Origin of the sequence: Bifidobacterium aerophilum, assembly GCF_010667685.1 — a bacterium.
GTDB lineage: Bacteria > Actinomycetota > Actinomycetes > Actinomycetales > Bifidobacteriaceae > Bifidobacterium > Bifidobacterium aerophilum.
Map to the genome: position 1 here is coordinate 57,672 of NZ_WHZW01000012.1, position 46,072 is coordinate 103,743.

General features: G+C 63.7%; 38 protein-coding genes, 1 tRNA gene, 3 pseudogenes and 1 riboswitch (1 of these 43 running past the window's edge). Of the genes and pseudogenes, 31 read left to right on the forward strand and 11 right to left on the reverse strand.

The window, feature by feature from the left end; translation table 11 throughout:
• Positions 1–1,998, reverse strand: partial view of a glycosyl hydrolase family 95 catalytic domain-containing protein gene (locus GFD25_RS06740; protein WP_239512453.1) — the 5' end (the start) only. It extends 2,499 nt beyond the left edge of the window; only the first 1,998 of its 4,497 coding nucleotides appear in the window; the start codon lies at positions 1,996–1,998; the stop codon falls past the left edge of the window.
• Between the two features lie 401 nt (positions 1,999–2,399).
• On the opposite strand from GFD25_RS06740, the gene lysS reads away from it, so the two are divergent.
• From lysS to GFD25_RS06760, 4 genes are all read left to right on the forward strand, one after another.
• Positions 2,400–4,079: a lysine--tRNA ligase gene (gene lysS, locus GFD25_RS06745; protein ID WP_163231213.1), complete on the forward strand. Its 1,680-nt coding sequence runs from the start codon at positions 2,400–2,402 to the stop codon at positions 4,077–4,079.
• A gap of 242 nt (positions 4,080–4,321) precedes the next feature.
• On the forward strand, positions 4,322–5,641 hold the full coding sequence (locus GFD25_RS06750; protein WP_163231215.1) for a hypothetical protein: 1,320 nt from the start codon (positions 4,322–4,324) through the stop codon (positions 5,639–5,641).
• Positions 5,642–5,685: 44 nt separating this feature from the next.
• Positions 5,686–6,714, forward strand: a complete 1,029-nt coding sequence (menA, locus tag GFD25_RS06755) for a 1,4-dihydroxy-2-naphthoate octaprenyltransferase (protein ID WP_163231269.1) — start codon at positions 5,686–5,688, stop codon at positions 6,712–6,714.
• A gap of 138 nt (positions 6,715–6,852) precedes the next feature.
• The gene (locus GFD25_RS06760) at positions 6,853–7,593 is read left to right on the forward strand and encodes a phosphoglyceromutase (RefSeq protein WP_163231217.1); all 741 of its coding nucleotides are present in this window, start codon (positions 6,853–6,855) and stop codon (positions 7,591–7,593) included.
• 215 nt (positions 7,594–7,808) lie between these two features.
• Here GFD25_RS06760 and phoU read toward each other — a convergent pair whose 3' ends face one another.
• Positions 7,809–8,489 (reverse strand): phosphate signaling complex protein PhoU, encoded by a 681-nt coding sequence (gene phoU, locus GFD25_RS06765; protein ID WP_163231220.1) that lies wholly within the window; start codon positions 8,487–8,489, stop codon positions 7,809–7,811.
• Between the two features lie 183 nt (positions 8,490–8,672).
• Between phoU and GFD25_RS06770 the strand changes: the two genes are divergently transcribed.
• The gene (locus tag GFD25_RS06770) at positions 8,673–10,046 is read left to right on the forward strand and encodes a sensor histidine kinase (protein WP_239512454.1); all 1,374 of its coding nucleotides are present in this window, start codon (positions 8,673–8,675) and stop codon (positions 10,044–10,046) included.
• A 7-nt stretch (positions 10,047–10,053) separates the two neighbouring features.
• On the opposite strand, the gene GFD25_RS06775 is transcribed toward GFD25_RS06770, so the two are convergent.
• Positions 10,054–10,308, reverse strand: coding sequence for a hypothetical protein (locus GFD25_RS06775; protein ID WP_163231222.1), 255 nt, complete (start codon positions 10,306–10,308; stop codon positions 10,054–10,056).
• Between the two features lie 32 nt (positions 10,309–10,340).
• Positions 10,341–11,489 (reverse strand): phosphoserine transaminase, encoded by a 1,149-nt coding sequence (gene serC / locus GFD25_RS06780; RefSeq protein WP_163231224.1) that lies wholly within the window; start codon positions 11,487–11,489, stop codon positions 10,341–10,343.
• A gap of 214 nt (positions 11,490–11,703) precedes the next feature.
• Between serC and GFD25_RS06785 the strand changes: the two genes are divergently transcribed.
• The 4 genes from GFD25_RS06785 (at position 11,704) to GFD25_RS06800 (ending at position 15,887) form a co-directional block, all read left to right on the forward strand.
• Entirely contained in the window at positions 11,704–12,693 is a 990-nt protein-coding gene (locus tag GFD25_RS06785; RefSeq protein ID WP_163231226.1) for a CHAP domain-containing protein, read from the forward strand.
• Between the two features lie 198 nt (positions 12,694–12,891).
• Entirely contained in the window at positions 12,892–13,638 is a 747-nt protein-coding gene (locus GFD25_RS06790; protein WP_239512455.1) for an NlpC/P60 family protein, read from the forward strand.
• 238 nt (positions 13,639–13,876) lie between these two features.
• Positions 13,877–14,602 carry a C40 family peptidase gene (locus GFD25_RS06795; protein WP_239512456.1) on the forward strand — a complete coding sequence of 242 codons (726 nt, stop codon included), beginning with the start codon at positions 13,877–13,879 and terminating at the stop codon, positions 14,600–14,602.
• A 247-nt stretch (positions 14,603–14,849) separates the two neighbouring features.
• Positions 14,850–15,887 carry a universal stress protein gene (locus GFD25_RS06800; RefSeq protein ID WP_163231232.1) on the forward strand — a complete coding sequence of 346 codons (1,038 nt, stop codon included), beginning with the start codon at positions 14,850–14,852 and terminating at the stop codon, positions 15,885–15,887.
• Positions 15,888–16,201: 314 nt separating this feature from the next.
• Here GFD25_RS06800 and GFD25_RS06805 read toward each other — a convergent pair whose 3' ends face one another.
• Positions 16,202–16,615, reverse strand: coding sequence for an OsmC family protein (locus tag GFD25_RS06805; RefSeq protein ID WP_163231234.1), 414 nt, complete (start codon positions 16,613–16,615; stop codon positions 16,202–16,204).
• A gap of 418 nt (positions 16,616–17,033) precedes the next feature.
• Here GFD25_RS06805 and GFD25_RS06810 point away from each other — a divergent pair, with 418 nt between their 5' ends.
• From GFD25_RS06810 to GFD25_RS06840, 7 genes are all read left to right on the forward strand, one after another.
• A complete protein-coding gene (locus tag GFD25_RS06810; RefSeq protein WP_204314813.1) occupies positions 17,034–17,834 on the forward strand; it encodes a thymidylate synthase in 801 nt (266 codons plus the stop codon).
• A 41-nt stretch (positions 17,835–17,875) separates the two neighbouring features.
• Positions 17,876–18,535, forward strand: a complete 660-nt coding sequence (locus GFD25_RS06815) for a dihydrofolate reductase (RefSeq protein ID WP_163231238.1) — start codon at positions 17,876–17,878, stop codon at positions 18,533–18,535.
• Positions 18,536–18,596: 61 nt separating this feature from the next.
• The gene (locus GFD25_RS06820) at positions 18,597–19,109 is read left to right on the forward strand and encodes a low molecular weight protein-tyrosine-phosphatase (protein WP_163231240.1); all 513 of its coding nucleotides are present in this window, start codon (positions 18,597–18,599) and stop codon (positions 19,107–19,109) included.
• A gap of 103 nt (positions 19,110–19,212) precedes the next feature.
• Positions 19,213–19,317: riboswitch (TPP riboswitch) on the forward strand.
• Between the two features lie 78 nt (positions 19,318–19,395).
• Positions 19,396–20,004, forward strand: a complete 609-nt coding sequence (locus GFD25_RS06825; protein WP_163231242.1) for an ECF transporter S component — start codon at positions 19,396–19,398, stop codon at positions 20,002–20,004.
• A 115-nt stretch (positions 20,005–20,119) separates the two neighbouring features.
• Positions 20,120–20,890, forward strand: a complete 771-nt coding sequence (locus GFD25_RS06830) for a TatD family hydrolase (protein ID WP_163231244.1) — start codon at positions 20,120–20,122, stop codon at positions 20,888–20,890.
• Between the two features lie 8 nt (positions 20,891–20,898).
• A complete protein-coding gene (gene trmB, locus GFD25_RS06835) occupies positions 20,899–21,765 on the forward strand; it encodes a tRNA (guanosine(46)-N7)-methyltransferase TrmB (protein ID WP_163231246.1) in 867 nt (288 codons plus the stop codon).
• 136 nt (positions 21,766–21,901) lie between these two features.
• Positions 21,902–21,973, forward strand: a tRNA-Glu gene (locus tag GFD25_RS06840).
• Positions 21,974–22,135: 162 nt separating this feature from the next.
• Here GFD25_RS06840 and GFD25_RS12545 read toward each other — a convergent pair.
• A pseudogene (locus GFD25_RS12545) lies at positions 22,136–22,393 on the reverse strand (helix-turn-helix domain-containing protein); the annotation flags it as partial.
• Positions 22,394–22,453: 60 nt separating this feature from the next.
• On the opposite strand from GFD25_RS12545, the gene GFD25_RS06850 reads away from it, so the two are divergent.
• The 9 genes from GFD25_RS06850 (at position 22,454) to GFD25_RS06875 (ending at position 26,743) form a co-directional block, all read left to right on the forward strand.
• Positions 22,454–22,777, forward strand: coding sequence for a helix-turn-helix domain-containing protein (locus tag GFD25_RS06850; RefSeq protein WP_239512457.1), 324 nt, complete (start codon positions 22,454–22,456; stop codon positions 22,775–22,777).
• Between the two features lie 86 nt (positions 22,778–22,863).
• Complete coding sequence (locus GFD25_RS12015) at positions 22,864–23,037, forward strand: hypothetical protein (protein WP_165775776.1); 174 nt, start codon at positions 22,864–22,866, stop codon at positions 23,035–23,037.
• A 41-nt stretch (positions 23,038–23,078) separates the two neighbouring features.
• On the forward strand, positions 23,079–23,234 hold the full coding sequence (locus GFD25_RS12020) for a hypothetical protein (RefSeq protein WP_164514792.1): 156 nt from the start codon (positions 23,079–23,081) through the stop codon (positions 23,232–23,234).
• On the forward strand, positions 23,231–24,424 hold the full coding sequence (locus GFD25_RS06855; RefSeq protein ID WP_101626207.1) for a helix-turn-helix domain-containing protein: 1,194 nt from the start codon (positions 23,231–23,233) through the stop codon (positions 24,422–24,424). The genes GFD25_RS12020 and GFD25_RS06855 overlap by 4 nt, the downstream gene beginning before the upstream one ends.
• Positions 24,421–24,948 carry a WhiB family transcriptional regulator gene (locus GFD25_RS06860; protein ID WP_101626208.1) on the forward strand — a complete coding sequence of 176 codons (528 nt, stop codon included), beginning with the start codon at positions 24,421–24,423 and terminating at the stop codon, positions 24,946–24,948. Before GFD25_RS06855 ends, GFD25_RS06860 begins: the two co-directional genes overlap by 4 nt.
• A 43-nt stretch (positions 24,949–24,991) precedes the next feature.
• The gene (locus GFD25_RS06865) at positions 24,992–25,588 is read left to right on the forward strand and encodes a ParA family protein (RefSeq protein ID WP_165781966.1); all 597 of its coding nucleotides are present in this window, start codon (positions 24,992–24,994) and stop codon (positions 25,586–25,588) included.
• Between the two features lie 4 nt (positions 25,589–25,592).
• Complete coding sequence (locus GFD25_RS12185; protein WP_165781967.1) at positions 25,593–25,832, forward strand: hypothetical protein; 240 nt, start codon at positions 25,593–25,595, stop codon at positions 25,830–25,832.
• Positions 25,833–25,938: 106 nt separating this feature from the next.
• Positions 25,939–26,346 (forward strand): transcriptional regulator, encoded by a 408-nt coding sequence (locus tag GFD25_RS06870; protein ID WP_101626209.1) that lies wholly within the window; start codon positions 25,939–25,941, stop codon positions 26,344–26,346.
• Between the two features lie 73 nt (positions 26,347–26,419).
• A complete protein-coding gene (locus tag GFD25_RS06875; RefSeq protein WP_101626210.1) occupies positions 26,420–26,743 on the forward strand; it encodes a hypothetical protein in 324 nt (107 codons plus the stop codon).
• 148 nt (positions 26,744–26,891) lie between these two features.
• On the opposite strand, the gene GFD25_RS06880 is transcribed toward GFD25_RS06875, so the two are convergent.
• On the reverse strand, positions 26,892–27,656 hold the full coding sequence (locus GFD25_RS06880; protein ID WP_101626211.1) for a hypothetical protein: 765 nt from the start codon (positions 27,654–27,656) through the stop codon (positions 26,892–26,894).
• Positions 27,649–29,136 (reverse strand): AAA family ATPase, encoded by a 1,488-nt coding sequence (locus GFD25_RS06885; protein WP_163231248.1) that lies wholly within the window; start codon positions 29,134–29,136, stop codon positions 27,649–27,651. Before GFD25_RS06885 ends, GFD25_RS06880 begins: the two co-directional genes overlap by 8 nt.
• Before the next feature lie 348 nt (positions 29,137–29,484).
• Here GFD25_RS06885 and GFD25_RS06890 point away from each other — a divergent pair, with 348 nt between their 5' ends.
• The gene (locus GFD25_RS06890; RefSeq protein ID WP_163231250.1) at positions 29,485–33,780 is read left to right on the forward strand and encodes an LPXTG cell wall anchor domain-containing protein; all 4,296 of its coding nucleotides are present in this window, start codon (positions 29,485–29,487) and stop codon (positions 33,778–33,780) included.
• Between the two features lie 171 nt (positions 33,781–33,951).
• Here GFD25_RS06890 and GFD25_RS06895 read toward each other — a convergent pair whose 3' ends face one another.
• Complete coding sequence (locus GFD25_RS06895) at positions 33,952–35,433, reverse strand: glycoside-pentoside-hexuronide (GPH):cation symporter (protein ID WP_163231253.1); 1,482 nt, start codon at positions 35,431–35,433, stop codon at positions 33,952–33,954.
• Between the two features lie 361 nt (positions 35,434–35,794).
• Between GFD25_RS06895 and lacZ the strand changes: the two genes are divergently transcribed.
• The 3 genes from lacZ (at position 35,795) to nagA (ending at position 41,240) form a co-directional block, all read left to right on the forward strand.
• Positions 35,795–38,956, forward strand: a complete 3,162-nt coding sequence (gene lacZ / locus GFD25_RS06900; protein ID WP_109057772.1) for a beta-galactosidase, LacZ type — start codon at positions 35,795–35,797, stop codon at positions 38,954–38,956.
• 85 nt (positions 38,957–39,041) lie between these two features.
• On the forward strand, positions 39,042–39,854 hold the full coding sequence (gene nagB / locus GFD25_RS06905; RefSeq protein ID WP_109057771.1) for a glucosamine-6-phosphate deaminase: 813 nt from the start codon (positions 39,042–39,044) through the stop codon (positions 39,852–39,854).
• Between the two features lie 72 nt (positions 39,855–39,926).
• Positions 39,927–41,240, forward strand: coding sequence for an N-acetylglucosamine-6-phosphate deacetylase (gene nagA, locus GFD25_RS06910; protein ID WP_163231255.1), 1,314 nt, complete (start codon positions 39,927–39,929; stop codon positions 41,238–41,240).
• A 26-nt stretch (positions 41,241–41,266) separates the two neighbouring features.
• On the opposite strand, the pseudogene GFD25_RS06915 reads toward nagA, so the two are convergent.
• Both GFD25_RS06915 and tet(W) read right to left on the reverse strand, forming a co-directional pair.
• Positions 41,267–41,458: pseudogene (locus tag GFD25_RS06915) on the reverse strand (helix-turn-helix domain-containing protein); the annotation flags it as partial.
• An 81-nt stretch (positions 41,459–41,539) separates the two neighbouring features.
• A pseudogene (gene tet(W), locus GFD25_RS06920) lies at positions 41,540–43,458 on the reverse strand (tetracycline resistance ribosomal protection protein Tet(W)).
• A 712-nt stretch (positions 43,459–44,170) separates the two neighbouring features.
• On the opposite strand from tet(W), the gene GFD25_RS06925 reads away from it, so the two are divergent.
• The gene (locus tag GFD25_RS06925; protein ID WP_163231257.1) at positions 44,171–44,404 is read left to right on the forward strand and encodes a hypothetical protein; all 234 of its coding nucleotides are present in this window, start codon (positions 44,171–44,173) and stop codon (positions 44,402–44,404) included.
• Positions 44,391–45,785 carry an ISL3 family transposase gene (locus GFD25_RS06930; RefSeq protein WP_054321422.1) on the forward strand — a complete coding sequence of 465 codons (1,395 nt, stop codon included), beginning with the start codon at positions 44,391–44,393 and terminating at the stop codon, positions 45,783–45,785. The genes GFD25_RS06925 and GFD25_RS06930 overlap by 14 nt, the downstream gene beginning before the upstream one ends.
• The last annotated feature ends 287 nt before the right edge of the window (positions 45,786–46,072 follow it).

The window sequence follows — 46,072 nt, forward strand, 5'->3', positions numbered from 1 at the left end:
CGTGTAGCCCTTGTTGGCGGCGGTCTGCACGGTGGCGGCCACGCGGGCGTTCACATCGTCGGCCGTTTCGCCGGTGCGGTAGCTCGGGTACTCCTGCCGGTAGTCGGTCGCGGCGGCGATGTACAGCGTGACCGCGGTCGCGCCGTCGATCGTGAGCGATGCGCCGTCCGCGCCCGCCCGCACGGTGCCGATGCCGTTGTCGGGCACGGCCTTGATCTGCGAGTCGTAGACGAGGCCGTTGTTGCCGAGCGCGCCGCGCACGGTGAGCGTGTCGCCGCTGACGGCGGTGGTTTCGCCGTGCTTGGAGAAGCCGCCGTTCGTGGGCATGGCGACGGTGAGGTTCAGCGCGCCGGCCTTGCTGGCCGTGAGCCGGGCGACCATCACGTTGTCCGGGTTGGACGCGAAGTATTCGCGCGTGTAGGTCACGCCGTCGTACGTGAACGTGACGTCGGCCTTGCCCTTGGAGATGTTCAGGTCGCGACGGTAGCCGGTGGCCGAGGCGTCGGCGCCGAACCCGTAGTCGATGGTGATGTCGCCCCAGTTCTGGTAGGCGCCCTGCTCGACGGCGTTCTCTCCGCCGGTCAGGTTGCCGGGGTTGACGGTGGTGGCGCCCTGTTCGAGCTGTTTGTTGAGCGCGCGCAGCGTGGCGCCGTTGCGGCCCTTGGACTCGTTGTTGCCGCCGTTGTAGGTGGCGGTGGAGCCCGGGCCGCCTGTCCACAGCGTCTCCTCGTTGAAGGTGATGCGTTCCTTGCCGATCTCTCCCCAGACGGTGCCGCCGATGCGTCCGTTGCCGATCGGCAGCGTGGTCTGCTGCCATTGGTTGCCGGTGGCGTTGCCGTTCATCCACTGGCCGGCGGTCATCGTCGCGTCGGTGGCCGAGGCGGGCTGGGAATACCACAGCCAGTCGTCGCCGCTGGTGTCTCCGTCGCCGCCGTCTTCGACCTCGGCGATCACGTACACGTTGAACGACGTGGTGATGCTCGGATCGGCCGTGTACGTCACGGTGACCGGGTAGGCGCCGATGTTGCCGCCGTCGAACGACGACGCGTCGAGCGTGTATTCGTCGGCGTCGAGCGTGCGTACGCTGCCGTCGGCGGTGCTGGTGGCCGTGACGACGAGTCCGCTGGCGTCGAATGAGTCGCCGGGCCGGTACGTGGTCGTCATCGCGGACGTGTCCGCCGTGAGCACGTAGGGCTTCGGTGCCTCGGTGACGGTCAGCTGCGGTTTCATGTCGTCGGTCGCGCCGGCCAGTGAGGCGACCTCGGAGCTGCCGAACCGCACGTCGATGTGCTTGGATTCGCCCAACGCCAGCGTGATGGTCCTGTGTCCGGCCCCGAACAGCTCCGCGACGATGTCGGTCACGTCAAGCGTGACCTTCGTCGTGTTCGCGGCCTGTACGCTCATGCCGTCCGCGTACTTCACCGAACCGATCGCGAACGCTTCGGAGCGGGCCACGGTGGCGTTCGTGGCGTCGAATTTCGGCCGGCTGGCCCATGTGGCGTCGTTGACGGCGCAGGAGGCGTCGGTCGTGCACGTCGCGGTGTCGACGGCCGTGACATGCACGCTGTCGGTGGTGTCGGCGTTCTGCTGGGCGCCCGCGTAGCCGAGGTAGGTGAGCGTCAGGGACGCGTGTTCGGGCGCGGACGTCTGACCGGACAGGTCGAAGGTTATCAGGCCCATCTTCGCGTCGGTCTGGTCGCCGGGATCGGTGGATTCGAACCGTTCGCCGAATTCGCCGTATCCGGTCGGCTGCAGCGCGCCGAGGTAGGGGGCCGTGTTCTTCCGCTGGGTCTTCTCGTTGGCCCACGCCTGCAACGTGGTGTCGGCGGCGGGGGTGAGGGTCGTGGTGGTGCCGGCGTCGGTAGGCGTGGCGGCCGGCTTGGCCGACTGGTCCAGCGCCGCGGCGGGTGCCGCAGCCATGGTCAGCGTCAGGCAGGCCGCCGCGATGCCTGCGATCCACGATGGGACGCGGGCGCGTGTGCGTTTGGGAATGCTCATGGAGTGGGATGCTTTCTGGTTGTGGTGGCGCCGCGTCACTGTGGCGTGGGGTGTCGGAGCGTGAGATGACGTTGCGGGAGGTGGCGCGGCACGGGTTCGGGCCGCCGGGAGCCGGTCGTCGGTGACGGACGGCTGTGTTGGATGGGACGTTGCCATGCGGCCATCGACACTGCTGGCTGCATGCTGCCTAAATGTTAAGGTTCTTTACATATGGTGTCAAACGAGGGAGATCGGGGCGGGCTCGGTTGCAAGCGGCAAAGTGTTGCGATCACGGGAAACAACGTTTACAACATGTCGTTCCTCCGGGCGCGTCGCCGCGGCTCGACATCGGCAACGCGCCCGGGGGCGAAGCCGGTCTGGACGATGCGGGTGGTAGAACCCCGCCGCTACACTGATGCATTATGTGTGAAACCCAAGAATCCCAAGCAAACGAGGAAGAAACCGCCGCGCCCGCGATGACCACGGTCGAGCGCGCGGAGATGCTGCTCAAGCAGGATGCGACCATCCGCGAAAAGATCAAGTCCGGCGCGACGTTGGACGAAGCCGTCGATCCGTCCAACAAGGAATTCGGCCCGCTCGCACACCCCGAGCAGGTGCAGATGCGCGTCGCCAAGCGCGCGATGATGCTCGAGGCCGGCATCGCGCCGTACCCGGTGCATCTTGACGTGGACCACACCATCGAAGAGGTCCGCGCCAAGTACGACGGCAAGCTCGAACCCGGTCAGGAGACCGAGGACATGGTCGGCATCGCCGGCCGCGTGCTGTTCCTGCGCAACGCGGGCGGCCTGTGCTTCGTGCAGCTGTCGGCCGGCGACGGCACGAAGATCCAGGGCATGATCTCGAAGAAGGAGATCGGCGCCGATTCGATCAAGCAGTTCAAGCAGCTGGTCGACCTGGGCGATCACCTGTACATCCGCGGCCGCGTGATCGCGTCGAAGACCGGCGAGCTGTCCGTCTTCGCGACCGAATGGGCGATCGCCGCGAAGGCCCTGCAGCCGCTGCCCGCGCTGCACAAGGAGCTCAACGACGACACCCGCACCCGCAAGCCGTACATCGGCATGATCGCCGACGAGAAGATCCGCAACATGGTGCGCAACCGTTCCAAGGCCGTCGCCTCGCTGCGCCGCACCTTCGACGACCACGACTTCATCGAGGTCGAGACCCCGATGCTGCAGACCGTGCACGGCGGCGCCGCGGCCCGTCCGTTCACCACGCACATGAACGCGTTCGACCTGGACCTCTACCTGCGCATCGCGCCGGAACTGTTCCTCAAGCGCTGCCTCGTCGGCGGCATCGACCGCGTGTTCGAGATCAACCGCGACTTCCGCAACGAGGGCGTCGACGCGACGCACGCCCCGGAATTCACGATGGTCGAGGCGTACCAGGCATACGGCACGTACGACACGATCGGCCGTCTCGTCAAGGAACTCGTGCAGAAGACCGCGATGGACGTATTCGGCTCCTACAAGGTCACCCTGCTCGACGGCACCGAATACGACTTCGGCGGCGAATGGAAGCAGATCAGCATGTACGACTCCCTGTCCGAGGCGCTCGGCGAGGAAATCGTGCCGAACGGCGGACCGGATGCGCCGGGCACCTCCGTGGAGCATCTCGGCGAGATCGCCGACAAGCTCGGCGTGGAACGCGACGACGTGGAGAACCATGGCAAGCTCGTCGAGCACCTGTGGGAGCACTTCTACGAGGACAAGCTGTACGAGCCGACCTTCGTGCGCGACTTCCCGGTCGAGACCAGCCCGCTCGTCAAGGGCCACCGCTCCAAGCCGGGCGTGGTCGAGAAGTGGGACCTCTACGTGCGCGGTTTCGAGCTGGCCACCGGCTACTCCGAGCTCAACGATCCGGTCGTGCAGCGCGAACGCTTCGTCGCACAGGCCAAGGACGCGCTCGCGGGCGACGAGGAGGCCTGCGACATCGACGAGGACTTCCTTGAGGCGCTCGGCGTGGGCATGCCCCCGGCAGGCGGCATGGGCATGGGCATCGACCGACTGCTCATCGCCCTGACCGGCGCGACGATCCGCGAGACGATCACGTTCCCGCTCGTCAAGCCGCTCGCGCTGAACTGACGGCCGGCATCGCGGCCGTGCGCCGCGACATGATGTGACGTAAGCCCCCTCCTCGTGAGGGGGCTTTGTCGTATGCGGACGTACGTGCGCCGCAACGGCGATCGCATGATATTCCGGCCGCATCGCACCGTTTCCGGGCATGTTCGCATATGATGGGAACCGACGATGGATGCCTCGCGCTGGCATGAACATGCGGATCGCGCGGAATATGCGGCATCCCACGATACGAAGGGGAGCAAACGATGGAGTCCAATCCGAATCCGACGAATCCGACGGACCCAACGAATCCGGCATCGAACGGACAGGCGGAACGGTCCGCGGGCCAGACGCAGCCGTCCGCGTCGCAGCAGACGCCGTACGTCCAGCCGCAGCCCGGACAGTACCGGCAGACGTCCGATGCGGCGAATCCGTACACGCAGCCTGCCGGTCAGTATGGTCCGACCGGTCCGGCAGGCCAGCCGTCCCAATCCGGTCCGTATGCGCCCGGCCAGCCCAACCCGTACCAACAGCCGTACCAGCCGGGCGGACAGTACGGCCAGCAGCCGCATGGTGCTCAAGGCCGTCCGAACGTGGATTTCGAACAACTGAAATCTCAGGCGAAGACCCAGGCCGCCAACCTCTCGCGGCAGGCCACCAACCTGTCCGAACAGATGGAGAGCAAGAAACTCACCGTGTCCGGACACACGTTCAGCTATGTCACCCTGATCACGTTCGCGGGCGCACTGCTCACCGTCGTCGCATCGGCGCTGCCGTTCGCCTCGGTGAAGGTGCCGTTCTTCGGCGAGCAAAGCGCCAGCCTGTTCGAGGGCGGCGACGGATGGCTGTTCCTGATTCTCGCCGTGGCCGCGGCCGTGCTCGCCTTCCTCAAGAAGACCCTGCCGGCGCTGATCTCCTCGGGAGTCGCGATCGTGCTCGCGTTCTACGAGCTCATCCATTCCTCCAGCAAGCTGTCCGATTATGGCGACTACGGCGTCAAGGCGTCGCTGGGCGTCGGCGCGATCCTGCTACTGGTGGGCGTGCTCGCCATGGGAGCCGGAACTCTGGCCTCGTTCCTGCTTGAGCGCAAGGCCCGTCAGAACGGTTCCGGATCGGCCGCGGTCCCGCCTGCATCCGCGAACGCCGGTGCGCCTCAGACTCCGTTCGGCCAGCCGCCGTTCGGTCAGCCTACAGGTCAGCCGTTTGTGTCCCAGCCGGGCCAGCCTACAGGTCAGCCGTTCGGCCAGTCCCAGCCGGTTGCTCAGCCGTTCTCTCAGCCGCAGCAGTCGGGACAGCCGTTCTCGCAGCAGCCTGCGCAGCCGCCGTTCGGTCAGTTCCAGTCATCCGGCCAGCCGCAGCCGGGCGTGTTCCAGCCGTCGTCCGCGCCGCAGCAGACCGTGCCGTCGCAGCAGCCTGGATATCCCACGCAGTCCGAATATCCCGCTCAGCCGATCCAATCGACCGGACAATACCCCGCGCAACAGTCCGTCCAGTACCCGGTGACGCCCGCACAGGCCGACGGCGCGGTCCCCGCCGCATCGTCGAAGACCGACGACGCCGGCCAATCCGGAACGGCGTCCGCGTGACCGGCCTCTCGCGCGGTGGAGCGGATTCCCCGGCTTCCCGCAAGATGGCCGCCGGTCGTCCGGCCGATATCAGACTGTGGCTGGCCGGAACCCGTCCGCGTACGCTCCCGGCGTCGATCGCGCCGGTGGCGGTGGGCGCGGCGTGCGCGTGGAACCATATCCACACGCTCGACCTTTGCATCTTGATCTACCCGGAACCCGACGAATGCGTGGCGAACCGCGCGTTGCTGCACACGCTGCTCGGCCGGTTCTGGCCGGTCGTCATCCTGTGCGCGGTCGTCGCGCTGTGTCTGCAGGTCGCCGTCAACTTCGCCAATGACTACTCCGACGGCATCCGCGGCGTCGATGACGGGCGCGACGTTGATGAAACATCCGTTTCGTCCCAGACCGAACGCCGTCATCAGCCGGCCAAACCGCAGCGTCTCGTCGCATCCGGCGTGCCGGCGAAACGCGTCCTGCTGGCGGCCGGCATCGCCGCCGCGATCGCCTGCGTCGCCGGACTGGCCGCCATCGTCATCTCGCATGCATGGTGGCTGCTGGCGGTCGGCGTGCTGAGCCTGCTCGCCGGCTGGTTCTATACCGGCGGACGTCACCCTTACGGTTACGCGGGATTCGGCGAACTCGGCGTGTTCCTGTTCTTCGGGCTTGCGGCCGTGCTCGGCACCGAATACGCGCTCGCCGGCACGATCGACCTGCTGGGCGTGGCCGGGGCCGTCTGTTGCGGACTCAACGCGATGCTGCTGCTCATGGTCAACAACCTGCGCGATCTCGACGATGACGCCCGGCACGGCAAGCGCACGATGGCGGTGCGGCTGGGGGAGCGGCGCGCGCGCATCGCGCTGACCGTGTGCATGGTGGCCGAACTGCTGCTGTCGCTGGCGCTCGTCGCCCTGCTGTGGTGGCCGTGGGGCGTGATCTTGGTGATCTCCGGCATTGCCGTGCCGCTGCGGATGTTGCGTAGCGTCGAACGGCACGACTATCGGTGGGCGCTCGGCGATGCCGGCTATCAGACGCTGTTCTTCGCGGCGCTGGTCGTGGTCTGCGTTGCCGCCGGCGGCACGTTGCCGGTCTGAGGATTTCCGCGCAAACCAACGCCGGGAAGCCGGTTCGCGTTGGTTTGCACCAGGGAGACACGTGCTGGTTGACCTCCGATCGAGAAAACGTAAGACGGATGCTCGTGTCTGGGCTGCCCGGGCGGTAGACTGGGCCGTATGACTTACAAACTAGTACTGCTCCGTCACGGACAGAGCGCATGGAACAAAACCAATCAGTTCACCGGCTGGGTCGACGTCCCGCTGACCGAGCAGGGTGAGGCCGAGGCCAAGCGCGGCGGCGAGCTGCTCAAGGAGAAGAACGTCCTTCCGGACATCGTCTTCACCTCGCTGCTGCGTCGTGCGATCAACACCGCCAACCTCGCGCTGGATGCCGCGGATCGTCTGTGGATCCCGGTCGAGCGCAGCTGGCGTCTCAACGAGCGTCACTACGGCGCTCTGCAGGGCAAGAACAAGACCGAGATCCGTGAGGAGTACGGCGACGAGAAGTTCATGCTGTGGCGTCGTTCCTACGCGACCCCGCCGCCGGAGATCGATCCGAACGACCAGTACGCGCAGAACCACGACCCGCGCTACACCGGCGATCCGGTTCCGGAAGCCGAGTGCCTGGCCGACGTCGTCAAGCGCGTTGAGCCGTACTTCAAGTCCGATATCGAGCCGCAGCTCAAGGCCGGCAAGACCGTCCTGATCGCCGCCCACGGCAACTCGCTGCGCGCCATCGTCAAGATGCTCGACAATCTGACCGAGGAAGAGATCGCCAAGGTCAACATCCCGACCGCCATCCCGCTGCTGTACGAGCTTGACGACGACTTCAAGCCGATCAAGCCGCGCGGCGAGTACCTCGACCCGGAGGCTGCCGCCGCCGGTGCCGCCGCCGTCGCCGCCCAGGGCCAGAAGTGATCTGACCCCGCGCCGTCGGGTATTGTCGCAAGATAACAACGAAGCCTCCCGAAAGGGAGGCTTCTTGCGTTTGAGGCGGCGGGTAACTCCACTGGCCGGGCTCGGGCGGTCGTGTGGGGCTGTTGCGCCGTGATTTCTAGGCCCGTACGACATGGCCCAACAAAAAAGGGGATTCCTGCAGTCAGAAATCCCCCGGGCCGTCGTTCAGAAATCGATCAGTCGACGGCGCCGTCCTCGTCGCGGGTCGGCTCCTTGCTCGGATCGAAGCCGGAGACGATGAACACCACGCGGCGGGCGGCCGAGACGGCGTGGTCGCCGAGGCGCTCCATGAAGCGGCCGAGCAGCACCACGTCGATGAGCTGCTGCTTGGTGCCCTTCCAGTCGTCGGACAGCGTCAACTCGAAGGTCTTGTGGTGCAGTTCGTCGAGCTTGTCGTCGTTGCGGATGATGCGGTCCGCGATCTTCGCGTCGCGATCGGCCAGCATGGCGACCACGTTGTCGGCGGTTTCGTCGAGGAAGTCCTGCATCTGCGTGAAGATCTCCTTCGCCTCATCCGGCAGCGGGGACTCCGGGTATGCGCGACGGGCGGACTCGGCGATGTGACGGGCCAGATCGCCCATGCGTTCGAAGGTCGCGGCCAAGCGCAGCGTGGAAACGACCACGCGCAGGTCGGTGGCGACCGGGGTCTGCTTGGCGAGCAGTTTCACGCACTGGTCGATGACGCTGGATTCAAGAGCGTCGATCTCGATGTCGCCGTCGATCACGGCCTGCGCGGCCTCGACGTCGGTTTCCAGCAGTGCCTTGCCGGCGCTGTTGATCGCCTTGCGGACATCCTTGGCCATGCGGTCGAGATCGTCGGCGACTGCCTTCATCTCTTCGTTAAAAATAACGCGCATTGCTGTGCCTTTCTTTCAAACTTTCTGCAACGGTACCAGTGTATTCTTCGTGCTTTGCGTTTCTCAACAACGTAGCCAAAAGCCATGTGTCGTTTAGGTACTGTTCACGCGAACGTTCACCGTACATTCATGTGCCCGGCATGTCGTTAGCCCTCACAGTCTCGATATGGGAGAATGGAATACATGCCCGAATTCCTGCAGACCATCATCGTGTTCGTCCCGTTCTCCATCATGGGGCTGGCGTTGGTGACGCTGGTGTTCTTCTGGATCTACGATCACGTCCGTCCGCTGTTCGACAACCGTTTCGTGCGTGACCTTCCTGACGGCAAGTCCGACGGCAAGTCCGACGAGGAGTCCGATGCGCCGGCCACGGCGCGCGGGCGGAAGGACGGCGACATGTCCGTGGCGGACCGTCTGCGCGCATGGTGGCGCGATCTGCGACGTGGCCGTCAGCAGGGCGACGCGCAGACGGAGGACCTGGACGAGACGACGGCGGCGTTGCTGGCGATGCTGCCGGACGCCACGGTCGTCGTGAACCGTCAGGACGAGGTGATCCGCGCGAATCCGGACGCGTATACGCTCGGCGTGGTCGGCGACGAGACGATCATCAGCGACGAGGTGCGGCAGGCCGTGCGGGCGGTGCGTGAGACGGGCGGATGCAAGCGGTTCGACCTGACGACGCACACGTCGCAGCGCACGATCGCCGCCACCGACATCGGCGCGTTGGCCGACGGCGACGATGACGGCGGCTCGCTTCCCGCGGTGGCCGTGCAGGGCGTGGACCGGCCGAACTGGCTGAAGATCACGGTCGGCAAGGTCGGCGATTTCGTCGTGGTGCTCATCAATGACGTGAGCGATTCGATCCGTTTCGCCGAAGTGCGCGACTCCTTCATCACCAACGTGTCCGAGCAGTTGCTCAAGCCGTCCCGTGCTCTGGAACAGCTTGCGGATTCGCTGGCGAACGATGCGCTCGACGCCGAACAGGTGTCATGGCATGCGCATCAGGTGCGTTCCTCGTGCGAACGGCTCAACCATATGGTGTCCGATCTGATGCTGCTCATCAAGGCGCAGGAGCCGATCACGCCGTCCTCGGCGAACCGCCTGGTCGTCATGGAACAGGTGCGCCTGGCCTGCGAGCGGCTGCGCGCGCAAAGCGAACGTTTCGGCGTGTCCGTCAACATCACCGGAGACGAGACGCTGACCGTGAACGGCGATGCCGAACAGGTCGACGCGGCCGTGGCGAAGCTGGTGCAGAACGCGTTGGTGTATTCGCCCGCCGGCGGCGTGGTGAACGTGGCCGTCACGAGATCCGACGACGGCGCGTATGCGGTGATCCGCGTGGTCGATCAGGGCGTCGGCATAGCCAAGGGCGAGCAATCGCGCATTTTCGAACGGTTCTACCGCGGTGGTAACCAGACGGCCCGCTCGCGCAACGGCATCGGACTGGGATTGTCGATCGTCAAGCATGTGGCGCTGACGCATCACGGCAACGTGGCGGTGTGGAGTGTGCCCGGCAGCGGCAGCACGTTCACGCTGTCCCTGCCGCTGGCACGGTGACGGGCGGCTATTCGCCCAGACGGCGGTAGTCCCAGCGGTCGAAATGCTCCCAGATGAGCATCATCACGCCGATGACCGTGCCGGCGGCGCATACGATCAGCACGCGCAGCACCGGCAGGCCGAGGAACAGCAGGATGGAGCTGACGATCAGCGCCACGCACCATATCGCGGTGCCGATCAGGAACGTCTTGCGCAGGTCGACGCGCACCGGCTTGGGTGCGGGACGGCAGGCGTCCGGATTGACGATCGGGGCGAGTTTCATACGGTGCACCTTACTCCGGGGATGATACGGGGTCAGTCGCCGAGTCGTTCGACGACGTAGTCGACGCACTGCGTGAGCGCAGTCACGTCGGATGGCTCGACGGACGGGAACACGCCGATGCGCAGCTGGTTGCGGCCCAGTTTACGGTATCCGGACGTGTCCACGATGCCGTTGTCGCGCAGCGCGGACACGACGCGGTTCGCGTCGATCGCGTCGTCGAGGTCGATCGTCACCACGGAGTGCGAGCGCGCACCGGGATCGGTCACGAACGGATTTGCGTATGCGGAGCGTTCTGCCCAGTCGTACAGGATCGACGCGGACCGCGCGCAGCGGGCGCTCGCCCAGTCCAGACCGCCGTTGTCATTGAGCCAGCGAACCTGATTCTCCAGCATGATCAGCGTGGCCACCGCCGGGGTGTTCAGCGTCTGGTCCTTGCGTGAATTGGCGACCGCCGAGGTCAGCGACAGGAACGGCGGCACCCAGCGGCGTGCGCCGTCGAGTTTCGCGCCCTGCTCGACGCTCGCGGCGCGTTCGATGGCGGCCGGGGACAACACGGCGACCCACAGGCCTCCGTCCGAGCCGAACGCCTTCTGCGGCGAGAAGTAGTAGGCGTCGGTCTGGGAGACATCCACAGGCAGCGCGCCGGCCGCCGACGTGCCGTCGACCAGCGTGAGAGCGCCCTGCCCGAGACTGCCGGCGACGCGGCGCACGGGTGCGGCCACGCCGGTCGACGTCTCGTTGTGCGCCCAGCAGTAGGCATCCACGCCGTCGACGTACTCGGGCAGGCGATAGGTACCGGGATCGCCTTCGAATATCACGGGCGATTCCAGGAAGGGGGCGCTGGCCGCCGAAGCGGCGAATTTCGCGCTGAACGAACCGTAGGTGCCGAATGCGGCGCGACGGGCGATCAGCGACGCGCACGCCATATCCCAGAATGCGCTGGCGCCGCCGTTGCCAAGCGCGATCTCGTAGCCTTCAGGCAGACGGAAGAACGATGCCAGCCCCTCGCGGATCGACGCGACCACCTGTCTGACGGGCGTCTGACGGTGCGAGGTGCCCAGCAGCGTCGTCGCGCCGGCGGCGAGGGCGTCGACCTGCTCGCCGCGGATCTTGCTGGGGCCCGAGCCGAAGCGTCCGTCCTCGGGCAGCATGGATTGGGGAATGGCAATCGTGTTGGACATGGCCACCAGACTAGCCGCCTTCGCGGCCGGCCGGGCGGACGGTCCGTTTGGCGGAACCTGAAGAGGTCGGCGGATGATCGCCGGTTCGCGCAATGACCGAGCCATGATGTAAAGTTCATGGCTGTGACGGAAGCGTGATGTTGTTCACCTATGATCCGTTGTGATTGATAATTCGGTGAGACATCGGCAAATCCCGGCAAGGAGCGATACGAATATGAGGCATGGAGCGCACAAGACGCACAAGGCGGCGCCGCAGTACCTGCAGTTGGCCCAGTCGCTGTTCGCATCCAGCCGAGGCTCCCATTCCACGCGCAATGTCCGGGCCGTGCAGCTCGCCAACGGCGGTGCGGTGCTGGGCCTTGATCAGGCCGTCGCGGACAAGCTCAACGAAATCGCGCCGCAGACCCGTCGTTCCATTCGTGAGGCGGCCCGCGCGGCGGAGCGCCACTCGACGTTCATGGCTTCCGCGTCGTTGGCCGCGTTGGTCGGCACGGCCGCCGGCGCCATCGCGATCGCCAATCCGAACGCGCTCGAACTGGCCGACGACGATCCGGCGACCACGACCACGCAGTTCAAACCGGTCACCGTCGGCGATACCACCGCATCGGCGTCCCGTTCGCAAAGCCGTACGCCGCTGAGCGAAATCGCGTCCTCGACCACCGTGTCCGAGGACGGTTCGTCCCAGCAGACGGCGAACGAGGGTGACTGGCAGCTGAACGACGATTCCGCGTCGATGGACGTCAACAGCATGTCGCGTTCCGTGGCGAACAATCCCGTCGTCGCATCGCTGATGGATATCGACTATGATCAGCTGCCCTCCGGCTTTGATCCGAATCACGCCACCGGCGAAAACGGCGGCAACGCCTATCCGGACGGCCAGTGCACCTGGTACGCCTACAACCGCCGCACCGAGCTCGGTCTGCCGGTCGGTTCGTATTTCGGCAACGGCGGCGACTGGGCCGATTCCGCACGCACGTTCGGCTACTGGGTCGATTCGACGGCCCGTCACGTCGGCGACATCGTCGTGTTCCGTGCCGGACAGCTCAACGCCGATCCCAACTATGGCCATGTGGCGATCGTGGAGAAGATCAACGCGGACGGTTCGATCGAGATCTCCGAATCTAACGCGAAGGGCCTTGGCGTGATCTCGACGCGCACGATCAGCGCGTCCGATGCGGCCCAGCTGCAGTTCATCCACTACTGAGCCGATTACTGAGCCGGCTGTAGGCTGCCGCCACCGGGCGTTCGTCGCTGACGGCGAATTGTGCTTCATGTCCGATCATCGGACTTCTACGGCGTGTCGCCATAGATAACAGTGGTATCGTCTTTGTTTCGTCGTATCTTCGGAACCGGCACATGGTAGTGTCTGGGAACTATGAGCTTGAATAAGACGATCGCCTCCATGCTTGCAACCGCCGTTTCGGCCGTTGCCGTCCTCTCCTTCGCCGCGCCTTCCGCATACGCCAACATCAACGGCGAGATCACCGGTACCGCCGTCACGTCCTCGCGTTCGTTCCCGTCGTACACCGTCGTACGTCAGGACCTGACCGTCGAGGCCACGTCCACCGATGCCGAGGACGGTGCCGATTGGGGCAGCACCGAGTCGTTGGATGTGCCGCATACCAAGTCCCAGGCGCAGAAGGACCAGGAAGAGGCCGAAGCCCGGGCCAAGGCCGCCGCCGAGGAAGCCGCCCAGGCCCAAGCCCAGGCGCAGGCCGAAGCCGAGCAGCAGGCGCAGGCGGCCAGCCGCAGTGCGGAGCGTACTTCGCAATCGTCCACGACCACCACGCCGACCACGTCCGGCACCACGGAAGTGTCCGGCAACGCAGGAAGCGCGATCGCCGCGGCCTATGCCCTGATCGGCCAGTCCATGGACTGCACCGCGCTGGTGAGCGCCGCACTGGCCGCCGGCGGCATCAATTTCCACGGCTGGCCGGAGGAATACGCGCAGCTTGGCAAGCAGGTCACCGACCCGCAGCCTGGTGACATCCTGATCTACCGTTACACCGGCGGCTGGAACGGCGGCGTCCACTGGGATCACGTCGCGCTGTACGTCGGCAACGGACAGGCGATCCACGGTGGCTGGAACGGCTCGACCGTCGCCCTGGCCGGCATGATGGAGCCCGATCTCATCATCCGCGTGTTCTGACGGGTTCGTTTCCGGATCCGTTTCGATCGCGCTCATGCCTCACGGGTTCCCGCAATCGGGGACCCGTTTTTCGTCGTTTTCGTTATTCTCGCCATTTTTCGCGTGATGCGCCGTGTTCGCTTGTCGGGTGTTTTTCGAATGATCCGTATCACTTGGGCATGATCCGTAGTATGGTCGGGCAGTAATGAAAAGCACACGTACCGTATCAATGTTGGCCGCTGTCGCGGCCGTTGCCTGCATGACGACCTTTGCGGTCGTCCCGGCCGCCCAAGCGGCCGATCAGGCGGGGACCGTCACGTCCTCGCGCTCGTTCCCGTCGTACTCGGTCGCTCGTAAGGACCTGACCGTCGAAGCCACGTCCACGTCGGCCGAAGCCGACTCGAACTGGGGTTCCACCGAAAACCTCAACGTTCCTCATACCCAGTCCCAGGCCGAGAAGGACGCGGCCGCCGCCGAAAAGGCCGCTCAGGAACAGGCCGCCCGCGAGCAGGCCGAAGCCGCCGCCGCGGCGAGCCGTTCCGCCGAACGCCAGACGTTGAGCCAATCCTCCGACTCTGATTCCTCCGCATCCTCTGATTCGACGTCTTCCGGCACGACCATCAGCGCGCCCGCGGCCAACGCCAGCGCCGATGCGCTCGTCGCCTACGCCACCCAGTTCGTGGGCTACCCCTATGTCTCCGGCGGCAATACGCCGAACGGCTGGGACTGCTCCGGCTTCGTCCAGTATGTCTTCGCGCAGTTCGGCATCAGCCTGCCCCGCACGTCCGGTGAGCAGGCAACGGTCGGCACCGCGGTGGCCAGCATCGCGGACGCCAAGCCCGGCGACATTCTCGCCAACGGCACCCATGCCGCCATCTACATCGGCAACGGCCTGGTCATCAATGCGATGAACCCGGTGCAGGGCACGCAGATCTGCGGTCTGAGCGTGTTCTACAGCAGCTACTCCATCCGTCGCGTTCTCTGACGGCGGGTTCTTGGCCGACAGGCCGGTACGGTGCCATGGCCGACGGGCGATAGAGCTTTCGACAATGCCATGAAACGACACGGCGTCGATACCGATACGGTATCGACGCCGTCGTCGTATACGGGCGCCTCTCGAGAAGGTGACGCGCGTTTTTTCCGCGTGGGAAAACACGCCATTCACGACCGAAACGGGTATTGTAAGTAAATGAACGGCGCATGGTCGCGCCGAGCACCGTAAGGAGGTCGTCATGATCAACGACAAGGCCATTCTCGTAGGCGTCGACGGTTCGCACGCCAGCTACAAGGCCACATGGTGGGCCGCGAACTATGCCAAGCATGCCGGACTCACGCTGCAGATCGTCTGCGCATACTCCCTGCCCAGCTACGCGGCGGTATCGTTCGACGCCACGTACACCGCGATGGGCGACGACAACGCCGCGCATTCCGATGCGCAGGAGATCCTGTCCAAGGCCAAGGCCATCGCCGACGAGCAGGGCGTGGAGGCCGCCACGCTGATCGTCACCGGTGACCCGGCTTCCGTGTTCGTCGAACTGTCGCGCAACTACAATCTGATCGTCATCGGCAACCGCGGCAAGGGCGGTCTGGCCGAGCGGCTCCTCGGCACCACGTCGTCGTCGTTGCCGGCGTACGCGTACTGCCCGATCGTCGTCGTGCCGTACACCGACGACGACGGCAACCTCATGCACCTGAACAACACGATCACCAAGGTTGCGGTCGGCTCCGACGAATCCAAGTGGGGCCTGAAGGCGCTCGAGATCGCCGCCGCGTTCGCCGACACCTGGGGCGCCGAACTCGACGTGATCTCCGCGGTGCCGAAGATTCAGGGCATCGACGGTGAGGAAGGCGTGATCGAATCCTACAAGGAGGATCTCGACGTGCGCCTGAAGCCGATCGTGGAAGCGCATCCGGGGCTCAAGGTCAACAAGCAGGTCGTGCCCGGCTCGGCCGTGAACGCGCTGACCAAGGCCAGCTGGAACCATGACGTCGTCGTCGTGGGCTCGCGCGGTCGCGGCGGATTCACCGGCCTGCTGCTCGGCTCGACCAGTCAGGGTCTGCTTCAGCATGCCGTGACGCCGGTGTATGTGGTGCCGCGCAAGTACGTCGAGGCCGCCGAAAGCCGTCTCGACACGGTGCCGAGCTCGCCGGCCGAGGTGCCGACGAAGTCGCTGGACGAGATCAGCGGCGTCGAGGAGATCGCGGTGCCGACCGCCGAACCGGAGGTCGCGGCCAAGATCGACGCGAAGATCGACCCGGATCGGCAGTAGCGCGGTTCGGCCGTGGTCTGCTGAGGTTCGGTAGAGCGAATAGACGATTGCCCGGATGTGTTGCGCTGGTATTGTCTCAGCGCAACACATCCGGGCAATTTCGATTAATTTCTGAACATATATTGCGCCAAGTCTCTGTTGGTTGGTGCAATGTCTCTGTTGGTGCAACTATTCCGGGAAATCTGGGTTGATCGCCGGAAATGGTTGCGTTGGGCATCTGTGAATGCAACTATTTCGGGAAATTTTAATTGGTTTCCGGGATTTGTTGCGCTGGGATAGCGTCAGTGCAACAAATCCCGGAACCGCGGCCGAATCTAACGGCGCACCGTCACGTTCATGCGCACGGGGGTCTCCTGCACATAGGTGTGCTTGACCGTGCAGCCCTTGTCGATGTGACGCGTGACGCGCTCCTTGAGCTTCTCGGCGTCCTCGTCGGACAGGTTCGCGTCCGTCGCGTCCACGACCACCTGCTCATCGAACGACGTAAACGCGTCGCCTTCCGGATCATACTGGCCGTCGACCACGATGCGCGCGCCCTTGCCTTCGCCGAGCGTGTGCTCGATCGCGAACTGGCTCGACAGCGCCGCGCATCCGGCCAGCGCGATCTTCACCAGGTCGCCGGGCGTGAACACGCCCTTGCCCTTGCCGAACTTGATGTGCGCGCCGTCATCGCTGAACGCGTCCCACGAACCGTCCTTGTTGCGCTCGACCCACAGTCGCTTGCCCATAATTCCTCCTTGGAATCCATGCCGTCCGCGCGTCGCGCCGATCGCGTCGCGTCGTCATCATCCAATCTAGCCCACCCGCGCCGTGCCCCGGTCCGCCATGCGCATAATATGGCCGAATCAGCGCTCCCGGTGCCGAGCCCCGCCTCCTTGTCGGTGCGTTTCCTGGGAAAGCCTCACAACACGGCCTGTTTGCGAGACTTTCCCCGGAAGGGCGGATGGCTTCTCCGGGCGATCTCTCCCGAAAGCCGCCGCTAGCGAGACAATCCTAGGAAAGTACCTCATAGCGGAGGGAGGGGAGAACGATGGCTCGCGCCGATATCCTGCCGCGCACGCTATGCTGGATGGCATGGCTTTGACACCCGAACAGCTCGCGGACATCCGCGCCCGCATCCCGGCCCGTCCGGACACCGACATCCCCATGCCGTACGAGGACCTCGTACGCCGGATCCTGACCGAAGGCACGCTGAAATCCGACCGTACCGGCACAGGCACGATCTCGCTGTTCGGTCAGCAGATCCGCTTCGACCTTTCCCGGTACTTCCCGTTGCTGACCACCAAAACCGTGTTTTTCAAGGGGCTCGCGTACGAACTGTTGTGGTTCCTCAAAGGCTCCAGCAACGTGCGTTGGCTGCAGGAACACAACGTGCACATCTGGGACGAGTGGGCCGACGAGAACGGTGACCTCGGCCCGGTCTACGGCGTTCAGTGGCGCAGCTGGCCCGCGCCGACGCCGGACGATCCGAACCGCACCATCGACCAGATCTCCAACGTGCTCGACCTCATCGAGCACCATCCCGATTCGCGCCGCATGATCGTCACCGCGTGGAACCCGGCCGAGGTCGACCGTATGGCCTTGCCGCCGTGCCACGCGCTGTTCCAGTTCTGCGTCGCGGACGGCAAGCTGAGCTGCCAGCTGTACCAGCGCTCGTGCGACATGTTCCTCGGCGTGCCGTTCAACATCGCGTCGTACTCGCTGCTCACGCTCATGATGGCGCAGCAGGCTGGGCTTGAACCCGGCGAGTTCGTGTGGACCGGCGGCGACTGCCACGTCTACGACAACCACATCGATCAGGTGCTCGAACAGCTGGGCCGCGACCCGTATCCGTATCCGCAGATCAGGATCCGCAAGGCCGATTCGCTGTTCGACTACGATTACGAGGATTTCGAGATCGTCGGCTACCAGCATCATCCGACGATCAAGGCGCCCGTCGCCGTGTGACCGTACACTTGTCCCCAGTCCTAACCCAAGGAGTGAGTGAAATGGAGCATGACAGTAGCCGCAGTGGCTATCACGAACCCGAGCCCGGAATCGCCGGGCTTGAGAGCGAGGAGGATTGGGGTGACGATTTCCCCAAGACCTTCTCGGTGAACCTGATCTGGGCCGAAGCGCACGACAAGGAAGGTCGCGACGGCGCCATCGGTTTCCAGGGCGGCATGCCGTGGCATCTTGCCGAGGATATGAAGCATTTCAAGGAGCTGACCGTCTCGCATCCGGTGATCATGGGCCGCAAGACCTGGGAGTCGCTGGACCCGAAGTACCGTCCGCTGCCGAACCGCGACAACATCGTCGTCTCGCACGACGCGCAGTATCGCGCGCTCGGCGCCACCGTCGCGGAAAGCCTCGACGACGCGATGGACTATGCGCGTCAGGAGGCGATCCCGGACGACGGCATGGACCGCAGCGAGATCTGGGTGATCGGCGGCGCGCAGCTGTTCCGCGAAGCGCTGCCGCTGGCGTCGAAGGCGTACGTGACGCTGCTCAAGGCGTCCGTCGACGCCGACGCGTACGCGCCCAACGTGCACGACCTGGTCGACCTCGGCCTGTGGCGTGTCGCAGACGAAAGCCGTTGGATGAAGCCCGCCAAGCCGGAAAACGGCATCGAGGCGTACCGTTTCGTCACCTACGAGAAGACCCGCTGACCGCGGGACCGAACCTGACCGCAATCGCGACCATCGCGCCGTTACGAAAGCAGTAGTACCGATGACCACCAACCACCCGTACACCGTGATGACCGTCTGCACCGGCAACATCTGCCGGTCCCCGATGGCCGAGATCATCCTGCGCGCCGAGTTCGAGTCGCGCGGCCTCGCCGATCGCGTGCGCGTGATGTCCAGCGGCGTGTCCGACGAGGAATACGGCAACCCGATCGACCGCCGCGCCGTGCGCGTGCTGCGCGCCGACGGCTACGAAATCCCCGCGCACCACTTCGCGCACCGCATCACCCGCGAGGAGATCAACGAAAGCGATCTGTTCCTGCCGATGACCGCGTCGCACATGCGTGCCCTGCTGCGCCAGTTGCCGGCCGAAAAGCGCCCGGAAGTGCACATGTACCGCAGCTTCGATCCGAACCTGCCCAAGCCGGCGGCCGGACGCGAGGACGAGATCGATCTCGTCGACCCGTGGTACGGCGGTTCGCACGAGTTCCAGGTCGCGATCGACCAGATCAAGGAAGTCGCGCCGTACATCGTCGACTGGGTCGAAGCGCGGCTGTAGTCGCGGCTGTCCAAGGAACGGCCGAACGCACGATCCAAGGCTCCCCGTCGGATTTCCCGGCGGGGAGCCTTGACATATGCCGGCACATCACCGTATCGTGTGATCTGTCAAGCACGGGAGTTCGCATGGCGAACTGAGAGGGGCGATACCCGACCGTCGAACGTGATCCGGTTCATGCCGGCGAACGAAGTCCTTGAATGATCTTGTCTGGGCTTGCGCGGTTCGCCCGCTTCGTCACGATGCTCCCGCTTGAAGGACTGTAGACAGTACAGAAAGCGAGAGAGCAATGTCCACTGATTCCAAGACCCCGGTGCGTTCGCTGCGCTGGAGCGTCGCCGATATCACCGTCGCCGCCGTCATCGCGGTCGCCTCCGGCGTGATCTTCTGGGGCGCCGGCATCGTCACCCAGCCGCTCGAGGCCGTGTTCACCTTCCTGCCGGGTTCCGATGCGTTGCTGTGGGGCCTGTACTATTTCGCCGGCCCGCTGGCCGCCATCATCGTGCGCAAGCCGGGCGCCGCGCTGTTCGCCGAAGTGATCGCCGCGCTCGTCGAAGCGCTGCTCGGCAGCCACTGGGGCGGTCTCGGCACCCTCATCCCGGGTCTCGTGCAGGGTCTGGCCGCCGAAGTGATCTTCCTGATCTTCGCCTACAAGGCGTGGAACATCGCCGTCACCATCCTGTCGGGCGCCGCCGCCGGTTTCGCCGGCATGGCCGTGTCGTGGGTCATGTACTACCAGGGCTATGACGCGCTGTTCATCATCGTCGCGTTCGTGTGCAGCACGCTGTCCGGCGTGATCTTCGCCGGTGCGATCGCGTGGGCGCTGTACAAGGCGCTCGCCAAGACCGGTGCGCTCGACCGCGTGGCCGGTGGTCGCGACGCCGCCGCGCTCGTGTGAGCACGGTGTTGACGACTGTCTGATCGAATGGCGGTGACCTGCGGCTGATGCCGTGGGTCACCGTCTTTTGTATTTGTATGAGGAGACTCGCCGGATGTGTCATGATGTCGGATCGATGAGCACGTGTGCGTCGCTGTTGTCCGACGCGCACTGTCATGCGGATGATGCGCGGTTCGTCGCCGCGCAGCGCAAGTACGGCGTGAGTTCGGTGATCAGTTGCGCGAACGGCGATCAGTGGCGACATGCGAGCGCGTGGATCGGCGATTCTCTATCCATCCGCGCCAGCTTTGGCATCCATCCGTGGGATGCGGACCGGTATCGGATCGCGGACGCGATGCCGTATCTCGAACAGACCCTGATCGTCGGTGAAATCGGACTTGACGGCGAGTGGACCGACGTGCCGTTGGCCGCGCAACTGCCCGTGTTCGAAGCGCAGCTCGACTATGCGAGCCGGCGGCGCAAACCGGTCGTCCTGCACACCAAGTCACGCGAACGTGAAGTGCTGGAACTGATCCGGCGTTATCCAAACCGGTACATGGTGCACTGGTACGCGTGCGATCGCTGGCAGGATGACTATCTCGACCTCGGCTGCTACATGTCGATCGGGCCGGACGTGACGACCGACGAATCGGTGCGACGGCTGGCCGCTCGGATTCCCGACGACCGGCTGCTCGTGGAAAGCGACGGGTTGGAATCGCTGACATGGGCGATGGGGCGTGAGTATGGCGTGGATGATTACGTCGACGCGCTGACCGGATTGCTGCGCTCGCTGACGGCGATCCGGGCGGCGGTGCGCGGGCGCGCGACGGACGTATGCGAAGTGGCTGAAATGACCCGGCGCAATCTCGCATCGTTCTGTGTCCCTATTCCAAGCCGGCCGCTATAAATAATCCCATGACTATCGAAGAATCAACTGCCGATCAGACGCCGGCTGCAGTCCCGGCCGCGGAGGCATCCGTCACGCAGGAACGCTCCCCGCTGTACGGACGCAAGGTGCTGTCGTTCGTCCGTCGTTCCGCACGTCTTGACGATCGTCTGCAGCGCGCATGGGATGCGTATGCCGAGCAATACCTACTCGACATCAACGCGCGCGAGGGCTCGCTGGATGTGCGCGAAGGGCTGCGATTCGATGCCGCGTTCGTGCGCAAGACGTGGGGCAACGACCATCCGCTGATCGTGGAGATCGGCAGCGGGCAGGGAGAGAACGTGGTCGCCGCCGTTGCGGCGCGGCCGGACATGAACTTTCTGGCGCTGGAAGTGTATGATCCCGGCGTCGCGCACACACTGCTGCTGGCCGGCAAGCAAGGATTGGAGAACCTGCGCATCGCACAGGTGAACGCGCCCGAGCTGTTCAAGGCGTGCGAGCCGGGCGTGCTGGCCGAGGTGTGGACGTTCTTCCCGGATCCGTGGCCGAAGATGAAGCACCACAAACGGCGCATCGTACAACCCGAGCTGGCTGGCGATATTCGGCGCGCGCTCGCCGATGGGGGAGTGTGGCGCATCGCCACCGACATCGAGGACTATGCGCTGCATGTGCACGAGGTGATGGACGGCGCGGCCGGGTTCGAGAACGTCGGCACGCTGACCGTGAGCCTGCCGACCGAGCATGTCGGCAAGGGCAACGCCGACACGGCGGCCGACCTGCCGCATGCCGATTTCACGGAATCCGAGCGGTTTGACGGGCGCGTGCTCACCAACTTCGAGAAGAAGGGGCTGGCGGCCGGGCGTGTGATCCACGATTTCACGTATCGTGCGGCGTGAGCCGGTATGAGCCGATGCGGGCCGGTATGAGCTGGTGCGGGTCGGTTGAGCGAAGGCTTCTGACGTTGCGCATCGCCGCCGCGACACGCCGATTTGCGTGTTTGCGGCGGTTCGCGTATCGTATATCAAGTTGTTCGCCCCCATCGTCTAACGGTTAGGACACCAGACTTTCAATCTGACAACGAGAGTTCGACTCTCTCTGGGGGTACTCGCCGGCTCCGGGTTCCACGAGGTATCGTGGCCCGGAGCCTTTTGTTTCCAACGGTTTCAGGCCGCCAGCTTGGCCTTCAGTTGCTCGCACAGGAAACCCGGCGGTGGCCACTGCCACCAAAGATGCACCTCCGTCACTGCTCATTCCGCGCATCATCTGCTCGTACATCGACGCATCCAGCAGGGAGAGCGGGGGGACGTTGAAGAATTCCGCCACTGCGGCGATATCCTGGATGGTCCAGGAGGTCTTGCCGGTCATCTTCGCGGACACGGCGCCCCTCTTCAGCCCCAGTGCCGCGCAAAGTGACTGCTGGGTCATCCCGCGGCCGGTCAGCTGCATGTTGACGTTCCAGATGAATACCCTCTGCAGGTAGTCGCCGAGTCCATTGGATTCGGACGACGGTTCGATTTTTGCCATATCAAGTCCTTTCAGATTGGAGTTGTCCAATATCGATGGACATAATCCTACAACAATGATTTGCTGCTGTGCAAGTTTCTTGATATATTGTCTATTGTGAATGGACTGACGGCAAAAATAATGGATTCTCCGATGCGTCGCTATATGACGGCGGCGGGTCTGAGCTGCCGAGACCTCGCGAGGGAGATGGGTACGTCCAAATCCTCGGTCGCGGGAAAGGTCAACGGCTCGATACCGTGGCAGCAGTCCGACCTGATCTGGCTGGCCATTCACCGAAACCTGTCCCCTGGGTATGTGCTCGGCATCGACGCCTATCTCACGGATGGCGGGTGGAAACCCGAAACGAGAATCCCCGGACCGGCTGGAACCCGGCGCGGGGATTGAACGGCAACAACCATGGAGCCGCGGGCGCGCATATCCGCCAAGATCAGACGCCCGTCGTTCCGATTCCCCGAAGGAGGGTCATCGCCATGACCGATTCTACCAATACCGCCGGCATTCGCCCGGCATCCGTCTTCGAGCCTAATCGCCAGCGCGACGCCGCGCGGCGGACGACGCGGGCCGGCGGCAAAGTCGATCTGCGCATCGCGAAGGCGCATGTGCTGTCCATGCTCGCCCACCCGTCCCGGGGCTCGCGCCGCTGAGGCGCGCGTCCGCGGACCGTTTCCCCGATACCGGCCGAACCATGTGGTGGCTGGTCGTTGCCGCCGTGTGCGTGTCCGGCGGCGTTCTCTCGTATGCGTTGTGCCGCGCCGCCCGTCTGGGCGACGACATCGGCGCGAGGCTGCGCGAACGCCGCGAAGCGGACCCGGAGCATGACGGCGGGAAGGTCGAACGATGAGCAGCAGAGCCGAGAACTGGGCATGGGAGCGCGACGACGTCAAGGGCATCACCAAGTTCGTGCTGGTGTATCTGGCCCGCCGCGCCTACTACGACGATGGCGCCGCCGCGTGGCCGAGCGTGGAGACCATCGCGTTCAACTGCGGGTGCTGTGAGCGCACCGTGATCCGTTCGTTGCAGGAGTTGGAGCGCAAGGGCTACATCAGGCCCGGCGACCAGGAGATGTCGGCGCGCAACCCGCGCACGCGCAAGCCGATCGCCAAGGGACACCGCTCGCGCGTGTGGGACGTCGTCATGGACGGCGACCACGCCGCCGAGAACATCGAGGAGAAGCCCCGGAACCTGGACGCGCTGGCGGAAGGCGACGGCAAATCGAATCCAGACAAGGACAATTTGTCACCCGACGGATTGTCACCCGAACCGAAGGGCGTGGAGCCGAGGACAAATTGTCCCGGAATCTTGGACAGAAAGTCACCCAATAGACAAGTGATAAACAATTCTCCCCTCATCCCCTTCGGGGATGCTCCCCTCAACGCCGAACAAGCCCCCACGAAGACCGAACCCGTTCCGGCGACCGATTGGGGCAAGGCCCTGCCTCCCAAGGGCTGCAGGAACCCGCTATGGGTGCCCGAACCCGGCAAGCTGCCCGAGCCGGTCACGGAACGCGCCGGCCAGGAGGTGCGCGTGCTCGACGGCATCCGCCGGCGCATGCTCGCCGTGGACCAGAGGTTCGACGTTCCGGCGACCATGGCCGACCGCAAGGCCGTCCACTCGCTGCTGATCGATCGCCCGTACGGCGAGATCGTCGCGACGATGGACTGGGCGTACCGCAACCGCTACTGGCTTCCCCGGCTCACCAGCGGCGCCAGGTTCGCCGCGAACTACGTGCAGCTGCGACTGGAAATGCTCACCCATCCCGATCCGACGGGAAAGCGGGCGCCAGACGCCCCGCTGCCGGTCGTCAAGGACCCCAACCGGGCGATACCGGTCAGCTCGTCGTCCGCAAGCCGCGTGCCGATCTACGGGGCGGCGCTGCTGCGCACCTCGCTGTGTCAGGAACACATCGAAGGCGCCATCTCGCAGGAGGCGTGCCCGGTATGCGCGTACGACAAACGCAACCACGCCACCCACGACGTCGCCGGGCGCCGCAAGGCGAAAGCCGTTGCGCCGGCGGAGGCGGTGCGGCCATGAGCGGGGACGGGCAGCGTCTTGAGGCGTGGAAGAAGGCCGGCGAATGCCGCGACTTCCCGCAACCATGGTCCGACTACCTGTGGTCGCTGGAGTTCGAGCACCGTCCCGGCGACGCGAAGGCGTTCCACTCGGTCGCCAAGGCCGTGTGCGAACGATGCCCGGTACGCGCCGAATGCCTGGCCTACGCGGCCAGCGGCGGACTCGAATGGGGCGTGTACGGCGGCAAGGTGTGCACCGACCGGCGCAGGATCGCGCGCATGGCCGAAGCCGACGGAGTCCCTTGCCGGGACCGCGGCCTGCCGTGGCCGCAACGCTGGCGGCTGCTCACGGACTGGATACGCGCCCATCGGAACGTGTTCGACGAAGCCACCGACGAGGCCAGCGCCGAACGCCAGCAACGACGCCTGCGCGCACGGGGCAGGACGGCCGATTGCCCCGACCCGCATGAGCCGTCAGGCAATCAAACATTCAAACAAGCAGGAATCCAAGCAATCAGACAAGCAGACAATCAGGCGTCCGACTGATCAGGTTCGCGTGATCGCCGGCAGTCGCAAAGGAGAAGAACGAATGCGCATCGCCATAGCCAACGCCAAGGGCGGGGTCGCGAAGACCACGTCCAGCATCTACATCGCCTCGGTCATCGTTTCCAGGGGCGGCAGTGCCGTCGTGTACGACGCGGACCCGCAGTCTAGCGCGAGCCTGTGGGCCGCCGCCGCTGAACAGACCGCGGACCCGCTGACGTTCGACGTGCTTCCGGCCAACCAGGCCACGCTCCGTCAGCTCGCCGCGGGAGCGGACCCGGACGAATGGGCGATCATCGACGCGCCGCCGCAGGGGCCGACCCTGGACATGGCCATCAAGGCCGCCGATTTCGTGATCGTGCCGGCGTCGGACTCGCCCATGGACCTCCAGCAGGCATGGAGCACCCTCGACATGGCCAGGATGAGCACGCCAGCCGCGCTGCTGCTGGTCAAGGCCGAACGCAACACGAAGGCGTTCCGCGACACCATGGACGCACTCAACGCCATGGACACGCCCCGGTTCGACACGATCGTGCCGAAGGCCCAGTACTACAAGCGTTCGCTCGGCACCAACCCGCACCAGCTGGGCGAATACCGGGACCTCGTCACCGAACTCCAGCAGATCGCCGGAAAGCAGGAGTGAGACCATGCAGGGCAACTACCAGCCACTGGCACGGCCGGTGCCGTTCGACGACGTGCTGCGTCAGCAGAGCAAGACCTCCAAGACCACGGGCGAACCGCTGGTCATGCTTTCATTGCGCATACCCGTGTCGCTCAAGACCCGGCTCAAGACCACGGCCGCCGCGCACGGACTGCCCATGCAGCAGCTCCTGCGCGACGCCATCGAACGCGAGCTCGACCGGCTCGACGGCGACGATGAGCCATAACCCGTCAGACAATCAAGCAATCCAACAAGTCAGCACCCAAACATTCAGGCAGTCAAACATGCGGACGCGATCCCGAAAGCCGATGCGTCTGCGGAAAGGAGACACTATGGACTATTCGATGGAGGTCTCCGTGCTCGGCGACCGGATCAGCATCGGAGAGGAGGCTCACGTCATCACCCTCGGCGTGAACACGGGATTCCCCGCGGGCTCCACGGCGGGAATGGCGTACACGCTCTCGCCGTTGCAGGCCCGCGTGTTCGGCGCGCAGATGCGCGCGGCCGCGGACGCCGCCGAGGGGCATCCGGGCATGCCGTCCGACGAGGAGGTGAACGCGGCGGCGAAGGTGTTCTGCGGCGGCGTGTGGAACGGGTTCGACCCCGCCAGCATGATGCCGACCGAACAGTTCGACCGGTTCTGGAACGACGGCGAGGGACACCAGCTCTACCTGGCGATCGCGCGCCACGCGCTCATCGCCGCACGCATGTCCATCCTCGCCGGGCAAAACGAAAGCTGACAAGCAGACAAGCCCACATGCAGACAATCAAACAATCCAACAATCAAACTTGCTTGCATACAGGCAAGCGAACATGCAAGCAATCAAGCAAGCCAACAAGCAGGAAAGCAAACAATCCAACAATCAGGAACGGAGCAGAACCATGAACGACAGCCACAACGAAGACGAAGCGCCCTTCGACGGCACGAGCGGAGATTCCACTCTCGAAGACCAGATGAGCGCGCATATCGCTGCCATCGCCGCCAGCGGCGTCGCCGCCGAAGCCGAAGCCCTGGCCAACCGACAGGCCGACATGGCAGCCAAGGAACGCCGCGAAACCAAGCTCGCCATCCTTGCGTCCATTGCCATCATTGGAGCCTTCGTCGTTTATGCCATCACCCGTATCGGCCGCAGCTAAAACGAGTGCGTCATCGCATATCATGGACAAATTCCATGCTGTGCGATGACGGCCAGACATAGGTCCGCAATCACGATTCATATCCGCAAGCCAGAGAGTTTTAGGGCCGCCAAATGCGTTCCTAAAACTCTTTCTGGCGGCTGATGACCTATTGTAGTTCGCCTGCTAGGTATGGTTCCACGAATGCGAGGTTGCTGCCACGTTCGAGCGAGTGGAAGTCCTGCATGGCGTATTGCCAGGATTCCTCCCAAGTGGCCGGGTTGCCATGTATGCGTCGCAGGGATTGAAGGGTCGTCGAGAACAGGTTCGGGTTCTGCGTGAAGCGGTCGGCCAGTTTGATGGCGCCGCTCTGCTTGTGCTGCGCGTCCAGATTGTCGGTCCTACCGCGGAAGGCGTGTTCGAGGTTGCGGCTGACATAGAACAGACGGTATGGAATCAAGACGGTGCGGCCGCCCTGCTTCTTCCTGAATCCGTCGAGTTTGAGCAGGGAGTCCACGCCGTTTCGCTTGGTCGTCCGGTCTGCGATCAGAGCGTCGCGGTTCGTGGTGATGATGTCGGTCGTCGAATACAGGGTTTCTTCCGCTGACGGGTCCTCCCGCACTTGGTCGTCGGGCGTGAACGCCCCGTCGAGGTCGCAGATCTGGATGACATGACCGAGCTGGCCCCATGTGCGATCATGGTCCTTGAGATAATACTCGACGAGTTCGCGCACCGTTTGCGAGGGTTTGTCCGCGGGATAGAACCCGTTGCGCCGGTGGAATTCCTCACGGTGATTCGGCGCGGTCAGCACGTCGCAATGGAATTCCTGACCTTGGAACAGGCGGTTCTCGATCAACGCCGAGAACGCCGGCACGAGCAGGCTGGCGTCACTTGCGCCCTCCACGACCAGCAGGACGATCTTGCGTTTAGCCACGGTTCGCCTCCGTTCCGACGGCGTTGAGTGCTGCCAGATCGTCGTCGATGTCGTCGTCCTCGTCGGGGTGGCCGGCGGCGTAGAGGCTGTTGCCGAACATGCGCGGGATGGGCGAATCGTAGATGTCGGGACCGCTCCATCCGAGTTCGCTGGCCGTCAGGTACCGTTTGCGCTGGTTGTTTGTGGAGGACTTGCGCGGGATGGTCGCGAACCGATTCTTGGGATCGGTCACCGTCGTGCGGATGCAGCTGTTCGGCAGCACCTCCAATGCCCGCAGGTTATGGGCGGTGAACACCAGTTGTCCCGCGCACCCGTCCGCCAGCTGGCTCAGCATGTCGCCGAGCAGTAGCTCGAACACGCCGGAGTCGAACTCGTCCACGGCGACCAGCGCGTTCTCGTCGTTGTATGCGTGCTTGAGATAGCCGAGCAGCGCGGTGATACGTATGATGCCCTCGCTCTCGCAGCGGAAGGGCACCGTGACATCGCCTCGACGCGAGAACAGCTCCGCGGTGACCCGGTCCTCGCCGTCCTTGCCGGAAGGCGCGGTGCCGGTCTTCAACAGGACGTGCAGGCCGGGCACGATGGTGGGCAGGATGCGGTCGAAGGACTCCACGGTCTGCCCGAGCCGCTTCGCCTGGCCGGGGGTCAATGGATTGGGCTGCAGCAGGTCGAACGCGAACTCCGTGTTGCGACCTTCCGGGTTCTCCTCCATGATCGGGATGATCGCGAACGCGGCGTAGGAGCCACGACGGGTGGTGGACACGAAGATGTCGTTGGTCGCATAGCCGCACAGGGCCTCGCGCAGGCGAACGAACTCGCCGAAGCGTTCGTTGATGTACGTCAACGATCTGGAGGACACGCCGTTCGCCTCCCGCACGCGGGCCACAGCCCAGTCGATCAGGAACTCGGCGTCCGGCCGGTCGTCGAGCGTGGCGCACCGGGAGAACAGGAACGAACGCCCCTCCATGTACGCGCGGTCCGCGGTGCGCGAGACCACGGTCTTCACCGAAGCGACCGCCTCGATGGAACGCCACACGTAGACCGGGGTCGACACGAACCCGTCCGCCTCGGAATCCTCCATCCGATGCCCCAACACCTCACGGCCCAAGCGCGAGGGATCGTCGCCGATGCGCACCGATTCGGCGACGACGCGCGCCCGCGTCGAATCCGGGTTCGCCTTGCGCATGGACACCCTGTACTCAAGATAGCTCGGCTTCTGCTTATCGCCGACGAGGAACGTCGCCGTCACGGTCGCCGAACCGGCGCTGGCGCTGACGACATCACCGGCGGTATCCGGCAGCATATTCCCGGACAACAGCGCGCGCAGTATCCCGATGGCGTCGATGACGGTGGTCTTGCCGGACCCGTTCTGTCCGTAAATACCCGTGACGCTGCCGCCGGTGGGCAGATCATCGAAATCCAGGACGCCATGCGATATGTTCCTCATGTCGTCCAGAACAAGTCTTTTCAAACGAATCATCGCATTGCCATTCTCTAAAACTCACAATAATCAATTTTTAATTGAAATACATGACTATTATACAGCGTAACCTGTGTGCATACCGCCGCGTTTCGCAATCAGATCATAACCTGAGCGACACAACAGCCCAGATCCACGATGAGGTGGTTCGACCGGGACAACGTCTGTCCGCCGCAAGACCACCTGGAGCAGGGTGATGCTGATGGTGCGTTCGGGGTCCGACGGCCGGCCGTCGGGCTTGCGGGCGTGCTTTTCTTCCAGGGACCCGGGAGGAGGCGGGTTCTGGAGTCCCCGTCTCCCCCCTTTCCCGGAGAGGGGCTTGTGATCGCATGTGGGAAAGGATTTCGTATGAGGTTCGGGAAGAAAGGCACCGGCGCGGTGGCGTCGATCACTGCCGCCGCGGCGTTGCTGGCCTGTCTGGTTCCGGTCGCGTTGGCCGATAACGGTGGCGGTGGTTCCGGCGAGGATGGCGGCGGTTCGGGCGGTGGTCCGACGCAGACGGCCGATGTGCATTGGATCTACAAGGATTCGTGGCCGGCCACGCTGGATGGCATGAAGACGGCGTTGAGTGATGCGAAGGTGCGTCTGTCGTCCGATCTGGCGAACGGGCAGAACCAGTTCGTGAACATGAACAAGACTTTGAGCGACGCGATCGATGAGTGCCAACGCTCCTATACGGGTGAGGGGAACGCGGACTGCCGTCTGGTGGCGGTGGGCTACGTGCGCTTGGCGGATGGTTCGTTCAACGGCAGCTACGTGAGCTCGAACGCGAAGAACCGTTGGGAGGCGCAGTGGAAGGCCGAGGCGAAGGGCGACTACACGTATCAGGGACAGAAGTACTCGACCTCGACCACGTGGAAGGACAAGCTCGGCACGCGCAGCGTTGACTCGCTGGCACAGGAGTCGATCAACTCCAACCCGAACGCCTCGTTCCGCGTGATCGTGCTGGCGCAGAACCAGCCACCGGTCGATTACAAGCTGAACGTGACCACCAGCCACAAGCAGAAGACCGACATGCAGGTCGGCTCCACCGACCCGATCGGCGACGTCATCCACGCAGACAACGGCGGTTCCGCGATCAAGGAGACGTTGAACGGCACCGCGATCATCCATTACGAGAACGGCCCCTACATGCCCGCGAAGAGCGTGAGCAAGCCGATTAGCTTCTCCAGCAATGGAGACACCCAGCTCGACAATCTCGCCTCGCCGAAGGATTTCGGCATGAAATACTGGGCCGAGGGCTCGTACTGGATCGACATTCAGGTGCCCAAGCAGGGCCGCATGCAGGCGGCCGTGGACACCGCGGACCGCGATCCGGCCGAATCCTGGAAGGTGAGCTCGGTGCCGCCCGAGCCCCCGGTCAAGAAAATCGAGGACGGCGTGAGCGCCGACCGGATGACGAACCGCACCACCATCACGTACGGCACCGGCCGTGGCGGCTACGAGATGCGTTTCCGCGATGTGATCGAACCCAACGGCGTCGAATACTCCGTGGACAACTACAGGCTCATCGACAGGACCGACGGCAACCGCGACGTTTCCGGCGAGTTCGAGATCAACTGGGACAAGGCGTCGAACACGGTGTCGGCCGCTCGTTCGGCGGACAAGGGCGAGATGCCCATGGACCATGTCTACGAATTCAGCTTCGACGTGACCGTGTCGAAGCCCTCCGATTTCCAGCAGGTCAGGGACCATGCGTGGGGCCAGTGGAACCACGAGCCCGAGGCCGACGCCGGAACGAAACAGTTCGATACGTGGCGGCCGAATCCCGACAAGAGCTGGATCCGCCTGAACGCGAAGGGCCAGTGGGAGGCGGTCATCGATCCGAAGGAGACCAACCAGACCGGCGCCGACGATATGACGCTTCTGGACGGGGACCGGGTCGCCTCGGTGGTCAACGGCACCATCGCCAAAAACCTCATCCAAGCCCCGGAGGCTCTGACGCTCACGGACGACTGGTCGGCCGCCGACTACCTGTTCGACGCCGACGACAAGTCGAAGATCAAGGTGTACGAGGCTGATGCCGGCACCGATCGCGAATCCAGCGTCACCGACATCGCCAACCACGGCAGGGACGTCACCGACCAGTGGACGATCACGATGGAAGGCACCACGGTGACCGCCACCGCAGGCCAGACCTACCGTGATGGATTGAAGGGGCTGAAGACCGCGAAGCAGGTCACGCTGCTCATTCCCGGCAAGGCGTCCTATGCCAACGGCAAGGGCGCGGGCCAGGTGCGCGACGACTTCGGCAAGCAGTCGAGCGACGAACTGTCGTTCTGCACCACGCCGGACGGCAAGGCGCTGACGAACAAGGGATCCCAGACCGTCAACACGCACACCATCCCCACGAACGAACCGAAGATCTGCGGCTACATACCGCCCGTCGTCAAGGACGTGGTCGGCGAATCCTCGCAGGGAGGCGACCAGGCGTCCGTGGACGGCAGGGTCGTCTACCCGGGCCAGCGCGTGGAATACCGTCTGGAGACGCAGCCCCACCTGCCCGGCAATCTCGCGTACTCCGTCAGCGAGGTGGCGGTCACCGACACCTACGACGAACATCTTGAAGTGGACAAGCAGACCCTGGAGGTCACCGACCTGTCCACCGGCAGGTTCATCCCGAAAACCGAGTACGAGACCCAGTGGAACGACTCGCAGCACGCGGTGCGCCTCGTGTTCTCCGACGGGTACGTAAAGACCAACTGGCGCAACGGCGCGAACCCGCGCATCATCGTCCGCTTCGAGGGCACGGTCGCCAAGGACGCGCCCACGGACACCAAGATCGGCAACCAGTGGGCATTGACACTGAACAACATGGTCACCCCGAGCAACAGGGTGTGGAACGAGCCTCCCGACTTCACGCCGGTGAAGAAGGACACCCAGGCCGACCCGTCCATCAGCATCGACGGCAAGACCGCTCTGCTGGGCGACCGGATCTACTACCGCGTGACCATCGACGCCAAGCAGACCAACCAGGCCTACAAGGTCTGGAGGCTCGGCATGACCGACGACTGGGACGACGAATACCTCTCCCTTGACGCCAAGCGCATCGAGGTCACCGATACCGCGACCGGCAAGGACGTGACCGCGAAGTTCAACATCGCGGCGATCGACGGCGTCGCCTACGTGTACGCCAAGACCGCGGACACGAAGGTGCCGGCCACCGGCGAGACCATCAAGGGCGACCCCCAGCCCAAGAACCTCAAGGAATACGCCGAAAAGAAGGACCACGACCCGTTGAAGGAGCCGGCCATCGACCAGTCGATGCTGGGCACGAGCTACAAGGTGATCCTGCCGATGACCGTCATCAAGGTCACCGACGGACATATCGTGAAGAACAAGGCCACGCAGGTCGTCAACGACACCCGCAAGGACACCAACGAGGTCGCCAACCCCCTCAAACCCGTCAACCCGTCCAAGGACGTGGTCGTGAAGGTGGACGGCGAATCCATCGACAAGCGGAGCGTGTACCTCAACAGCCTGTTCCTCTACCGTCTCGACAGCTCCGTGCTGCCCGCGCACCGCGCCTACCAGAAGGTCACCGACTGGAGCATCGCCGACCCGCTCGACACCGAGCACGACCAGTACACCGGCCAATGGGCCGTGTACGCCATGCGCGACCTGACCGAACAGGGCAAGGTGATCGCCCATAAAGGCATGAAGATCGCCGGCAGCGGCTTCGACGCCGGCGCATACGGCGGCGAACTGTTCACCCTCGCGCAGGACGACAAGGGCGTGGTCACCGTTACCGCGACCCAGCGCATGCTCGACCTCGTCAGCGGCAACGACGAAAGCGAGCAGGCATGGACCGCGTTCATCCAGTGCAAGCGCGTCAAGACCGGCGAACACATCGCCAACCGGTTCGACGAAACCCTCAACGGCACCAAACGGCCTTCCAACCAGGTCGAGACGCACACGCCCGACATGACCCCGAGCCTGAAGATCGAGAAATGGGACGAGGCCTCCGGCTGGCCGGCCGGCGACCGCGACCAGGTCAAGGACGCGCTGGCCATGCAGGGCGACACGCGCATCGTGTTCACCATCACCAACACCAGCACCACCGACCCCGACACCAAGCAGGGCGCATGGTACCGAACCAAGGACCTGAACCTCAAGGACCAACTGGTCGCCGGCGACGGCCGGGTGACCGATCTCGAATACCCCGCCGATTGGGACAGCCGCATCCTCAAGCCCGGCGAGAGCGTCGAGGTCAAGGGCGTCCTCAAGGGCGTGACCGACCATCACACCGACCGCGCCACGGTCACCGGCACGCCTCTGATCGAATGCGTCGTCTCCGACCCGGATCCGTTCGACGGCAAGGACGAGACGTCCGCACCTGATGACGCGGTCACGATCGACGGCAGGCTCGTCTGCCCCGACACCGAGGTGGTCAGCAACACCGACGACTGGAACGGCTACCGGACCGGGCTCGCCCACACCGGCGCCGCCATCCAGGGCGTGATCGCCGCGGCGATCACCCTGCTCGCCGTCGGCGTGGGACTGGTCGCCGCCCGCAGGTTCAGGCGCGGGAACAACGCCGCCGGCCGTCACTCCGGCACGATGCAACCCGTCGATGCCGAGGACGCCGACGCGGATGCCGTCGAAACCGCCGATCCGGTTCCCGGCGGGCAATCCGTGGTCTGACCGAAGCGGCAGGGACCGCTCTCTGCCGCGATGATTCTTCCGGCCGGACGACAATCCGGCCGGAACCCCGCCGGTTCTCTTCCTTCTTCTCTCCCCGGCGGGCATGGCAACGGCCCGGCGCCAACGGTTCAAACCGTTAGCGCCGGGCCGTTCCCTTGCTGCCTTGATTACTTACTGCTTGTCGGGTTCCTCGGAGGCGAGTCGTTCTTCGAGCTGTTCGACGATGTGATCGTGCATGTTCTCGTCGATCTTGACGGTCAGGAGGAAGACGACGAGGCTGGCGACGATGCCGGCGAGCGGCAGGTAGTAGGCGCAGGTCTTGAACGTGCGGATGTTCGCGGCGGTCATGTCGGCGGCGGTGGCGTTGCCGACCATGCCGGCGGCGACGGCCACGAAGCCCACGATGCCGTTGGACAGGGCGCCGGCGATCTTGTCGAGCATCGGGCGCACGGAGAGGGTGACGGCCTCGTTGCGCTTGCCGGTCTTGAGCTGTCCGTATTCGATGGAGTCGGTCATGCTCAGGATGGCGGTCATCTGGATGGTCTGCGCGGGCAGGTAGAAGAGGACGAGCGCGACGATGACGACGGGCAGGTTCATGGGCGCGATGATGAACAGCGTGTAGCCGGCGATCATGAACGCCATGCCGGCGGTGTACAGCCAGCGGCGCGGGATGCGGCGGTTGAGCACCGGGTAGAGGGGCGTGGTGACCAGTCCGGTGATGACCGGGATGACGCCGGCGATGGAGAAGCTGTCCGGCGCGCCGAGCACGTATTTGAACTGGTAGAAGAGCACGCCGGTGGTGGCGACGTTGGCCACGGAGTACAGCAGGTAGCTCAGGGCGACCCACAGGAGCTGGTCGTTCTGGGCGATGGCCTTGAACGCCTCGATGGGGTTGCCGTTGGCCTCGGCCTTGGCGCGCAGCTCGCCCTGGTTCTCGCGGGTGCCGAACGCGACGCTCCACGCGGTCAGCAGGCCGAGCACGGCGATGATGATGGCGAACGCGGCCCAGCCGGTGCGGCCCTGCTCCCATTGGCCGGTGAACTTCCAGGTGAACCAGCTGACGACGGGCACGACGATGACGGTGACGCCGTTGTAGCCGATGGATCCGGTGAACGCGCCGAGCGCGGTGTACGTGCTGCGTTCGTGCGAGTCGGAGGAGATCGCGGGGATCATGCCCCAGTAGGAGATGTCGCGCAGCGAGTAGATCACGTCCAGCAGGATGAACACGATGACGAACAGGACCATGAACACGCCGGTGTTCACGTCCACGAGGCCGAACAGGCCGGTGAACACCATGATCAGCAGGATGCCGGGCACGAGTCCGCCGATGAACTGCCAGGGGCGGAACCGGCCCCAGCGGGTGTTCGTGTTGTCCACGAGGTTGCCGAGCAGCGGGTCGAGGAAGATCTCCGCGATGCGGATGACCACCACGAGTCCGGTGATCACCGCGATGAGGCGCGCGGCCAGCGTCTTGTCCACGTCGACGAACAGCGCGGTGGTCACGAACGTGATGAAGAACGTGCTCATCGTGTTGTAGAACGCGGCCTGTCCCAGATTGCCGAACGCGTATGCGATCTTCTGTCCCATGTTCCTCGCGGGCGCTGCCTGCGGCTGTCCGGGCGTCGCCGTGCGCTGTGTGGTGGATCCGCTCATGGTGTGGTGGCCTCCTTGCGACCTGTAAAGAATCCGTGCGCGGGAACAGCTCCGATCCCGCAAGACGCGAGTATAGAACTTTCTCAAAAAAGTAAAAAACTTTACCGCGTGTCGCAAGCAATGCCAACGAATCGCATTCGTCGATTCGACGCGACGCGCAGGGAAAAGACATCGCAGCAGCCGAATTATCGTTGCAATCAATAGATTTGCACAGGTTCTCGCAGTCGCCGTCGAGGCATGCGCAAGAAGTTGCGTAAATTAGTAAATATCTTTATCATCGTTGTGCAAGGAGTCACATTCGAAGGCTCCCGCACTGCGGCGGCAACGACGCGACGCAATCCGATGCGAAAGCGAGGACATCATGAACACAACCGACGATCAGCGGAAGAACGGCGATCCGATCGTCTCCCCGTCCATGCCGACGACGGCATGGCTCGCCGACCCGCGCGTGTACGCGGTCCACCGGCTCGACGCCCATTCCGACCATACGTGCTGGTCGCACGCCCCCTCCGGCGGCGAGGGCACGGATCTCACGCAGAGCCTTGACGGCGAATGGCGGGTCCGCGTCGAGACGGCGCCGGCGAACAGCTTCCCCGACGGGACGAGCGACGGACCGGATTGGATCAGCGACGTGTCGCCGCTGTTCGCCGCGCCGGGCTTCGACGACTCGTCGTTCCCCCGCGTGCGGGTGCCCTCGCATCTGGAGACCGCGGGACTGCTAGACCCGCAGTATGTGAACGTGCAGTACCCGTGGGACGGCCACGAGGACCCAAAGGCCCCGGCCATCCCCGAGCATGGCCATGTGGCGGTCTACCGACGCAAGTTCGCCGCGGAGGGCGCGGTCGCCCAGGCCATCCGCGAGGGCCGCACGGTGACGCTCACCTTCCAGGGCGCGGCCACCGCCATCTACGTGTGGCTCAACGGCGCGTTCGTCGGCTACGCCGAGGACTCCTTCACGCCCAGCGAGTTCGACGTGACGGACGCCGTCAGGAAGGACGGCAACGTGCTGGCGGTCGCCTGCTACGAGTATTCGAGCGCGAGCTGGCTGGAGGACCAGGACTTCTGGCGGCTGCACGGCCTGTTCCGCTCCGTCGAGCTCAACGCGAGACCCGCCGCCCACGTCTCCGACATCCACGCCGAAGCCGATTGGGAGCCTGCCACGTCGATCGGATCGCTCTCGCTGGACGTGCTGATCGACGGCGCCACGAACGCCGCGACGGCCGACCTCGCGCTGCGAGACAAGAACGGCACCATCGTCTGGCGCACCGCCACGGAAGCGGCCGGAACGCTGCACGCCGAAGCCGAGATCGACGACGCCGCACCCTGGAGCGCCGAACGCCCGGACCTGTACGAACTGTCCGTCACCCTGCTCGACGCGGACGGCAAGGTTCTGGAGACCGCGCGCACCCGCATCGGCTTCCGGCATGTGGCCATCGAGGACGGCATCCTCAAGCTCAACGGCAAGCGCCTCGTGTTCCGCGGCGTGGACCGCCACGAGTTCGACTGCCGGCGCGGCCGTGCCGTCACCGAAGAGGACATGCTGTGGGACATCCGCTTCATGAAGCGCCACAACATCAACGCGGTGCGCACCTCGCACTACCCGAACCAGTCACGCTGGTACGAGCTGTGCGACGAATACGGCATCTATCTGATCGACGAGACCAACCTGGAGACCCACGGCAGCTGGAACAGCCCCGGCGACATCCCCGTGGGCACCTCCGTCCCCGGTGACGACGAGGCCTGGCTGGGCGCATGCATCGACCGGCTGGACAGCATGATCATGCGTGACCGCAACCATCCCAGCGTACTCGTCTGGTCGCTGGGCAACGAATCCTACGCGGGCGAAGTCCTCAAGGCCATGAGCATGCACGCGCATCGGCTCGACCCGGGCCGTCCCGTCCACTACGAAGGCGTCAATTGGAACCACGCCTATGATGGGATCAGCGATTTCGAAAGCCGTATGTACGCCAAGCCGGACGAGATCCGCGACTGGCTCGAACACGGCGACGAGCGTGGCGCGGCGAACAAGCCGTTCGTCAGCTGCGAGTACATGCACGCCATGGGCAACTCGTGCGGCGGCCTGAGCGAGTTCATCGACCTCGAACAGTACGAGCGCTACTCCGGCGGGTTCATCTGGGACTACATCGACCAGGGGCTCGTCCAGCGCCTGCCCGACGGGAGCGAACGACTCAGCGTCGGCGGAGAATGGGGCGACCGGCCGACCGACTACGAATTCGTGGGCAACGGCATCGTGTTCGCCGACCGCACGCCCAGCCCCAAGGCGCAGGAGGTCAAGCAGCTGTATTCGCCGATCAAGCTCACCCCCGACGGGCACGGCGTGACCATCGAGAACCGCAACCTGTTCATCGGCACCGACGGCTACGTGTTCGCCGCACGGCTCCTCGAAGACGGGCGCGAGATCTGGCACGCCGACTACCGGTTCGACGTGGCCGCCGGAGACACCCAACGCCATGACATCGCCTTCCCGGACATCGACACGGACGGGAACACGCGCGAGGTCACCTACGAGGTCGATCTCCTGCTCGCCGAATCCACCGCATGGGCGCCGGCCGGCTACGAGCTCGCGTTCGGCCAGCTTACCGGCACCCTCAACCCCGAACGGGACATCACCGAGACCGATTATGACGACGACGGCCGCGCGACGGTCACGCTCGGCCGGTGGAACACGGGCATCCGCCGCGACGACGAGGAAATCCTCCTGTCGCGCACCCAGGGAGGCATCGTCTCCTGGACGCGGGACGGACGGGAAATGGTCATCCGTCGCCCTGAACTCGTCACCTTCCGCCCTCTGACCGACAACGACCGCGGTAACCGTTCCGGATTCGACCGTGCAGCATGGTTCGCGGCCGGCCGCTACGCCATCGTGACCGATACGAGCATCACGCAATCCGACGACGGAGGACTCACGGCCGAATACCGGTACGAGCTCGCCGACCCGGGCCACACGCCCGTGACGGTCGCCTACCGCATCACGTCCGACATGCACATGCGACTGACCGTCGAATACCCCGGCGGTGTCACCAACGCCGCCAGCCTGCCCGCGTTCGGTGTCGAATGGGAACTGCCCGGCGAATACACGCAGCTGCGCTACTACGGGCCCGGCCCCGAGGAAACCTACCGCGACCGCAAGCAGGGCGGCAAGCTCGGCATCTGGGACACCACCTCAGAGGCAAGCATGGCGCCGTATCTCATGGTGCAGGAAACCGGAAGCCACGAGGACGTCCGCTGGCTCGAAGCCACCGACATCCAAGGCCACGGATTGCGCGTCAGCCAGCGCGGCGACCGTCACTTCACGGCCAGCCTGCTGCCATGGAACACCTACATGATCGAAGCCGCGCGCCGCCATGAGGACCTGCCCGCCCCGCGCCACAACTACCTGCGTCTGCTCGCGGCGCAGATGGGCGTCGGCGGAGACGACTCCTGGGGAGCCCCCGTCCACACGGCCTACCAGCTGCCCGCAGGCAGGCCGCTCACCCTCGACGTGAACCTCGAACTCATCTGACCGGCAACGGGCGGCGGCATGCACCACCATGCCGCCGCCTGTGCATATTCCCCAAAACACACCCACAGAAAAGAGGCAATCAATCATGGCTGAAGTGATCATCATCAAGAACGAGAAGGAGGCCGGCGAGATCTACGGCCGTTGCGTGGCGGACCTCATCAAGGCCAAGCCGGACGCGGTGCTGGGACTCGCCACGGGCTCCAGCCCGCTGGCCGCCTACCAGGCCCTCGCCAAGATCGTGCACGAGGAGCACATCGACGTCTCCAAGGTGCGCGGCTTCGCGCTCGACGAGTACCTGGGCCTGCCGCTCGACCACCCGCAGTCCTACCACTCCACCATCCACCGCACGGTCGTCGAGCCCCTGGGCCTCGACCCTGCCAAGGTCCACGTGCCCGGCGACGTGCTGAACGGCGCCCCGCTCGAGGACGGCGACAAGATCGCCGCCGCCGGCCCGGCCTACGACGCGGCCATCGAGGCCGCGGGCGGCATCGACGTGCAGATCCTCGGCATCGGCACCGACGGCCACATCGGCTTCAACGAGCCCGGCTCCTCCCTCGCATCCGGCACGCGCGTGAAGACCCTGGCCGAGCAGACCCGCATCGACAACGCCCGCTTCTTCGACAACGACATCAAACAGGTGCCGACCCACTGCATCACGCAGGGCATCGGCACGGTCCTCAAGGCCCGCCACCTCGTGCTGCTCGCGTTCGGCGCGGGCAAGGCCGAGGCCATCGAGGAGACCGTCGAGGGCGGCGTGAGCGCGTTCTGCCCGGCCTCCGCGCTGCAGCTGCACCCGCACGCCACGATCATCATCGACGAGGAGGCCGCCAGCCGCCTGCGCCACAAGGACTACTACCGCTACGCCTTCGCCCACAAGCCGGCCTGGCAGGGCATCTGATCGGCAATCGAACGGTTCGGGCTCCTTCTTTCTCCGCAAAGAAGGAGCCCGAACGCATACAGGAAGGAAATCATGACGCAGGACAGAAACGAGATCGTCGCGCGCGTGACCGCGGCGTTGGAAGGCGAGGCCAAGCCGGTCGCGATCCGCGGGGCGCGCAAGGTGGATGCCCGCGGCGAGCAAAGCGGATATTGGGTGGTCTCGGACGCGCGCGGCGTGATCGTGGGCACGGGCGCCGCGACGGCGGACGGCAGCGGCGAGGAGGCGTTCGAGCATGCCTGCCGCACGGTCGGCATCGACCCGGCCGCTCCATCGGGATCGGACGGTGCGGTTATTGACGCGGCCGGGCGGATTTTGACTCCTGGTTATGTGGACATCCATTCGCACGGCGCCTGGGAGAAGAGCTTCGACGACGGCCCCGACGGCATCGACATGGCCCGCGCCGGCCACGCGGTCCACGGCACCACCCGCCAGGTGCTCTCGCTCATCACCAACCCGATGGACGTGATCTGCCGCAACATCCGCACCGTGCGCGAGAAGATGGCCACCCGCCCCGACATCCTTGGCTGTCACCTCGAAGGCCCGTTCCTCGCCCTGAAACGCAAGGGCGCGCACGATCCGAACTGCCTCAAGGACCCGGTGCCCGAACTCGTGGGAACCATGCTCGACGCCTCGGGCGCCGACCCCGCCGCCGGCAAGATCGGCTGCATCCGCCAGATCACCATCGCGCCGGAGCTTGAGCACGGCATCGGCGCCATCCGCCAGTTCGCGGCCGCCGGCGTGGTGCCCGCGGTCGGCCACTGCGACGCCGACTACGCCACCGCCCAGGCCGGCTTCAACGCGGGCGCCGGCATCATGACCCACATGTTCAACGCGATGAACGGCCTGCACCATCGCGAACCCGGCCCCATCCCGGCCGCCGTGGAGGACCCGCGCGTCACCATCGAGCTGATTAATGACGGCTTCCACGTCCAGAACCCGATGGTCAAACTCGGCTTCGGACTGGCGCCCCACCGCATCGCGTTCGTCACCGACGCGATGGCCGCCACCGACTGCCCCGACGGCGCGTACAAGCTCGGCGAACTCGACGTGAACGTCATCGACGGCCACGCTCGCCTCGTGTCCAACGGCGCCATCGCCGGCTCCACGCTCACCCTGGAGGTCGCGGTCCAGCGCGCGGTCAACGAACTCGGCTTCAGCCCCGTCGCCGCCGTCGAGGCCGCCACCCTCACCCCGGCACGCGCCTTCGGATTCGACCGGGTCAACCCCGTCACCGGCGCTCCGCTCGGCCTCATCGCCCCCGGATACGCCGCCGACCTCAACCTCCTCGACCCCGCCGACTGGACCGCCCAGCACGTCTGGTGCGCCGGCCGCCAGGTGAAGTAAATTACCTCCTTCGCAAAATCGTCCATGTTGACTCCAAAAAGAAAGCAAATTTTTTTCAACATATTTAAATCGGGTTCATTAACATCTCTCTCCCAATTCGATAGTGCCTGCCGGGTAACATTCAATTCCCCGGCTAGTTCTTCCTGTGTCATTCCCAATTGTGTTCGCAGATGACGTATTTGCTTTCCTGTTGTAATATTCGTCTGTTCCTGGTTCAAAATAGTTTCTCCTCTCTGATACTGATTTTATCAATGATATTTCGCAATAGCCAGCAATGAACGCTTGCATTGCGCAAGACGTTACATTATCTTCTGAAACATATAGCGCACCTTGTCCAGGCGGCTGTTTGGACGGCGGGGCTGGATGACTGGCTTGCCGACAGCGGCCTGATACCCTTTCAGTTCTGTAAGGCATACGCTCTGCCCGTTGGTGTAAAAGGCCAGATCAGTACGGTATGCCTGTATACAGCGGGCGGGAATCTCGCCAGTAAAGACAACTTCATCCTTTTTTACCTGGACCGTTTCGATGGTGGCACAGTATTTCGGTGCATCATGATAAGCCCTGAAAGATATTCCCGGGGCGCATAGAGGGTGAAGGAGAGATAAGGTTCCAGCAGTTGCGTCCCTGATTCCTTCAATGCCTGTTCCAATACAATCGGGGCCAATGAGCGGAAGTCCGCCGGCGTGCTGACCGGACTGTAATAAAGCCCGTATTCAAAGCAAATCTTACAGTCCGTTACGTTCCAGCCGAACAAGCCCTGCTCCAGCCCGTAACGGATACCATCCCTGACAGCGTTTTGAAAACTCTGGTTCAAGTATCCCAGCGAAACCCGGCTCTCGTATTGTACACCGGAGCCAAGCGGGAGTGGTGTAACAGACAGTCCGATGGATGCCCAAAACGGGTTGGGCGGCACCTCGATATGGATGGTGTGGCTGGCTGCTTTGAGCGGCCGCTCCATATAAATGACGGTGGGTTCCTTTACCACTGTTTCAAGCTTGTATTTTTCCGACAGCAAAGCGGAAACAACCTCCAACTGCACCCGGCCCAAAAAAGAAAGAATGATCTCATGGGTGATGGAATCCACCTCGCAGCGCAAAAGCGGGTCAGTATCCGCAAGTTGCGTAAGAGCGTCCAGCAGCCGTTCTCTTTGCGCTGCCGTTTTCGGCGCAATCGACGTCCGCAGCATGGGGAGGGGGTCCTCACGCCACCTTTTACGAGGGAGCCGGGTTGGGTCCCCTAATACATCGTTTAACCTCACGCTGTCGCTGGGAAGGATAACAATTTCACCCGGATAAGCGGTGTCTGTCCGAACAATTTCCCCTTTGGATGGAATACGCATCTCTGTGATTTTCAGCTTTTCTCTCCCGGCCAGGGCCACCGTATCCCGCAGGCGCAGCGTTCCGCTGTATAGCCGTAGATAGACACGCCGCTGGCCGCAATCTGTATACTCCACCTTGAAAACGCTGCCGCATAGGGCGGCGCTCCCCTGTTCCCCAATCGGTTGGAACAGCCCTGTCACCGCATCCATCAACGGTTGAATGCCAAGGCCCTTTTTGGCGCTGCCATAATAGACCGGGAACAGGGAGGCGTCTTGAACCCGCCGCTGTTCCTCCCGCACAAGTTTTTCCCGGCTGATTGGTTCTCCTGCGATATACTTTTCCAATAATTTATCGTTATTTTCGATGACCGCATCCCATGCTTCTATGTCGGTATTTTCCTCCAGGACTATTTCCGGGGACAGCGACACCGTCTGCTTGATGATAATATCGGCGGAGAGCTTATCCCGAACAGACTGAACCACGCTCTGCAAATCAACGCCAGCCTGGTCGATCTTGTTGATAAAGATAACGGTGGGAATGTTCATTTTCCGCAGGGCATGGAACAGAATACGGGTCTGGGCCTGCACGCCATCTTTAGCGGAGATCACCAAGATGGCCCCATCTAAAACAGCCAAAGAGCGGTACACCTCCGCCAAAAAATCCATGTGGCCGGGCGTATCCACAATGTTGACTTTACATCTGTGCCACTGGAAGGAAGTGACTGCCGCTTGAATGGTAATCCCACGCTGCCGCTCCAAAAACATGGTGTCCGTCCTCGTTGTCCCTTTTTCGACGCTCCCCGGTTCTGAAATGGCTCCGCTGGCATATAGCAGGCTCTCCGTCAAGGTCGTCTTTCCAGCGTCTACATGGGCAAGAATTCCAATATTGATTATTTTCATGTGATTGTCCTCCCTTTACTGCCCCGAAGGGCATAAAATCCCCAGCAGTAAAATACTTTTACCACTGGGGATGATAATTTGCGGACATACACATATACAGCATACACCTGTTTGTGAGTGCTGTTTTTGGGGATATGTCAAAATTGATAAGGCAAAAGTATTCTTAAATTGGGTACAAAAAACTAAGCTCCTACAAAAGGGACTATCATAATCCTTTGTTCCCACTATTTGATTATAGTTTTATTTAAGAATACCTTGCCGCATATTTTTTACTCCTTTTCTGGAATTGAATTATTATATCACATCAGTTTTAGGAAAACAAGTATCTAAAAGAAATTTTTCTTCTGAGTTCTCAAACCACCAAACACAGCCAGCGAACACACCGGGAACCAACCCCAGCCGCTCACCAACCAGCAGAAAGATGAATAACTTACACGAACCCCAACCAAAACGCAAACCCACCCCAACCACACACCCACAAAACCCAACAAACACAACACATCCACCGGCGTGTCGCAACCACGCTACGCCCACGTCATACAACTCGACCCACTCCCCACAGCCGCACTAAACTGGGCCTCACTACGACGCCTCACACATGCGAGCGCCGCCGCTGCAGCCCATATTCGGCAGCGGTCCATTCCAGGGACGGGGCATCATGCCTGCAACACCAGCGTCATCATTCGGATTGCCCAACAACGGGTTTGTGCCTGTGGCCACGATTTCTCCGGCGAGCACCGTCGCCGACCCCGCGCACAACGCCGAGCTCTACTACGAGGGGCTGCAGCGAGCGGCCACACTCGGCGCGAAGGTCATGAACGACCCGCAGGCCATCGACTCCCTCGCCGATCAGGCCTATGACCAGCTACGTTCCGGAAAACGCTACGACATCCCGAAACTTCAGGAGTATATGAAGCGGATGGAGCGCGATCATGACAGCCAATGATTCCGGTTCCATCGTCAAGGACCTGTTCGGCATCGCGGACTGCGAGCTGACGGGCACCGAGGAGACGATCGACAAGGGCAAGCGGGTCAAGAACATACGGCTCGCGTACTGCGGTCCGGTGCCCGAGGCTTGCGGGGTTTGCGGCGGAAAGACGTACAGCCACGGCAGACGCGCGCTCAAAATCGCGGACACCCCCATGGGAGGCGTACCAACCCGCCTGATCATCGAGTTTCCCCGAAGGCGTTGCAGCCAGTGCAACGACATCTGGCAGCCCGACATCGACGGCGTGAACCAGAAACGCATGATGACCTCGCGCGCCTACGCGGACATTGCGCAACGTTCCCTGCGCACCACGTTCCGCGACGTGGCCGTCGACTACGCGTTGACCCATGTGACCGTCAAGAACGTGTTCGAGGAATACATCCGCGACTATGACGAGAAGCTGCGGTTCCGCACGCCCGCATTCCTCGGCATCGACGAGATCAAGATCAAGCGCATCGGAGAGGTCACCGTCATCACCGACCTCGAACACCGCACGCTCTACGACATGCTCAACGGCCGAAACCAAAGGACCCTCACAGAATACTTCATGAACATGCCCGACAGGGACAAGGTCATGTGGGTGTGCTCGGACATGTATCGGCCATTCGAGAAAAGCATCGCCACGGCCATGCCGAACGCACGCTGGGCCATCGACCACTTCCACGTCGTCATGAAGGCCAACGAAGCCGTCGACTCCGTGAGACGGTCCCTGCAAACGACCATGACCAAGAAGGACCGCATCAAAACCAAGCGCGGACTTGCCTACACGCTCAAAACCCGACGTCGCGACCTCACAGGCGAGGAGGCCGAGAAAATACGCCTGCTGCGCGGCGTCGACGAGCTCAAGCCCCTCGCCACGGCCTTCGACGTCAAGGAGGACTTCTTCGACATCTGGGACGAGAACCCCACATCGAAACGCAACGCCCAGAAAGCGTTCCAAACATGGGAGAACAACATTCCCGAAGGCGAATTGTTCGACTCGTTCAGAACCCTCGCCAAAACGGTACGCAACTTCTACACCCAGATCTTCCAATACTGGGACTGCCCCATAGCCATAAGCAACGGCTACACCGAATGCGCCAACAGACTCATACGCGAATCCAACATGAAAGGACGCGGATACTCCTTTGAAACGTTGCGGGGAAGAAGCCTGTACCGAAAGACCAACCTCCTCAACATCATCAACAGCGGCGGCATAAGCATCGGTCCCCGAATCCTCACCAAAGGCGCGCTGTTCACCACCGAAGCGGAAGACGAGAGCAACGAGGAAGACGAATGGGAGCCGTTCCCCGAACCTGAATACGAGGTGGACGAAACCACCGGCGAGATACTCAACTAACGGTAAATCTCTGGTTGAAACGGAAACACGTCTCAAACGATTTTCAACCAGACGGTTCCTTCTGGAACTTAGAGGATGAACGTTCTTCGAAACCCGTCATTCAACCAGAGATTTTACATACCCAAAAATGCCGACTATGGCGCAGCGGAAGCCTACCTCACATTTGAGCATGACGAGTTTACCATGAAGCCCACCCTTGATGGAAACGGGCGACGTGCCTCACGTTTTTTGAGCGCGTAGGGTGTGGTGGTGCCTCATCGGGAATGAGCGCGAACGGTATCGGTCCT

Excerpts from the sequence above, each read along its gene's own strand:
- lysS (WP_163231213.1), top strand. The coding sequence starts at position 2,400 with ATGTGTGAAACCCAAGAATCCCAAGCAAACGAGGAAGAAACCGCCGCG.
- GFD25_RS06750 (WP_163231215.1), top strand. The coding sequence starts at position 4,322 with ATGGAGTCCAATCCGAATCCGACGAATCCGACGGACCCAACGAATCCG.
- menA (WP_163231269.1), top strand. The coding sequence starts at position 5,686 with ATGGCCGCCGGTCGTCCGGCCGATATCAGACTGTGGCTGGCCGGAACC.
- GFD25_RS06760 (WP_163231217.1), top strand. The coding sequence starts at position 6,853 with ATGACTTACAAACTAGTACTGCTCCGTCACGGACAGAGCGCATGGAAC.
- phoU (WP_163231220.1), bottom strand. The coding sequence starts at position 8,489 with ATGCGCGTTATTTTTAACGAAGAGATGAAGGCAGTCGCCGACGATCTC.
- GFD25_RS06770 (WP_239512454.1), top strand. The coding sequence starts at position 8,673 with ATGCCCGAATTCCTGCAGACCATCATCGTGTTCGTCCCGTTCTCCATC.
- GFD25_RS06775 (WP_163231222.1), bottom strand. The coding sequence starts at position 10,308 with ATGAAACTCGCCCCGATCGTCAATCCGGACGCCTGCCGTCCCGCACCC.
- serC (WP_163231224.1), bottom strand. The coding sequence starts at position 11,489 with ATGTCCAACACGATTGCCATTCCCCAATCCATGCTGCCCGAGGACGGA.
- GFD25_RS06785 (WP_163231226.1), top strand. The coding sequence starts at position 11,704 with ATGAGGCATGGAGCGCACAAGACGCACAAGGCGGCGCCGCAGTACCTG.
- GFD25_RS06790 (WP_239512455.1), top strand. The coding sequence starts at position 12,892 with ATGCTTGCAACCGCCGTTTCGGCCGTTGCCGTCCTCTCCTTCGCCGCG.
- GFD25_RS06795 (WP_239512456.1), top strand. The coding sequence starts at position 13,877 with ATGACGACCTTTGCGGTCGTCCCGGCCGCCCAAGCGGCCGATCAGGCG.
- GFD25_RS06800 (WP_163231232.1), top strand. The coding sequence starts at position 14,850 with ATGATCAACGACAAGGCCATTCTCGTAGGCGTCGACGGTTCGCACGCC.
- GFD25_RS06805 (WP_163231234.1), bottom strand. The coding sequence starts at position 16,615 with ATGGGCAAGCGACTGTGGGTCGAGCGCAACAAGGACGGTTCGTGGGAC.
- GFD25_RS06810 (WP_204314813.1), top strand. The coding sequence starts at position 17,034 with ATGCCGTACGAGGACCTCGTACGCCGGATCCTGACCGAAGGCACGCTG.
- GFD25_RS06815 (WP_163231238.1), top strand. The coding sequence starts at position 17,876 with ATGGAGCATGACAGTAGCCGCAGTGGCTATCACGAACCCGAGCCCGGA.
- GFD25_RS06820 (WP_163231240.1), top strand. The coding sequence starts at position 18,597 with ATGACCACCAACCACCCGTACACCGTGATGACCGTCTGCACCGGCAAC.
- GFD25_RS06825 (WP_163231242.1), top strand. The coding sequence starts at position 19,396 with ATGTCCACTGATTCCAAGACCCCGGTGCGTTCGCTGCGCTGGAGCGTC.
- GFD25_RS06830 (WP_163231244.1), top strand. The coding sequence starts at position 20,120 with ATGAGCACGTGTGCGTCGCTGTTGTCCGACGCGCACTGTCATGCGGAT.
- trmB (WP_163231246.1), top strand. The coding sequence starts at position 20,899 with ATGACTATCGAAGAATCAACTGCCGATCAGACGCCGGCTGCAGTCCCG.
- GFD25_RS12015 (WP_165775776.1), top strand. The coding sequence starts at position 22,864 with ATGACCGATTCTACCAATACCGCCGGCATTCGCCCGGCATCCGTCTTC.
- GFD25_RS12020 (WP_164514792.1), top strand. The coding sequence starts at position 23,079 with ATGTGGTGGCTGGTCGTTGCCGCCGTGTGCGTGTCCGGCGGCGTTCTC.
- GFD25_RS06855 (WP_101626207.1), top strand. The coding sequence starts at position 23,231 with ATGAGCAGCAGAGCCGAGAACTGGGCATGGGAGCGCGACGACGTCAAG.
- GFD25_RS06860 (WP_101626208.1), top strand. The coding sequence starts at position 24,421 with ATGAGCGGGGACGGGCAGCGTCTTGAGGCGTGGAAGAAGGCCGGCGAA.
- GFD25_RS06865 (WP_165781966.1), top strand. The coding sequence starts at position 24,992 with ATGCGCATCGCCATAGCCAACGCCAAGGGCGGGGTCGCGAAGACCACG.
- GFD25_RS12185 (WP_165781967.1), top strand. The coding sequence starts at position 25,593 with ATGCAGGGCAACTACCAGCCACTGGCACGGCCGGTGCCGTTCGACGAC.
- GFD25_RS06870 (WP_101626209.1), top strand. The coding sequence starts at position 25,939 with ATGGACTATTCGATGGAGGTCTCCGTGCTCGGCGACCGGATCAGCATC.
- GFD25_RS06875 (WP_101626210.1), top strand. The coding sequence starts at position 26,420 with ATGCAAGCAATCAAGCAAGCCAACAAGCAGGAAAGCAAACAATCCAAC.
- GFD25_RS06885 (WP_163231248.1), bottom strand. The coding sequence starts at position 29,136 with ATGATTCGTTTGAAAAGACTTGTTCTGGACGACATGAGGAACATATCG.
- GFD25_RS06890 (WP_163231250.1), top strand. The coding sequence starts at position 29,485 with ATGAGGTTCGGGAAGAAAGGCACCGGCGCGGTGGCGTCGATCACTGCC.
- GFD25_RS06895 (WP_163231253.1), bottom strand. The coding sequence starts at position 35,433 with ATGAGCGGATCCACCACACAGCGCACGGCGACGCCCGGACAGCCGCAG.
- lacZ (WP_109057772.1), top strand. The coding sequence starts at position 35,795 with ATGAACACAACCGACGATCAGCGGAAGAACGGCGATCCGATCGTCTCC.
- nagB (WP_109057771.1), top strand. The coding sequence starts at position 39,042 with ATGGCTGAAGTGATCATCATCAAGAACGAGAAGGAGGCCGGCGAGATC.
- nagA (WP_163231255.1), top strand. The coding sequence starts at position 39,927 with ATGACGCAGGACAGAAACGAGATCGTCGCGCGCGTGACCGCGGCGTTG.
- GFD25_RS06930 (WP_054321422.1), top strand. The coding sequence starts at position 44,391 with ATGACAGCCAATGATTCCGGTTCCATCGTCAAGGACCTGTTCGGCATC.